Consider the following 57280-nt stretch of genomic DNA (forward strand, 5'->3'; position numbering starts at 1 on the left):
TGATTTCAGGAATGAAATGGATTCTTTTTGGCTTGTTCTGATGCCGTTGCCTACACTTTTTCTCTGCAAGTTTGGGCTTGTATTCACCGCTTCTTCCATCACGGTTACGACGAAGTTCATTGCTGATTGTTCCTTTATGAAAACCCAAGAGATTACCTATATATTCTAAGGTGTTTCCTGCATTGCGAAGTGCGGCAATTTCATATCTTTGTTCTAGAGTTATTTGGCTCATGTTGCAATTTTTAGTCGGAGAACAATATAGTCAAATATCCATTCAGGGAGAGGAGGGAAACATTCCCTTCTTTCTTCTGAAAAATAACTATATCATCATTCGCTAAAAGTTGCGTTTATGAGTTGAATTCAAGATTTTAATAGAACATGCGACTTTTAATTAGAAGAAAAAGATTTTGTTTTTTGGTTTTGGCAAGCGTTGGATAATTGTGTTTTAAAAATTTAATGCGAGAGCATAACTATTTTAAAAAAGAAACGGCTTTTACATAGTTCCAGATATAAGCCTAAAGGCATTATATCTGGAACTATGTAAAATAGAACTGAAAAAGTTCTAGTCGCTGTTTTACTTAATATTGACAATTGTCCTATAATTTATATTATGTAAAATAGAATATTTGTAAACCTACTCTCTATATTAGCATCATCCATTAAAATATTTTTTTTATAAGGCTTTAGTTATTCCATTATACCTTCCCTGTCATAAATACAAAGTAAAATAACTTCTTTACCTATAATTTCGGGTTATAAGAAATTTAACTCAATTCATTTATTTCAGAATCTCACCAAAATGATATCAACCATGATGAGATTCTAAAAATTAATTTATTCTTAAAACCTATTTTCTAAGAAAGTCTTCTTCTGTGTTTTTAAAAGTCACATCTATTTTTCGTCAGATAAAAGATCATCTAAGGTGTTATCTATTTTCTTCTTTTCAGCTTTCTTCTTCATTTCTTCATCTTTTTCTGCCTTAAGCTTGCCATCACCTTTTATTTTAAGTTCGTCTTCTTTATCTGAAGTTGTTTTGCCAAGATTGGAATCTCTTCTATACTCATCTTGAAAATCGGCATGTTTCTTTTTATCACTCATCGTTTTATTTTTTATTTATTTTGAAAATTTCCGTTAAAAGCAAATTCCTCTTGAGATTTCCGCTCACGGGTTTCTTTTAATTCCTGTTCTTTTAAGTCGGCTGATAAATCATCTGGATCGCCACCAAAATAACCAAAAGCTACTGCGGTGGTCACGTGATAATCTTCTGTAAATTGGAATTCTCTTTGCGCTTTTTTAAAGTCTATCCCGGCCATTTGGTGCACCCCCATTTCCATACTGTTAGCTTGATGAACTACATTTCCCATAAACAAACCTAAATCGTGAAGCGCATGAAAATTCTCTTGCTCTCCTTTGTTCATCGTTTTCTTAAAGGCATTGAGCCATAACATTTGCGAATTTCCTGCCCAACTCTGATTAAATTCATCTAGGCAATTAAATATGCGGTCGTAAGTTTCAGAGCCTTTTAATCCCCAAATAACTCGCCAAGGTTGTAGGTTAGATGCGCTTGGTGCCCACCTACCCGCTTCTAATAATTTTTTAGCATCTTGTTCAGAGATTGGTGTATGCGCAAAAACTCTGGGACTCCATCTATTTTTAATGCTCTCTAAGATAGAATGATTTACTGGTGTGTCTTTATTAAGGTTTGATGTCTTTTCCATTTTTTATTTTAAAAGTAATGCGATTTAATTGCAACTAAAAATTCTAGAGCAATAAAAACTTTGAGTTTAGTTTTTCAGATACATTTCCTAATGCAAAAATTATTCACGGAATTAGATTTGATGAAGATCACATACTTTTCCGTTGAAATACCTTTACTATGCCTGGTTGAGCCTGCCTCAGTCAAAGAAAGACGCAGTCAAAACCTAATTTAAGCTGAAGATTAGTTCTCGACTGCGCTCGAACGGACCATAACATACCATAGGAATACCTCTATGTACATAAGGCAAAAATTCATGATGTGAATTTAACTACTGACCTCTACTATTTTAATTCCATTTGGGAATTTGCGCATGTTGATTAACGGATTTTGAAACTTAAGATATATGGAGCTTAGGAGTTAGAATGAAGAAAACATGATAAAAACTAAGAGCAAATCCGCTTTAGTGAAATAATTATTCTTTTAATTTTTGAACTTTCCCTTGGTAACTAATTCCGTCGCGTTGAGAACTGTTTACGCTAACTTGTGCTTTTTTGCTAGGGTAGATTTGGATTTGTATTTGAAAGGCTTCACTAGATTTTTTTTGAGGAATTTCAAAAGCGATATGATGTATCAGCGTTTTGGGATCTAAATGTTCGCTATAATTTTTTGGAAGGTCATGAAAATTAATACTTCCGTTTTCTCCTAATCTTCCAGCGGTTTGGCGGGTTCCATAATAAGGTAAATAGCCTTGAATACTATCTTGGTGAATCTTGATAAAACTTTTACTGCTGGAGAGATTAATCACATTAGAGGTGTTTCCGGGAGCTAAAAGTCCGTTATTGGCTAATTGCTGTAAAGCGGAGCTACTTCTAGGGTATGCTGTGTTTAGATCTATATGTACTTCTTGGTGGTCTAACCAGCGGCTAATCTCTTTTGCATTGCTCTCTTTTTGAGCGCTAGAAAGAGACGAACAACTCCATAGCCCTATACTTATAAGGCTCACACATAAAATTTTATAGGCGAAATGCTTTCTCACTCTTCTTCTTTTTCTTTCACGATAATCATAGAAGCTTTGAATCCTGTGGCCAGATTCCAGATATTTTTAGCGATTAAGCCTCCCATATCGTCATACACCTTAAATTCGGCAGTATTGGGACCAGACATCCCCTGGTTAAGCGCTAGGACTTCTATTTTATTAAAGCCTTCTTTCAAATTAATATATACATTGGTATAACTACCTTGCAGCGATATTTTTGATATTTGTACTTTTCCGTTTACAATAATCTGTACCATATCGCCATCTACCGCCATATGGTCTCTGCAGAGAATCTTTACAAATTTTCCATTGCTTTTAAAGTCGCCGAAGTATTGATTCTTTTTAAATTCTTCGGGGGTCTTATCCCCTTCCTTCTTCGCTAAGTATTTGGGATCAAACTTTTTAGTAGGATCTAGAAATTCGTCATGATCGGTAATGTCTAGACTTTTTTTCTTAGGTTCTAATAATCGTTCTTTCTTATTCCCAGCATAAAAAGAATTATTCGGCTTGCTAAGTCCGGGGGTAGATCTTGTAAACCCACCACTATTCATCGTGTTTCCGCCAAGACGACCTCCGGTAGTTGTGGTGGTAGGATTATCTAATTGGGCGTGAGAAATTCCGCAAACGGCAAAAATTCCGAAAAGACTTGCTATATATTTCATACTTTTTTTCTTCTTTTATATTTAGTCGTATCCGACTAGGATGTTAGACCGCTCCGCTTTTAGAACATAGAAATTAGATTTAATTCCAACTGTCTAAAATAAAAGTTTATACTTTTTTTAAATCTTATTTTCAATTTTAAATTCGTTTACTTTACTCACCTTGAGCCTTTCAACTAACCCTCAAAACAAGCTTAATTTAAAATCTTAAACAAAAGCTTCTCAACTTTCTGACCGTTCCATTCAAGCGAGACTTTCAGAATGAATTCTTTCGGGCAGACAGCGTCGTAACATCTTCGTTCAATACAAAGGTATTCTAAGTTATTGTGATACAACAATCAAACCAAAATATTAAGATTTTGTAAACTATTTTTAACAAAACAATAATAATTCAAATGAAACAAAACCAAAAGCAAGGGGTTAGTATTGTCATAACCAAAACTAAATAAAACTATGAAAAAGGTAGTATTGTTAAGTGTAATTTCTGCGACCCTATTTACTTCTTGTGTGTCTAAGAAAAAATACACCGAATTGCAAACGGAGTTGGATGGTACCAAAAGCGTGCTGATGAAAACTCGTGTTGACAAAGAAGATTGTGAAGAGAAATACGCTAAAATTGAAGAACGCGTATCTAATTATTATGCGAAAATTAATAAGCTTCAGGACGAAAACGATGACAAGCTAGAGATGGTAGACAATATTGCTGCGATGTCTAATAAGAATAAAGAATCTATGCGTAGAACCCTTAAGAATGTGGATCCTGCTCTAGTTTCAAAAGCTAAAACCTTAGGAGATTCTATAGATTTAGCCGTATCTCATAACTTAACAAAGTCACTTTCTGGTGATGATGAAGGGATTGAAATTGATGTGAATCAAACCGTGGTACAAATTACCGTATCTGATAAATTATTGTTTAAAAGTGGTAGCTATTGGGTAAGTCCGAGAGCGCACAAATTATTAGGTAGAATTGCCGAAGTAGTAAACTCTGAGTCTGCTATGGAAATCATGGTAGAAGGACACACCGATAATCAAACCATTAAAGAAGAGTCTTATTTAGAAGACAACTGGGATTTAAGTGTGCGTAGGGCAACATCGATTGTTCGTTTATTACAAGATAAATATAATGTAGATGGGAAACAGTTAATCGCTGCCGGAAGAAGTAGTTTTTCTCCCTTAGCCGAAAATGATTCTGCCGATGGTCGTGAAAGCAACCGTAGAACAAGAATTATTATCTTACCTAACTTAGATAAATTCTTAGCGATGCTAGAAGAGTCTTAGAACTAGATTAAACATTATTGCATTTCCGTTTAGTATCCAGTCTAATCAAATAATAGTTTTAATGTCACAACGAGCACCAGCCCGAAAGGAATTCATTTTGGAGGGGAGTCGAGATGCTTTTGTTTAGCCTTTCGACTCCGCTCAAGGTGACAAAAACTAGTTTTGGGAATGAAAGCGGATATACAAAAACATTTAAATTATAAAAGGAGCTGAATGATCAGCTCCTTTTTTTTATGCATATTTTTTAGTTTAAAACTATTCAAAGTAAAGTCCAGATAAGATCACTCCTATAATTAAACCAGCTCCAGTTTTGGTTTTGGCATTGTCTTTAAGAATATACTCCTCGTTATTTTGATTTTTTTTAGGATCGTGAACCATGTGCATAAGTGATTTGATGGATTGGCAAATACAATATAGTTAAAGATAATTTAACAAATTTCTTAAATTTTGTTAAGATTTATCTAAACAAGTGGGATTATTGGTCTAATCTCTTGGGATTCAATAGAATTCTCATAGCTTTGCAAGCTCTAAGATGAAGGTGAATTTAAAAACTTCATTTTCAATAATCTATAAATTAGAAAAAATAATTTTATGAGTCAAGTTAAAAAGAATGACACGGTAAAAGTACATTACACAGGAAAATTAGAAGACGGTCAGGTATTTGATAGTTCTTTAGAAAGAGAGCCTATCGAATTTACGTTAGGACAAGGTCAGATTATTCCTGGATTTGAAGATGGACTTATCGATATGAAAGTGAGCGATAAGAAAACGGTTCAAATTCCACATACAGAAGCTTACGGAGAAGTTCAAAAAGAACTTTTTCAAGAAGTACCTAAAAGCCAATTGCCTCAAGAAATTGAGCCACAAGTTGGAATGGGCTTAGTTTCTAAAAACCCTGATGGAACTGAAAGACAATTAAGAGTTGCAGAAGTAAAAGAAGAATCAATTATTATTGATGCTAACCATCCATTGGCTGGTAAAGACCTTACTTTTGAATTAGAAGTGATGGAGATTAAGTAATTTCCTTTGCAGTAATACGACTAAAACGCAGGTTATTGATATAATAGCCTGCGTTTTTTATGATTTATAGAAGGTTATATTCTAATTCACTTGTTTTATCGACTTAATTGTCGTATAATAAAACTTATTACAAATCACAAACATAAGTAGAGATATATGAGGCAACTTAAAATTACCAAACAGGTCACTAACAGAGAGTCAAAATCGTTAGATAAGTATTTACAAGACATTAGTAAAGTAGATCTAATTACTGCTGAAGAAGAAGTAGAATTAGCCCAACGAATAAGAGAAGGTGACCAAGTCGCATTAGAAAAATTGGTGAATGCTAACTTGAGGTTTGTTGTTTCGGTAGCAAAACAATATCAAAATCAAGGTTTAAAACTTCCCGATTTAATTAATGAAGGAAATGTTGGTTTAGTGAAAGCGGCCAAACGTTTTGATGAAACTCGTGGTTTTAAATTTATTTCTTATGCGGTGTGGTGGATTAGACAATCTATCTTACAAGCATTAGCTGAACAATCTCGTGTGGTTCGTTTACCACTCAATAAGATTGGGGTGATTAACAAAATCAATAAAACCTTTTCTCACTTAGAGCAAGGTTTACAACGTCCCCCTTCTGCAGAAGAGATTGCGAAAGAATTAGATATGCCTGTGGGCCAAGTGAAAACAGCCTTAAAAAACTCTGGAAGACATTTGTCTATGGATGCTCCTTTTAAGGAAGGTGAAAATGATTCTAACTTATACGATGTTTTAAGTTCGGGCGAGTCCCCTACTCCAGATGATAATTTAATGAGAGATTCATTAAGCATCGAGATCAATAGGGCGTTAGATACGCTTTCTACTAGAGAAGCAGATGTAATTCGTCTTAATTACGGGATAGGAAACCAACCCGCCATGACCTTACAAGAAATTGGTGATACGTTCGATTTAAGTAGAGAACGCGTGAGACAAATTAGAGAAAAAGGAATTAGAAGACTGAAACACCAATCTAAAAATAAAATTCTGAAAAAATATTTAGGTTAAGATAACCTACTTATTGTGGAAAAAGGCTGCTTAGAATTATCTAGCAGCCTTTTTTTTATGCTTGTATGAAAATAAACTAGAGCTTACTTAGCTCGTCCAATTGGTTCATTTCTTTAGCGCTCAGCTCCATTTCTATGGCTTCGGTGAAACTTTCTAAATGCTTAGATTTTGTCGCACTGGCAATAGGCGCCGTGACGATATCTTTTTGCATCAACCAACGCAAGGCTACGGCCGCATTATCTACTTGGTGGTTTTCTGAGATTTCATCTAAAGCATTTAATACTTGCAATCCCGTTCTATTGAGGTATTTTTCTACAAAATCCTTTCTAGAAGAGTCTTGCATATCTTTCTCGCTTCGGTATTTTCCAGTTAAGAATCCGCTGGCAAGAGAAAAATACGGCGTCACTCCCAATTGATGTTTTTTACAAATGGGCCTTATTTTTTCTTCAAAATGCTTTCTAGACATCAAATTATACTCGGGTTGAAAAACTTGATACTTGGGTAAATCACTTTCCGCGGAAGCGTTTAAAGAATCTTTTAAACGTTTGGGGGATAAATTGGACGCGCCCACAACTCTCACCTTTCCTTGTTGGATAAGCTGTTGATAAGCCTCCAGAGTTTCATTTACCGGAGTTTTGTCGTCGTCCCAATGCGTAAAATACAAATCGATATAATCGGTGTGGAGTCTTTTTAAGGAGTCCTCTACCCTATCTAAAATGTATTTTTTAGAAATGTTTCTAGATCCTTTTCCCATATCGGCTCCTACTTTGGTCGCCAGGGTAATGTGATGTCTCGTTTTTCTTTCTTTCAACCACTTTCCTATGATCCGCTCAGATTCTCCGCCTTCATTCCCGTCCACCCATCTTGAGTAAACATCGGCGGTATCAATCATCGTAATGCCGCGATCCAGCATTTCATCTAAGATTTGAAAGGATTCTCTTTCGTTGAGCGTCCATCCAAAAACGTTTCCCCCAAAAATAATGGGGGACGCCTTTAGCTTGGAAGTTCCTAATTGTAAAGATTTCATAAACTTATTTTTTTGGAGGTTGTGAAGGTCTAATTTCGACTTTACTAGGCAAACTGCGTTTGTTCATTTTAAATAAATCAACGACTAGTTCTCCAAGGTCTTCTTTTTGAATCTTCCAAGCCTCCTTTTCTTCGTTTTGTTCTGGATCGTTACCATTAAAATGGGTTGAAACAGAACCTGGCATAATGGTAGAAACACTTATCCCATCATCTCTTAAATCGAGCATCATTGCTTGTGTAAAGCCGGTGACTCCAAATTTACTGGCATTATAAGCTGCGCCGCCTGCAAAGAAATTGGTTCCTGCTAAACTAGAGATGCTTATAAAATAGCCTTTAGATTTTTTTAAAGCTTCTATACTCGCTTTCGCGGAATAAAAAACACCGGTAAGGTTCGTGTCGATAGTTTCACGCCAATCGTGATCGGTAAGCTCGGTGATTTTACCATAATGTCCAATTCCTGCATTGGCAATCACAAAATCCAACTGTCCAAATTTCTCTAGAGTATGGCGCACGGCTTCTTCTTGATCTATTAAGTTTCTTACATCTGCTTTAATTCCCAAAGCCTTGCCCTTTGTCTTTTTTTCTAATTCTTCTGCAGCAGTTTCGGCATTGGTTAATGATCTACTGGTAATCGCCACATTTACACCAGCATTCATCAATGCTTCGGCCACTCCATAGCCTATTCCTTTACTTCCGCCGGTAATAAGCGCTGTTTTATTGTTTAAATCTTTCATAGTTCTTTTATTTATGCTTTAAAGATAGGTAGAAACAAGAGGTTTCTTTAACTATTCTTGAGGTTTTACAACACTTTAACGCCTAAATTCTTAACTTGTTAATCTTAGCATAAATATTATCCTCATTAATTTTTTTGAGAATACTTTTATAAAAAAGCAGATGGATAAAAAATACAAAACGATTGCAAAAATTGGGATCTTTTCTAAAGGAATTACCTATTTCTTGAGCGGAATTTTAACGCTCTTGGCTGCGCTTCATCTTGGCGGATCTACATCTGGAAAAAGTCAAGTGTTTGATTTTATCAACAAACAGCCTTTTGGGAAAGTTTTATTAATTGCAATTGCATTAGGATTAATTTGTTATGCCTGCTGGAGATTTATACTATGTTTTATTAATCCTGAAGAAATAAAAGACGATTGGAAAGGTAAAGCAAAACGTGTGGTTTTTTTCTTCGGTGGCATTATTTATTTAGGGATTGCATTTTTAGCAGCTAGAAATTTATGGAGCTCGTCTTCTAGTGGCGGCGGTGGTTTATCTAGTTTTTTAAGTCCGACGCTTATGAGCATTCTTTTCTTCATTATCGGAATTTTTTTAGTTCTTATTGCAGGATATTACATCAAGCAAGCTTATCAAAAAGAGTTTATGAAAAAGTTTAGTATAGATGATAGAAGTTGGCACAAAGCGGCTAAGAATGCGGGCTATTTCGGGTTTTATGCTCGCGCTTTTGTGATACTCATTTTAGCATATATTTTTATTAGAGCCGCCATGTATTCTGGAACCAATGAAGTGAAGGGAACCAAAGAAGCATTTTCCTTTTTACAAGATTCTGCGTATGGAAGTATTTTAATGGGAGTTGCTGCAGCAGGATTAGCCGCTTACGGTTTATTTGTTATGCTATTGGCAAGATATAGAAGGTTTGATGGTTAAAATACTTTTATTTCATTTACAAAACCATTCATACGCGTGATTAGAGTTGAAAACGTTATAAATAAATTAAAATCAGCGCTTCTCGCCCAACTTATTCGTTAATTTGTGCTCTTTATTTTTATATAATTTATGAGTTACAGGGCCTTTTTAAACAAAAAGTGGGTGAAGTGGACGCTTTATACAGCTTCTACTCTATTGCTTCTACTATTTCTTTTTTATGGTAGTATTTATTTTGGGATGTGGGGAAAAGTCCCAAATAAAAAGCAGTTGGCTAGTCTTAAACAAAGTCAGGCGACTCAAGTATTGGACAAAAATGCCGATTTGATAGGTAAATTTTATATTTACGATAGACAATCTATTAAATTTGAAGGATTTCCGCAGCACCTTATCGACGCTTTAATCGCTACGGAAGATTCCAGATTTTATGAACATGATGGAGTAGATAATAAAAGTTTGTTACGTGTATTTTTTAAGACCATTTTAATGTCTGACGAATCTTCTGGTGGCGGAAGTACCATAACCCTTCAATTGGCTAAAAATCTTTACGGAAGAGAGGATTACGGCTATTTAAGTATCGTTGTAAATAAAGTACGTGAAAGTATTGTAGCAGAGCGTATTGAAGACATTTATTCTAAGCAAGATATTCTAACCCTTTACTTAAACACAGTTCCGTTTCCAGACAACACCTATGGTATTGAAAGTGCCTCTCAGAAATTCTTTAATTCAACTACACAGAAGCTAAGTTTAGCACAATCGGCTACCCTAATCGGTTCTTTAAAAGCGAATCATAGTTACAATCCTAGGCTTTTTGCAGAGCGTTCTCAATTGCGACGCGATGTGGTGATTAATCAGATGTTAAAGTATGATTATATTAATTTGAAGCAGGCCAATAAAGCGAAGCAAGATAAAATTGAGTTAGATTATCAGTATTACGCTCCCAATCAAGGTCTAGCACCTTATTTTAGAGCGCATATCAAAAAACAATTGGATACTTTACTTCAGCAAGAGAAATTTAAAAAACCAAACGGAGAAGTTTACGACATCTACCGAGACGGATTAAAAGTCTACACTACCTTAGACAATACGCTGCAAAAATATGCAGAAGAGGCCATGCGAGAGCATATGACTAACTTGCAGAAACAATTTGAAAAAGCTTACGGAGAAAATGCACCTTGGTTAAAAAACAAAAAAACATTTCTTGCGGCAAAACAACGTTTAAAGATTTATAAAAAATATGTGTCTCAAGGTCTTTCCGCGGAAGCGATAGAAGATTCTTTAAACCAAAAAAAAGAAACCGAATTGTTCTCTTGGGATGCAACCGAAGTGAAATCTATGTCTGTATTGGATAGCTTAGAATACTACTCTAAATTTTTGAATGCAGGAATGGTGTCTTTAGAACCGTCTAGCGGAGCAGTTTTAGCCTACGTAGGCGGAATTGATTATAGATACTTTCAATATGATCACGTATCGCAGAGTAAACGTCAGGTAGGTTCTACCTTTAAACCTTTCGTGTACACGGCAGCTTTAGAAAGTGGAATGGATCCTTGTACCTATTTTCCATTAGAAGCAGTCACCTACACCGATGTGGATAATTGGAGGCCCACCAATGCTTCTAAAATAGAAGATAGTGAGAATGTTAATTATTCCTTAGAGAAAGCTCTAAGCAACTCTGTAAATACCATTGCGGTAAAAGTGCTTTATGAAACGGGTGTAAATAGCGTGGTAGAGCAAGCGCACGCTATGGGAATTGAGAGTGATATTCCAAGGGTACCATCTATAGCTTTAGGATCTTCCAACGTAAAACTGATAGAAATGGCTACAGCATACACCAGTTATGTGAATCACAGTGTTCCCTCCTCTCCTATTTTTATATCCAAAATAGAAGATAAAGATGGCAATGTAGTGGCTTCATTTGAAGATTTGCATCCTTCCTTAAAAAATGATAGACAAAAAGCTTTTAGCGACGACACAAGACAAGTAATGTTAGAGTTTATGAAGGCTACCGTAAATGAAGGGACAGCAACGCGATTACGCTCTACCTATGGCTTATCTAATGAGATTGCAGGAAAAACGGGAACTACACAAGATAATAAAGATGGCTGGTTTGTTGGCATTACGCCAAATCTAGTGACACTAACTTGGGTAGGAAACGACAATCAACAAATTGGTTTTAGCAGTACTGCAATAGGACAAGGCGCCAACTCAGCTCTCCCTATTTTTGCAAAATACTATCAAAAAATTAGCGCAGACGATGACTATAAAGATATTGCAAATGCACATTTTGAAAAAGCTTCTTCTGAAGTTTTATCATCTTTAGATTGTGAGGTCATTAAAAAAGACGGCTTTTTTAAACGTCTCTTTGGCAGCAATAAAACGGAAAAGAAATTCGATAAAAAAGAAAAGAAAAAGAAGAAAGGGATTTTTGGTTGGTTAAAAAAAGATAAATAATCCTACACCTAAATTTGTGAGGAAGGGTCATCTATAAATTCATCTAAATTACCGTTTTTATTACTGTTTTCGCTAGATTGCTTTTTACTAGTTTTCTTTTCCTCCAAGCTAACGTGTAAAATATTAGAAGATTTTAGATCTCCTTCGTTGGCAATAAACATATCTCCATTGGTATTGAAACTAAGTCCTTCAGGTTGCAAAAATATTTCGGGATCGAGTACCAAAAGCTCTTGTGCCTCCCAGTTTTTATTCAGAATTAAGATTTTAGGAATAGCTCCATCGAGTAAATAGATATCTTTGGTTTTGGGATGAATAGCAATTTCTGAAGTTCTAAACAGCTTTTCATCCTTATCTTCCTCAAAATTATCAAAAATAGGATTATCATACGTTAGTTTATAAATAGGTTCTTTTCCAACTTGTTTCGTTTTTAAATCGAATGCATAAATAGATTTAAAATTACCACGATGATCTGGGTTATCTTTGCAAGCCAATAACAATCTATTCTTGGTTTTATCCAAACATAAACCTTCTACATTGTGATCCTCTGTCAAAAAATTTTCATAAATGATCACTTCAAAATCTTCTTGTTTAAAATTTCTAATTTCAAAAAGTTTACCTGCACTATTCACAACATAAGCACTTTCACTAACGATAGCAATGCCTTCGTAATCATCCTGTTCTCCAAAATTGATTTCTCTTTCTACCCCTTCATTTTCTAAATTGTAGAGAAAGATAATTCCCTCTTCATCTTGCACGCAAGCAATAATATTATCATTAACGTGAGAAATTCCCGAAACTTCTTCTAATGCACGCGGTAAAGGCCATTTCTTATTAACCACCACTTGTGAAGGATTGTCATAATCTAATACATACTTATCTTTAAAGTTAAAATACATAAAGGTGACAAACGCCATGATGATTAAAGTAATATAAAATGGCGGACTTTTAAAATACGAGGTCATACTTTTCTACTTTTGGCTACATTTTTTAAATTTAAGGAAATCTCATAAAGCCATTTTAATTGCTCTGAAATAAGTTGCACTTCTTTGCGATGCGCCTGCAATTTCTCTTGTTGCTCTGGATTTTCCTTTTGTAAATATTGCAAATTTAATCGAATCGTTTCATTTTCTAAAAAAGTAGAAGCTCTTTTTAGATCTTCTTTAGAAACTGGATGCATCTCTACATTTTTCTTTTCTATCTTGTATATACATTCATATAGATTTGCTTCAATATGTTCCATATACGTATCAAACGCATTGGATGCTTGCGTGGTTGTGTTATTTCTAATAAAAGTTCCTAAACTAGCTAAGGAGGATAAAAACGTATAGTTAAGTGCATTATACTCGTACAGTCTTCTATATGATTTTCGTTTAGATTTTGGCTCTTGTGCCATACGTTGAAAGGTTTCACTTAAATTCCCCATAGCGATAAAAGCCTTTTTTCTAGCTACTTTATAACTGTTAGGTAAATTTCCTTTTTTCTGATAAAAACGATCTATCTCTTTTAGGTAATTGATATTTGCTTGTAAAGCGTCTACCACATTATTCTTATAAAATGAAGACTCCCAAGAAGGCCAAAGAATAAAATTACCAAAAAAAGCCAAGCCAGAACCTATTATGGTATCAATTACGCGGTATTGAATTACATCTAAAATATTTGGCTGCATGAGCGCATAAATAAAAACGACGTTCAGCGTGATAAAAGCAGCGGCGCCCACATAGTTTTTTTGAATCATGGAGAAGGCAAGAATCAAACATACAATTCCTAAAATCATAAACACCAATTGGCTTTGTACAAACAAAACGATGATAAAAGCCACCGCCCCACCAATAAAAGTCCCCAAAATTCTTTTTTTAGATCTTTCTTTAGTTAGGCCGTAACTAGGTCTAAGAATTACAATTAAGGTAAGTAAAATCCAATAGGCGTTTTGTACTTGAAAATAATGGCCTATAAAAACGCCAATTACCATAAGGAAAGCCAGCCTTAACGCATGTCTAAAAGTGGGTGAACTTAAGCTAAGCTGTTGTGTTAGGTTTCTAAAACTATAGTCTATAGGCGTTAAAAACTGCTGAATCTCTTCTTTAGACTGAATTTTAAGCTTATTTCTTTTATTGATATTCTTTAAAACACGTTCTATAGAATTGATTTTTTCAATTTGCTTCAATTCAAAATCAAAAATATTTTGTAAGAATAAAAACTGAGGCTCATCCAATACCGCCGACTTCTCCTCCATCAATAAAGCTTCAATTTCTTTGAAAGATTTAGACATATTAAGGGAAGAACTCACTTTAGTGTTGTCTATAAATACTTCAGAAATATGAAACATCTGTTTGCTCATTTCAAAAATAAGCTCTTGGTATTTAGCAATAATTGAAGGCTCCTTCTCACCTATTTCGTCAATATATTTATAGTTGATAGGATGCGCCATAATAAGCTCTAAGAGATCTACCAAATCAATAAAAATAAGTAGCTTTCTACGGGAAGAATTAGAAACTCCAGATGCTTTTCTAGAGCTCAATAAGGCCTCCCTTAAATCTTCGTGCTTCTCATTCATACTTACTTGCAGCTTTAACTGTTGGTCTTGTAGAAGTTCACGATTGTTTTCTTTAAAAAGTAATTTTCCTCTTAAAATTAAAAAGTCTCCCGTAAGCTGAGCGGTTTCTCCTAGAAGTAATTCTGTATGTTTATTGGGTCTCAAGTAAAGAAATAGTGAACTTAAAAGAATATACCATAAACTTCCCAAAGCAATATAAACCGTGTGTAACCAAATCGCTATATCACCAAAATTTGCATAAGATAAAACGATAGCAATTAATCCTGTAAAAATAACCAAAGAAGCTCTAAAACCATATACAGCGAGCAACGAAATCGTAAATACGAAGACAAAAACAACGATAAGATTGAGCCAGAAGATTTCTTGAGAATAACCTCCTAGTAGAGTTCCTAATACCCCCAAAACTATAGCAGAAAGCATTCCTAATAGTCGGTGTTTTAAATTTCCAGGAACATCACTGGGAGCCACCATTAAAACTCCCAACGTCATAGCGATTCCAATATCTAAAATATCGAATATGTTGGTGATATACAGCGGAAGTACCATCGCCAATGCCAATACATAGCCTTTGGCAAAATCTAAGCCTGTTATATACCTAAGCGTATTCTTTTTTATGTTCTCTAAATTATTCAATTGCTAGCTTAAATTTGAGACAAAGATAATTTTTCTACAAAGTTTATGAGCAGCTTTAAGAATAGTTTTGGGATTTAGAATCAAAAAGACAATTTAGATTTTGTTTAAGCAACGAATCCCTGTACTTTTGCAGAAAACCTAAGGGATGAGCACCACCAAAATTACACATAGTTTTTATCGTCTTTTTAAAGATTGGGGATGGCAGAATAACCTGGCTGTATACGGGAATCTCATCGCTAATTTTATAATTCTTATCCTCTTGGTTTATATCTTTGATTTTATTCTTAGAAATACGCTAAGAGAGTTTATAAAACGACTTACAGAGAAAACAAAAACCGAGTTTGATGATCTTCTATTTAAAAATAAAGGGATTTATCACTTTTCACATTTACTAACTTTATTTTTGGTGAGGTGGCTAACTCCTTTGGCCTTAGTAGATTTTAAAGGCTATAGCAATGATGCAGAAAACCTGATAGATGTTCTTAGCATTATCGTCATTATTCTATTCATTAGAAGTATTATTCGCACGTGCAGAGATTTTATTAGAACCCTAGATGGTTTTAAAGATAAGCCTATAGATAGCTACGTACAAGTATTTACAATCTTCACATGGTTTTTTGGCTTTATGATTATTTTCTCGCTACTTACCGGTAAAGATGTGTGGACCTTTTTAACCGCTTTAGGAGCACTTTCCGCAGTAATTTTGTTGATTTTTAAGGATACTATACTGGGTTTTGTTGCTAGCATACAAGTTTCTGTAAACGATATGGTGCGCATTGGAGATTGGATTACGATGGAAAAATATGCAGCCGATGGGGATGTTTACGAGATTAATCTAGCCTCTGTAAAAGTTAGAAATTTTGATAATACCATCACTACCATTCCTACCTATTATTTAATTTCTGATTCCTTTAAAAACTGGCGAGGAATGAGTGCTTCTGGAGGTCGAAGAATTAAAAGAGCTATCTTGATTAAATCCTCCAGTATTCATTTTTTATCAGATACGGAATTCGAAGAACTTAAGAATGTTCAATTGATTAAAGAGTATTTAAATACCCGTCAAGCGGAAATAGATACGTATAACCAAAAAAATCAAGTGGATAAATCTACTTTGCTTAACGGAAGAAATCAAACTAATTTTGGCGTTTTTAGAAAATATATAGATGCTTACTTAAATCAACATTCGGCAATAAATAAAGAAATGATGATTATGACGCGTCAATTAGAGCCTACCTCTAAAGGAATTCCTTTAGAAATATATGCATTTTCGAAAGATAAAGTTTGGAAAAATTACGAACACATTATCGCCGATATTTTTGATCACGTTCTTGCTGCGGTTCCTTATTTTAATTTAGAAATTTTCGAAATTCCTTCAGGAGATAACTTTAATGTCTCTGTAGAAAATAGAGATATAAAGCTGAATGATACAGATAATACAAGTTCAAAAGCTAAGAATTAGGCATTTCTCATACTTTGAAAATATTAACTATATCTTACAGGAATAGACTTGTACACCGTGTGAAAAGCACTTAAATTTGCAACTTTTAATACTAGGATGGCACAAAAAAATAAATCTAATAAAAAACCGAGGTGGAAATTGCTCCACCAATATTACTCGTATACAGGTTTTTATTCGTTTGTAGGTAAGAGTCTGATGAAAGCGGCTTTACCGATTCTCATTTTTATCATCGCATTGATTTGTGTTCACTTTTTTGTGATTGATATCAATGATATTTTAGCTTATATCACAGAGAACTTCCCTCCTATTGGTGTCTTAGCGGTCTTTTTTGCTTCAGAATCTATTTTGGGACTTATTCCCCCTGAGATTTTTATTGCATGGTCTGGCAAAACAGCGCATCCCAATTTATACTTAACAGCCATTGCTTTTCTTTCTTATTTTGGAGGAATTGTTTCCTACTTTGCAGGCCGCGGAATTGCAAGTATTCCTTCGGTATTTGTTTACCTAGAAGTAAAAATGGCTAAGCATATTAAAAATATGCGGAAATGGGGAGGTTTCTTAATTATTGTAGGAGCTATTCTTCCCGTTCCTTTTGCCGTTTCTAGTATTGCAGCAGGAGTTATTAAATTTCCTTTTAGGAGTTACTTGCTATTCGGACTTTTACGTTTTGTACGATTCTTCGTTTACGGAGTGATGATCTTTGAAGCTTTGAATTAATTCAACAGAATTTACAGAAAACCAATTCCACTTATTTTATAGGCAAATTAATAGTTGACCAGTTCTCTACGTAGAATAAAAACTAAAGATTATAACCTACGCTAAACAATAATATTCTTGGCAAAATAAAGGTTCTTGAATCTGAGATGATATAAGATGTAAACGTGTTTTGACTTTTAAACTGAACATCAAATAGGTTTTGAGCTTCTACTTTGAAACTCCAAGCACTACTTTCTTTTTGATAAAACAAAGAGGCATTGGCTATTTCGTAATTGTTTTTTTGATTTAAGCTTTTGTTTTTATAGGTATAAGAAGTGAAATCTGCTGAAACGATAAATCCATCTAAAAAATCATAATCTAGATTTACAAAGGGCTCTATAGTGGCAAAATTTGTAGTTGTGTTACTCAGTTTAAAATGACCAAAGCTTTGCCTCCAACCCACTTCTAAAATTGGCAAATTGTCGAAAAGTGTCTTTGCCGAAAAATTATAGGAAGTGTTGATGTTTTGGTTTTCAAAAGGAAGATCATTAACAAGTTGTAAGTAAGTTGCATGATTATACCGTATTCCAGTTTGAAAATTAATTTCACTTACTTTTTTACTCACTCGACCAATTAAACCCCAAGTTTCTGAAGCATTATTAACAAAAAGAGGAGAAATTACCTGATTAATGCCTTCATAATTTACCTGATTTACGATTCCTTCTATTTGTTTAGAATAATTTACGGTAGCATAAATTCCAAAACCGCGGTATCCCTTAGATTTTGTAAAACGTAAATTAAAATTATGCTTTAAGGTATTTTCTAAAGTCGTATTTCCTCTAAAAATGCTATTATAACTTTGCAAATAAAACCTATTGGCAAATTGAGAAGCATCAGCGAAAGAAGATTTTAATTCATAATTTAATCGCAACGTCTTACTTCTATTAAATTCTGCTTTTGCGATTAAGTTAGGTAAAACAACAAACTTGTTCTGAATTTTTGTGGATTCTTGATTAGGATTCCATCGGTAATGGTGAACAAATGCCCCTTGATCAAAAGTAAAAATACCCGTTCTAAATTTATAGAATATTCCAGCGAAGGCGTCATTCAGCCTAAAATTAAGATCATTATTAAAACCTGCTTCGCTAAAATTATTTACACTTCCGTCATTGAGTTTCTGTGATTCATTTGTAAAAAAAGATTGATTCAAATTAATATTTCCTACCGTAGAATAAATATGGTTATTTCTATTCAGCACCCAATAATGTTTAAAAATAGCTTTAATTTGATTTTTCTCTATTTCTTTAAATTGCTGTATTCTTAAGCTTGACTCTTCTACAACGGGAATAAGCCCTGCCAGAATAGCATCGTTCGTCTCCCAAATACTTTTGGGGGTTAATTTATTGTAAGTGTAATCTATAGCCGCAGAAAAAGAATGTTCTTTAGACTGTTTTCTATGCCATTCTATCGTTTGATTAAAAAAGGTTTGCTTACCATAACGATTGTTCAAAAAAGCGTTAGAAGCAGTATCAATTTCAGAATTAATTCTGTTATAGTAATTATCATTGGCTTTTTTAAATTGAGAATTAACAAACCATTGGTCGGTATAATTTGGAAGATAAACCGCCTTGATGCTTCCCATTGCTAATTGGTTATTGGTCGCTGTACTTATAGCGTTTTCTTCTGTAAATGTGTTGTACGTATTCGTAGATTCTACCAAGGTGCTTTCTTTGGTTTTTGAAAAAATACCGTAGCCCGTAATGTTCAATTTAGTATTCACTTGTTGGGTAAAATTAAGTGCTCCAAACTTGCGATCACTTTCAATAACATCTTCTTTCTCTAAAAAATCAGAAAAATCATCATAAGAGTCTTCAAAATTAGTGTTTCCCTTATCAAATATTGAATTTATTCCCTCTTGGAAATTATAATATTGATCGTAAGTAAAAACGCGTTCTCTAATGTTATTGAGGTTTCCAATAACATTAAGTGTAGTTTTTGGGCTGTAATAAAATAGGTTGGTATGTGCGTTGTAAAACTCATCATTGCCCAAGCCAGCAACGACATCTCCAAAAACAAAATCTTTTTTATCCTCTTCCAACTTAATGTTTATAGCCATGTCTTCACTTTCTTGGAAGTCTTTAAGCATCGCTATTTCGTTATAATTGTCTAGCACCACCACTTGTCTTACGGCATCGGCAGGGATATTATCTACGGCTAATTTAGTGCCTCCACTAAAAATTTTTCATTTTCTACTAGCATCGTCGTTACCTTTTTGCCATTAACAGTAATACCACCGTTCTTATCTACTTCAACACCAGGAAGTTTTTTAAGTACGTCTTTAAGCTTGCGTTCTTCCCCAGTAACAAGTTTGTTAACATTATAGATGATGGTATCTTTTTTAACTACCATAGGCATTTCTAAAACAACTTCTTCAAGGCTTTCTGCTTGTTCTTGTAGAATTATATTTTTAGATTGATCTTCATCTAGTTTTATATCAAATTCTTTTTTTGTGTAACCCATATAATTAACCGTAACGGTATAGGGTATGGATTTTAAATTTAAGTGATAGCGTCCTTTATTATCTGTAATAGAAAATTTGACTTCTTGCAGAGAATCTTTAGGTACAGCTAAGAGATTTGCAGAAGAAAGCGGCTTATCTAGACTATCTGTTACAGTACCGCTTAAACTCTGTTGAGTATAAGATTGGAAGCTAAATAAAAGAAAAAATAGAATGAATGTTTGATGGAATCTATGCATAAGAAAAACTAGTTTTTCTTACGATATTCCATCATTTCAGCAATTTTTTGATAGGTTTCTTTTTGAGAAGTTATTTTTTCATCTTTTCCTACAGGTTTTATTTTTAGTCTTTTTTTGTCCGGGTTTAAGTTGATTTTGGTAGCGGTAATCGTAAATTCTTTTCGTTCTACTTCAATCACCAAACCTGGAAGACCACTATACATTTTTGGACCAAATTTTACAGAATACTCCGGTGCAAACCAAGCCACTACATCTCTATCATAAAAATGACCTTGCCGGCTGTATAAGATTTCTGTGCTCGTTGCTTTATAGCATTCAATACCGTTTATCTTAATCCGCTCATTGGTAATCTTCCAGTCTAGCGGTTCCTGAGAAACAAAATTAAAGATGCTATTATCTTCAATAATAGCATTAGAGTTTGCATTGGTATAATACGGACTTTGACCAGCTTTACTACCCATCTTATAACCTTCTTCTTTTTTTAACGATTCATCTTTAAAGTAGTAAGATTCATTCGCATTAAAATGCAGCTCGTAATAATCTGGTTCTGCATTTTTATAAAGATTTATTATCTGTTGTTTAACGCTCATGGTTACAGTTTCATCTTTTTTAATCTCTTCTATAAATTCTTTTTGATGTTGCAGATTCATTTGAGCCTTATAATGAATTATACCGCTTTGGGCATAAGAAAACAAAGAAGAGCCTATACATAGTAAAACAATAAAATTTTTCATAATACAATAAATTGTTTATAACTAAGAATTTAGTTTATAGAAGTGAACTTAAAAATAAAGGAACAATTTTAGATAATATGTAAGCGAAATTAACATTTCATTAACATATTTAAATTTTTATATTATAGTTAGATGAAAGTTGATCATAAACAAAAAACCCCAATATTTAAAAATATTGGGGGGTTTTTATGAGTTTTACTTTTTCTTAATCTTGAAACATTTCATTGATTTTAGATCGTAACTTTCTATTGTAATCTTCAAATAACCAGTCTCGGTAATTTTTAGTATTGTTAATAATGCAGTAAGAATATCTTTTTATTCGATCTCTTATGTCATCTTTTAGCTCTCTGGCTAAAATTCTCGCATCAAAAACATCTTCGCTATTTTCTACACACATCTGGGCATGTTGTGCGATTGATTCGTCTAAAACAGCTTTAGATTTTTGACCATTGTTCACCGTTTTGTTATAGGCTTCTTTCACATCAAAATATATACTTTCTGAATTTTTAAAGAGCTCTCTAACTTCTTCGGGCATTTTATATTTAAACTCGCGCTCAATATCTTCGTCTCCCGTAATATTCTCTAAGAAATAATCTGGATTTTTAAAGATTTGCTGCCAATCTACTGGGGCATCCCACAATCCAAAACGAGCCGCATTGTTTCCTAAATCGATTACCGTAAAAATATCTTTATGAGGCAGTTTCCTAGACCCCCTACCAATCATTTGGTAATAAAGTGTCAAAGATTTAGTCGCTCGGTTAAGTATAATATTTTCTACCGTAGGTTCATCAAAACCGGTAGTTAAAATACTAACCGAAGTAAGAATAGCATCGGGTTTTTGTTTAAACCATTTTAAAATTTCTTTTCTTTCTTTCTTGCTATGCGTGTTGTCTAAGTGTCTAATCTCGTAACCAGCATCTTTAAAGGTCTGGTAAACGTACCATGAGGTATTGATACCATTATTAAAGATAAGCGTCTTCTTACCTTTACATCGCTCTTCGTAGGCTTGTACCAACTTCTCTTGCATCGACATATTGGTGTACAAATCTTCCGAAGATTTTACGGTGTAATCTCCGTTAATCCCTATCTGCAAGGATGTTAATCCCACATCATAACTATAAGTTTCTGCTTTAGCGAGAAAACCTTTTCCTATCAATGACGGAATAGAGTTTCCTACAATAAGTTCTTTATAGTTATCCTTCATAGGTAACTTGATGTTAGAACTTAGAGGCGTAGCGGTTACTCCAAGAATAAAGGAGTCTTCAAAATATTTAAACAATTTGGTAAACGAGTTGTAATGCGCTTCATCAATAATCACTAAGCCTACATTATCTACTTCTAGCTTTTCATCATTAAGCCTATTGTTAAGCGTTTCTACCATGGCCACAAAACACTGGTATTCGTCTTGGTCTGGTAATTCTTTTACTTTACTGTTTACAATTTTATTACGCACTCCAAAACCATCAAGCATTTTGGAAGTCTGCTTGCACAGTTCTATACGGTGCGTTAAAATGACAACTTTCTTATTGGTTTGTTCGATGTATCTTCTTACAATTTCAGAAAAAACCACGGTTTTCCCTCCTCCTGTAGGCAATTGATACAACAAATTAAAATTATCTGGAGCATCGTTTAAATAAGAAAAGATTTTTTCTAAATCTTTTTCTTGATAGTCATATAATTCTTTTTCAATTACTTTTTCACTCATAAAGCTTGGTATCCTCCTTCTAAAAATTTTCAACTCAAAACCCTGCAAAATTACGCAGTTTTAAAGGTTTATTGAAATTATTTGACATAAAATAATAATATATTTTATATTGTTGTAAGTCAAACCTTTAAAATGGGGAAACCAAGGGTTTTAAATTTAATGATCATCTTTAAGTGATTTTTTTTAAATAAGTAGGTATAGTTAGGATTGAAAAAATTATTTTTGCAGTGAACGTTAATTAAAAACTATCCATTTTGAATAACTCCAAAGCCCAAAAAATTATAAAAAAAATTCTTGAAGATTTAGAGCATGCAGGAATTATCACCAATACCCTTGTAGCCGAATTAAAAGATTTAAGACCCTATGCGGTAGAAGAACAAAGACCTGTAATTGCGAAAGCGATTAGGCTTACTTACCAACATATAGAAGAATATTACACTTTTGATATTCCTATCCCAGAAGATGATCCTCTTGAAGAGGAAAATGAGGAAGGAGAAATGGAAGTGGTTGAAAAAGAGGAAACCGAAAAGAAAGAATTTAATGCCGATGAAAGTTTGATCTACTTAATCAATTTGATTAAAGATGGTGACAACAAGCATAATATCGAAGAAATAAGAGAATACAACAAAGCACTTAACGATTACGAGTTTTAAGTCATAAAGTGTTGAAGCAAAAAAAAGAGGGATTTTAAAAAAAACCCTCTTTTTTTATTTTGAAACCACTACTGTTTATAGTTACGATTAAGTCCCTGCTTGTTGGCAAAGGCAGGTTGATTCTTCTATATTACTCTTGTTTCAATTGCCATTCCCAGGCGCTTTTTAGAGAGTCTTCTATGCCTAGCTCTGCTTTCCAACCTAAATCGGTGTTGGCTTTAGTAGTATCAGCGTAAGCTGCGGTGATATCTCCTTCTCTTCGGTCTACAATTTTATAAGGCAGTTTTTGCTGACTCACTTTTTCAAATGCTTGAATGACTTCTAAGACACTATTTCCTTTTCCAGTTCCTAAATTAAAAACCTCGTAATTCTTTTTATTCTTAGCATTGATAAGTCGTTCTAAAGCCACAATATGCGCTTTGGCCAAATCTACTACGTGAATATAATCTCTTACTGCAGTTCCGTCTGGAGTAGGATAATCATTTCCAAAAACAGAAAGTTCTTTTCTTTTTCCTGCTGCCGTTTGCGTAATAAACGGAATTAAATTTTGAGGCACCCCAATCGGTAATTCTCCTATCTCGGTAGATTTATGAGCACCAATGGGGTTAAAATAACGCAATGAAATCGCATTAAACTGCGGATTTGTTTTCGCATATTCTTGAATAATCTCCTCTCCTATTTGTTTGGTGTTTCCGTAAGGAGATTCTGCTTTTTTTACGGGAGCTTCTTCAGTAATAGGCAATTCATCGGCTTGACCGTAAACCGTACACGAAGAGCTAAAAATAAAGTTACTCAACTCTTTTCTACGCATTTCTTGTAAGACTAAAACCAGCGTATTGATGTTGTTTTCATAATACAAAAGTGGTTTCTCTACACTTTCTCCCACCGCTTTTGAAGCTGCAAAATGAATAATTCCGTCGAGGTCATGGTGTTCTTCAAAAAATTCACTTAACCTAAGCTTATCTTTTAAATCTATTTTATGAAATTGAGGTGACTTTTGGGTGATGGAAGTAATCCCCTCCAATACAGAAATACTGGAATTGGAAAGATTGTCTATAATAACAACTTCGTAATCTTTTTGAAGTAGTTCTACCACGGTATGAGAGCCAATAAAACCAAGCCCTCCCGTTACTAATATTTTCATGATTGAGATATTGATATCTAACAAACTTAGAAAATTATAATGAGAAATTAGTACTTTCACATTTAATTTTTCGAGGGTGTATTGCAATAAAACTGACGAAAATGCAATAGGAAAATAAATTTTTCAGAAGTTAAAAACCTACTAAGAAGAACCCTAAATTTACGTCGCTAAGCTCTTCTTTTTTATTAAAGATTAAAGTATCTTTGCAAAAACTTTATTTTATGGACAATTCTATCAAAGCTTTTAGAATCATTAGTGTGTTGGAAGCTATTTCTTTCTTGGTTTTACTTCTTATTGCTATGCCCTTAAAATACATTTGGGATATGCCAGAAATGGTACAAATTGTAGGGATGGCACACGGTATTTTATTTGTTCTTTATGTAATTGGTGCGTATTGGATGTATGAAAAGTTGAACTGGTCGTTTAAAACCTTAATAATCGTTGTGATTTGTTCTGTTCTTCCATTAGGACCTTTTTATGCCGACAATAAATATTTGCCAAAAAATAAAGCAGCTTAAATTTTAAGCTGCTTTATTTAGGAATCATATTTATTTGAGTCTGTCTTTTACATACTCTATTTCGGTTTTCCCATGAGGTTTTACCTTGCCTTGCTCGTTTAAACTTACCATCACAATTTTTTCGATGCTAATAATGGTTTCGCGAGTCATTTTGTTTCTCACTTCACACTTTAAGGTAAGCGAAGCCGTTCCAAATTTGGTAACCTCTAGTCCTATTTCTATAATATCTCCTTGTTTGGCCGAGCTTTTAAAGTCAATTTCACTCATAAACTTGGTGACTGTTTTAGGGTTTTCCAACTGAATAATCGCATATAAAGCGGCTTCTTCGTCTATCCACTCCAATAATCTGCCTCCAAATAAAGTTCCGTTAGGGTTTAAATCTTGGGGTTTAATCCATTTTCTAGTATGAAATCTCATGGTCTTTTGTTTTACTGAAATATAACTCAATCAATTTAAAATTTTGCCAAAGAATCATCAGCCTTTATGATAGCGATATTTGCAAAAGCTTTGCAGCATCTTTAATAATTAGCAGATGATCAAATGCTAATAGGAGTTACTATCAATAATTCGTCTTCTTCTAAAAATTCGCCAGACAAAGCCCATTCTCCTTTAAACGGTTCATTCTTTCTTTTGATAAGTAAGATTTTATACTTTTTTTCTTCCGACAGGAAAATAACAGCATCTGTGGTGATTGAAATTTTGGGTTTCGACATTATAAAGTTTTTGGAATCGCAATTTGCGTAGAAAAACGTTTGTTAAACTTTTCAATAAAATAAGCAGAAAGTAAAGGCGAAGACTCTTCGATATTTTGATGAATAAAAAAGTATAGATTTTTTAAACCGTGTCCATACCATTCTTCAATGCGGTCCAGCCAATCATCCAAACGATCATAATCTGAGCTATGATTAGCTCCGTTATAACGAATAAAAGCCGTTTGGTTGGTAAGACGCATATGGAGTAAATCCCGTCTTCCCGCGCTATCAGTAATAAGATTGCAGACGTTATATTTTAATAAAATGGCATTAAAATCATCTTCTACCGCTTTATCCTTAAACCAGTTTTCATTTCTTACTTCTATAGATAACGGAATCTCGTCGGGCCATTTTTCAAAAAAAGGAGTCAATCGGTCCATATCTTTAGGAAGAAAATTATCTGGCATTTGTAGAAATACCATTCCTAATTTATGCTCCAAACCCGTAAGATTTGCGGTAAAATCGGTGACTAAATCATCAGAATCCTGCAAACGTTTTAAATGACTAATGAGCCGAGGCACTTTGGGAAAAAACTTAAAATTTTCAACGGTTTTTTCTTTCCACTTTTCAAACTGCTCAAAAGGCCACATTCTGTAAAATGAAGCGTTGAGCTCTATGCTATTAAATTGAGTAGAATAATAGGTAAGCTCTTCTTTGGCACCTTTGGGATAGAAGCCTTTTAAATCTTTCTTATTCCATTTGGCACAGCCTATTCTCACATCATTCCAAGAATTAGGTTCAAACTTATGAAGGATGTTGTGCGTTTGCTCTTGATCTTTAGGTAAACTAAAATCAATAGCTTCGGGATGATCTACTCTTCCAAATTTCATAGCATAGGTTTATTCTGGATACTCAATTCTTAAGTGATAAATATTCTTCAGTTTTCGTTTTAAAATCTTTTTAATGGCTTGTATTTCTTTAAATGTAATGTTAGCATTTAAAAACTGACCTTCATCCATTTGCTTATTGATAATCTTCTCCACAAAATCATCTATTAAAGAGGCCGTAGGTTCTTTTAAACTTTTACTGGCAGCTTCCACACTATCACTCATCATCAAAATAGCGGTTTCTTTGCTAAAAGGAGTCGGACCAGGATATCTAAAGTTCTCTACATTTACATCTTCGTCGTTTTCTTGTGCTTTTTTATAAAAATAAAACACCAAACTCGTACCGTGATGGGTTCTAATAAAATCTATCAAACGATCTGGCAGATTATTTCGCTTGGCCATTTCAATCCCGTATACCACGTGATTAATAATGATTTCGGCACTTTCTTTAGGATCCAACTCATCATGAGGATTTACCGAGGTCGTTTGATTCTCTGTAAAATAAGTAGGATTCGCCATTTTTCCAATATCGTGATATAGCGCTCCTACCCTAACCAACATGGCATTACCTCCTATTTCATTAGCGGCAGCTTCAGCGAGATTCGCCACATTTAAACTGTGGTGAAAAGTACCCGGTGCCTTATTAGAAAGTTCCTTTAGCAGCTTAGAATTGGTATCAGAAAGTTCTAGTAAAGACATATCAGACACTAAACCAAATAGCTTTTCATAAGCGTAAATAAGCGGTTGTACAAAAAGTGTAGCAAATCCGCCAAGGAGAAACATCATCATCGTGGCATAATCAATCTTGCTGATATCACCTTCCTGAATAATAGTAAATGAGAAATAAGCAAAAATATAAACCGCAGTAATTTGTCCTACCGAGATAAATAGGTTGGCGCGTTTATAAAGTTCAGAAATGGTTAATATCGTTACAATCCCTGCAATGATTTGCAAAAACATGTACTCATAACTATTGGGAACAATAACTCCAAGAATAAGCACAGTTACGACATGAGTAAATAAGCCTAGTCTGGAATCAAAGAAAGCCTTCAGCGTAAGCGGAAGAATACAAAGCGGGACTACATATAAATAATCCACATTGATTTTCATCACGGTAGTAGTTAAGAAAACCGTGAGTAAAATGTTGAAAAAGATAAAAGTTACTTTGGTATTGTTCTCAAAAATATCATTTCTGTATTTATGAATAAACAAAAATAGCATGAGTAAGGCCAAAGAAACTAACAATAAATAACCCGTCACTACCACGTAGTAACTGGATTCTGTCCAAACTTTAGATTCGTATTCCGTTTTTAAAGAGATTAGAATTCGATACTTATTATTGTCGATGACCTCTCCTCTTTCAACAATTCGGCTTCCTTTAGAAATACTTCCGCGGGTATAGGAAATGGATCTAAGTTTAAGCTGCAAATCTTTTTCGGTTAACTCTTCATTGAGTTTAACATTGGGTTTAAGAATATTAAAGAAAAGTTCTTTTAATTGATTTTGATAGGCAGAAACCCGCGACGAACTTATTTTTTTATCTAAGTAAGTTCCTAGATTATCTTGGGGAATAATATTGTTATACACCACCTCTTGAGCTTCATTTCCTTTTTTAAGATAGACAATACTATTCTCGTTAAATCGGTTGACTTCTATTAAGATCCCGGTTTTATAGATATCATTTAGCGTTTTTTGAGAAAACTTAATCAATCTAACTCCGTGTAAAGCCATAATACTGTCCCCAAAAACAGCTCTAGCTTGCTTATCTAAATTGGCTTTAATCTGTTTTGGAATTGCTATATTATAGTCGTAATAAGGCGTATGGTTTTCCCTTATTTGCTCTTTTTCATCAGCAATTTCATCATTCGTTTTTAGAATTGCAAAATCAAACGGAGCGTATAGATTTTCATATTGCCAAGGCTTCCCTTTAGAAATATCATACTTGAATTTACTCCCCTTCGGAAAAAGGTAAACAATGATGGCCGTGGTTAGCAGATATAAAAATATCTTATAAATTAAGGCTTGGTTTTTATAAATTCCGTTTACAAATTTGCTCATACGTATTACTTGACATTCAAATGTACTAAAAAAACCATCGTAAGTTCATAAAGCGTTGGTCTGTTCTTTATAAATTAGTTAAATTCGCAGAAACTGATTTAAAATTAAAAACCATGAGTAAAGAAGTAGTTATAGTTAGTGCGGCAAGAACGCCTATTGGAAGTTTTTTAGGAAGCTTATCAAATGTTCCTGCTCCAAAATTAGGTTCCATTGCAATTAAAGGCGCTTTAGATAAAATAAATTTAGATCCCAAATTAGTACAAGAAGTATTAATGGGGAATGTAGTGCAAGCAGGTGTAGGACAAGCTCCAGCACGACAAGCTGCTTTAGGAGCAGGGATTTCAGATTCAGTTCCTTGTACCACAATTAATAAAGTTTGTGCCAGCGGAATGAAAGCGGTTATGCAAGCTGCGCAATCTATTGCTTTAGGTGACGCCGATATTATTGTTGCCGGTGGAATGGAGAACATGAGCTTAATCCCTCACTATATGCATTTGAGAAACGGACAAAAATTTGGTCCTAAACAAATGGAAGATGGCATGCAAAAAGACGGTTTAGTAGATGCTTACGACCATAATGCTATGGGAACTTGCGCAGATTTATGTGCAAATGAATATGAGTTTTCTAGAGAAGATCAAGATGCTTTTGCGGTAAAATCTTACGAGCGCTCTAAAAAAGCTTGGGCAGAAGGAAAATTTGATGAAGAAGTGATCCCTGTAGAAGTGCCACAACGAAGAGGAGAACCTGTAATCTTTAAAGAAGATGAGGAGTATAAAAATGTAAGAATGGATAAAATTTCTTCTTTACGTCCTGCATTTTCTAAAGATGGTACCGTAACAGCTGCCAATGCTTCTACCATTAATGATGGCGCTGGTGCTGTCGTATTAATGAGTAAAGAAAAAGCAGAAGAATTAGGATTAACTCCTTTAGCGACTATAAAAGGTTTTGCAGATGCTGCACAAGAGCCAAAATGGTTTACCACAGCTCCATCTAAAGCTTTACCAAAGGCACTAGCAAAAGCAGGAGTTACTCAAGATAAAATAGATTTTTTTGAATTTAATGAAGCTTTCTCGGTCGTTGGTTTAGCAAATATGAAAATATTAGGCTTAACAGACGAGAATGTGAATGTAAACGGAGGAGCAGTTTCTTTAGGTCACCCCTTAGGATGTTCTGGAGTAAGAATTATTATCACTCTTTTAAACGTATTGAAGCAAAATGACGCCAAATTAGGTGCTGCTGCCATATGTAATGGAGGTGGCGGTGCTTCGGCAATGATCATTGAAAGAAATTAATAGTATCCATATATAATTATAATGCATTACGGATTTTGTAACCTTAATATAGTTCCTGTGCGATGGGAACCTGCTGATTCTAGTGAAATGGTCACTCAACTTTTGTTTGGTGATCATTTTAAAGTCATAGAAAAAAGAAAAAAATGGAGCAAAATCCGTATTGCTTTTGATCAATATGAAGGTTGGATTGATAATAAACAGTACCTAGATATTACTGAAGATCAATATACCGAAATAGAGCAAACCCCTAATCAATTGACGGGTGATGTCATCGATTTTCTTCAAGATCAGCAAAATCAACTGATTCCCATTTCCCTAGGTGCCAATATTAATAAAGTTGAATTAGGTGGATATACCTATGAAGGTCGTAAGTTTCAAGGAAAAATACCTAAAGAGCAATTTTTGGAGACTGCCTTTCTTTATCTTCACGCGCCTTATCTTTGGGGAGGAAAAACTCCTTTTGGGATTGATTGCAGCGGATTAACGCAAATGGTATATAAGCTCAACGGATATAGCTTACTTAGAGATGCCTCCCAACAAGCAAGACAAGGAGAAGCTCTAAGCTTTATTGAAGAAAGTGAACCCGGAGATTTAGCTTTCTTTGACAATCAAGAAGGTGAAATTATTCATGTGGGCATTATAATGAGAGACAATTATGTTATTCATGCACACGGAAAAGTGAGAATAGACCGATTAGACCATAGCGGAATATTTAATGTAGACACTAAGCAATATTCACACAACCTGAGGGTGATAAAAAAGATCATCTAATAAAATTAGTTTTGATTTAAATTTTCATTCATAAAAAAAGCTTCCATTTTGGAAGCTTTTTTATGAATGGTATAAAGGGAGAACTTATTCTTTTAAAGCTTTTGCTTTTTCAGTTTCTCCTAGCATACTGTAAATCTGTGAGAGAATTTGAGCAGACTGTTTGTATTCTGCAGACTCTTTTGGCTTGTTCTGAATTACTTTCTCTAAATATGGAGTTGCTTCCGTATAAAGACTATTTCTTTCTTCTTGAAGCTCTTTATAGCGCTTATTATCTGCGTTTGACATTCCCAAACCGTTCATCTCTTCAATTATTCCTTTCTCTTTGTTTAAAATAGCAGAAGCAATATTAATGTTAGCATTCAACATTTCAGGATCAATTTTAATGGCTTTTTTATAATATCCAATTGCTTTCTCTGGATCACCCATTTTACTGGCAGTTACTCCTAAATTGTAATAAAGAGTAGCATTGCCGGGATCTATCTCAATCACTTTTTCGACTAACTGAGAATACTTATCCATTTTACCTAAGTTGTAGTAGATATCAGCTTCTGTCAACATAAGATTAGTGTCCTCTGGGCTTTCTTTTCTTGCCTGTTGAATTGCTTTTATGGCTTTTTCTTTTTCATCTTTTTGAAGATAAATCAAAGCTATGTTTTTAACTATATCTGGTCTTTTAGATTCTTCCTTAATGCTAGAAGGTTTAATATGACTTCCAGCTTTAATGTAGATATCTCTCTTATTCTTATCATTACCAAACTCTTCTACTTCTCCAGTCTCTTTATTCACCGCAGTGTAAATAGTTCCTTTTCCGGTATAACCTACATCTCTTAATTTTTTAAAATAGTTTAGAGCATTATCAAAATCTTCTGCTCTACTAGCATCATATGCTGCATAATAAAGATATAAAGTATCTTTATTACTTAAAGTATAAGCAGTATAAATTTTCTTTGAAGATTCCTTAAACTTTTCTTGTGTTTGATCTTCTGATGCTGCAGTAATCAAGACTCTTTTTACTTCTGCGATTCCTATTTTACCTTCCTCTTCTTCTCCTAAGACAATTGCTTTTTGAAAAGATTCTCCTGCGGTAATCAAATCCTCTGTTTTTAAAGTAGTCTCTTTTTTAGCCGCTAGAAACGCATTTCCTTTAGTAAGGTAAAAGTCTGCTTGTATTCTATCTTTTTCATTAGAAATAGCCCCCTCTACAGAGGTTAAAAGAGTTTTAGCCTCTGTATAATTTCCAGATTCTACTGCTTTTGCAGCTTTCCTAATTTCCTTCTTTTGTGCAATCGCCACAATTCCAATAAGGGAAAGACCAATACTAAGTGCTTTAGTTTTCATAATCATTATTTTTTTATTTTTTATTCTTCCTCGTCGTTAGGCTCAATAGTTGTGCCATTTTCACTTGTAGATGCGTCTAAAGAACCATTTTGGTTCTCTTCTAAACCTTCTTCATTCCCTTCCTCATCATCTTCGTTGGCAACTTTAGCTACTGCAGCAATCGAGTCATTACCTTTTAAATTAATTAAACGAACTCCCTGTGTGGCACGTCCCATAGTACGTAAACTTGATACAGCTATTCTAATGGCAATACCAGATTTATTGATGATCATTAAGTCATCACTATCGGTTACACTTCTAATGGTTACCAATTCTCCCGTTTTCTCTGTAATAGAAATGGTTTTCACACCTTTTCCTCCACGGTTGGTAATTCTATAGATTTCCTCTCCTGTTTCAGGATCATCAATAAAGGTACGTTTACCGTATCCGTTTTCAGAAACAACCAGTACGGTTTCTTCTTTAGGATCTTCTACGGCAATCATTCCTACTACTTCATCCTTATCGTGAGCAAGTCTAATTCCTCTCACTCCCGAAGCATTTCTACCCATAGGTCTTGTTTTACTTTCTTCAAAACGAATACATTTTCCGCTTTTAAGCGCTAACATTACTTGGCTATCGCCTGTAGTAAGCTTAGCAGAAAGTAATTCATCTCCATCCTTAATGGTAATGGCATTAATACCGTTGGTTCTTGGTCTAGAATACTGCTCCAAAGAAGTTTTCTTCACCTGACCTTTTTTGGTTGCCATAATCACATAATGACTATTGATGTACTCTTCGTTTTTCAAGTCTTGTGTACATATAAAAGCATTTACTCGGTCTTCAGGATCAATATTGATCAAGTTTTGAATGGCTCTACCTTTAGAAGATTTACTTCCTTCAGGGATTTCATAAACTCGCATCCAGAAACATTTTCCGTTTTGAGTAAAGAAAATCATATACTGGTGGTTGGTCCCTACAAACAGGTATTCTAAGAAATCTTCATTTCTTGTAGTGGAAGCTTTAGAACCAACTCCTCCTCTATTTTGTTTTTTATATTCTGAAAGCGGAGTCCTTTTAATATATCCTGCGTGAGAAATAGAAATCACTACTTGCTCATCAGGAATCATATCTTCCATACTTAAATCCCCTCCTGCGTAGTTAATTTCTGAACGTCTCTCATCACCATACTTATCTCTTATCTCTAAAAGCTCTTCTTTAATGATGGTCATTCTTCGTTCTTTGCTCGCAAGAATATCCTTTAAGTCTTCAATGGTTAACATTAACTCATCGTATTCTGTACGTAGCTTATCTTGTTCAAGACCTGTTAATTGTCTTAAACGCATTTCTACGATGGCTTTCGCCTGAATTTCGCTTAACTCGAACCGCTCAATTAATTTATTACGCGCTTCTTCTGTATTGCTAGAAGAACGAATCAAGGCAATCACTTCATCAATATTATCTGAAGCTATGATTAATCCTTCTAAGATGTGTGCTCGATCTTCGGCTTTCTTTAATTCAAATTCGGTTCTTCTTACTACTACTTCGTGACGGTGTTCCACAAAATATTGAATCATATCTTTTAGATTCAACATTTGAGGTCTTCCTTTTACCAAAGCAATGTTATTCACACTAAAAGAAGATTGTAGTGCTGTATGCTTAAATAAGGTATTTAAAACGATATTAGGAACAGCATCTCTTTTTAAGATATACACGATACGCATACCGTTTCTATCAGATTCATCTCTGATCAACGAAATACCCTCAATTTTCTTATCATTAACTAAGTCGGCGGTTTTCTTAATCATATCCGCCTTATTGACTTGATATGGAATCTCGGTCACCACGATGCATTCTTTGCCTTTCACTTCTTCATGAGTAGCTTTAGCTCTCATCACCACTCTACCTCTACCGGTTTTAAACGCTTCACGAACACCTTCGTATCCATAAATAACTCCTCCAGTAGGAAAATCGGGTGCTTTTATATATTCTATAAGCTGATCGATTTCAATATCGTGATCATCAATATAAGCAATGGTACCATCTATTACTTCCGTCAAGTTATGAGGAGGCATGTTGGTTGCCATACCTACAGCAATACCACTAGCTCCGTTCACCAAAAGATTAGGAACACGAGTAGGTAAAACCGTGGGTTCTTTTAAGGTATCATCAAAGTTAAGGGAATGATCTACCGTATCTTTATCGATATCGGCTAGCATATCCTCACTTATTTTACGCATTCTAGCCTCGGTATATCGCATTGCTGCAGGGCTATCGCCATCTACAGATCCAAAGTTACCTTGGCCATCTACCAACATATAACGAAGACTCCATTCTTGAGCCATTCTAACCATGGCATCATATACAGAGGTATCTCCGTGAGGGTGATACTTACCTAGTACCTCTCCTACGATTCTTGCTGATTTCTTATGTGCTCGGTTGGAAAATACACCTAATTCGTACATTCCAAATAATACTCTACGGTGAACTGGTTTTAAACCGTCACGAACGTCTGGCAGTGCACGTGACACAATGACTGACATTGAGTAATCAATGTAAGCCGATTTCATTTCATCTTCAATGTTGATAGGAATTAACTTCTCTCCTCCAGCCATAAAATTTTATTTAGTTAATAATCTTTATTCTAACGTGGCAATTTAATCATTTTCCCTATTATATAAAGCCTTTATGGAAGATTTTACACCTATTTTATTAACAAATATTTATTCGTTATTGGTTAATAATTAAATGCTACTATGCTTTGATTTTACACTATATTTTTGTCTATTAGCGTAGTGACCTTTATTGAGGTATGGTTTTTGAATTTATGAGTTGAAATTAATAAGAGGAGATAAGAAAATGGACGATAATTTTTCACCCAGAGTAAAAGATGTTATAACATACAGTAAGGAAGAGGCTTTACGCTTAGGTCACGATTTTATTGGGACAGAGCATTTGGTCTTAGGCTTGCTGCGTGATGGTAATGGAAAAGCCATAGATATATTAGAATCCTTAAATGTAGATTTAGATCATTTAAGACGAAAAGTTGAGATTTTAAGTCCGCTTAACGCGGATAGCTCTACCCTTTCTAATGAAAAGAAGAACCTTCATTTAACAAGACAAGCAGAAAGAGCTTTAAAAACTACCTTTTTGGAAGCTAAACTTTTTCAAAGTTCGTCTATTAATACGGCGCATTTATTATTATGTATTTTAAGAAATGAGAATGATCCTACCACCAAGCTTATCAATAAGCTTAAAGTAGATTATGATAACGTTAAAGACGAGTTTAAATCTATGATCACACAAGATAACGATTACGTAGAAGGTCCTACGTCTGAATCTTTTTCAGATGATGAGACCGCTTCAGATGATAATCCCAAGAATAATCCCTTTGGATCAAGCAATCCAAAAACAGGAAAGGCCAATAAAAAGTCTAAAACCCCAGTGTTGGATAACTTCGGAAGAGATCTTACTGAAATGGCCGATGATGGGAAACTAGATCCCGTAGTAGGTCGTGAAAAGGAAATTGAGCGGGTTTCTCAAATCCTGAGTAGAAGAAAGAAAAACAACCCCCTCCTTATTGGAGAACCTGGGGTTGGTAAAAGTGCCATCGCAGAAGGTTTAGCTTTGCGAATTGTACAACGAAAAGTTTCTCGAATTTTATTTGACAAACGTGTTGTTACTTTAGATTTGGCGAGCATCGTTGCAGGTACTAAATATAGAGGGCAGTTTGAAGAGCGTATGAAAGCCGTGATGAACGAACTCGAAAAGAATGATGACATCATCTTATTTATTGATGAGATTCACACCATAGTAGGTGCTGGAGGTGCCACTGGAAGCTTAGATGCCAGTAATATGTTTAAACCTGCTTTAGCAAGAGGGGAATTACAATGTATTGGTGCCACTACCCTAGATGAGTACAGACAGCATATTGAAAAAGATGGTGCTTTAGAAAGAAGGTTCCAAAAGGTCATCATTGAGCCAACATCGGTAGATGAAACCATAGAAATTCTTGACAATATCAAGTCGAAGTACGAGTCTCACCACAATGTAAATTATACAGACGAAGCTATACGCGCTTGTGTAAAACTAACGAATAGGTATATGACCGATCGTTTTTTACCAGACAAGGCCATCGATGCTTTAGATGAAGCTGGTTCTCGTGTGCACATTACCAATATTGAGGTTCCTAAAAAGATTTTAGATCTAGAACGCCAATTAGATGAGGTTAGGGAGACTAAAAATACGGTAGTTAAAAAGCAGAAATATGAAGAGGCTGCCAAATTAAGAGATGACGAAAAGAAGATAGAAAAAGAACTGGAAATCGCTCAAGAACGTTGGGAAGAGGAATCTAAACAACATAAAGAAATCGTAACCGATGAACATGTAGCCGATGTCGTTTCGATGATGACCGGGATTCCCGTGAATAGAATTGCACAGACTGAAAGCAATAAATTGGCCGAATTACCTAACCTGATAAAAGGAAAAGTAATTGGTCAAGATGAAGCGGTCAATAAAGTAGTAAAAGCGATTCAGCGAAATAGAGCCGGATTAAAAGATCCTAACAAACCCATTGGGTCGTTTATCTTTTTAGGACAAACTGGAGTAGGTAAAACGCAATTAGCAAAGGTGTTGGCGAAAGAATTATTCGACAATGAAGACACGCTTATCAGAATTGATATGAGTGAATATATGGAGAAGTTTGCCGTTTCTAGACTAATTGGAGCTCCTCCAGGATACGTGGGATACGAAGAAGGCGGACAGTTAACCGAAAAAGTGAGACGTAAGCCTTACGCGGTAGTTCTTTTAGATGAAGTAGAAAAAGCGCATCCAGATGTGTTTAATATGATGCTTCAGGTGTTAGATGATGGTTATTTAACCGATAGTTTAGGCCGTAAAATTGACTTTAGAAATACCATTATCATTATGACTTCCAATATTGGAGCTCGTAAGTTGAAAGATTTTGGTCAAGGAGTTGGGTTTGGAACTCAGGCGAAAAAGAGTCAGACAGATGAGAATACCAGAGGAATTATAGAAAACGCGTTAAAGAAAGCCTTTGCCCCTGAATTCTTGAATAGAATTGATGATGTGGTTATTTTCAACTCTTTAGAAAGAGAAGACATCCATAAAATTATCGACATTGAATTGGCGAAACTATTTGATAGAATCGAAGATTTAGGATATAACTTAGAACTTTCTGATGCGGCAAAAGATTTTATTGCTGAAAAAGGATTCGATAAGCAGTACGGGGCTAGACCTTTAAACAGAGCTATCCAGAAATATGTAGAAGATGCCTTAGCGGAAGAAATTATCACTTCCAAAATGGCGGAAGGAGATAAAGTAAAAATGGATCTCAACAAAGAAAAAACTGAATTGGTCATCGAAATAAAAAAAGCGAAAAAGAAAAAAGAAGAATCCGAATAAATGAAATCTAAATGCAAAAAAGCCTCATATCTTATTAGATATGAGGCTTTTTTTTGCTTTATATAAAAACTAGAACGTTTTAATTACAAAACATCAAGTCTTTATCAATATCAAATTGATGCAAGAAACGCTTAGCGTTGGCTATTTCTGTAGCCATGACTTTATCTTGTTTTACAATTGGCACCTCTTCTCTAAACCCAGTTACCAATTGCTCTATAAATGCAGATGATTTTAAAGGCTCTCTATAATATAAAGCCTGTGAAGCATTAAACAATTCGATGGCTAACACAGAATTTAGGTTCTCTACCACTTTAATCAGTTTGGTGGCAGAATTTGCTCCCATACTTACGTGATCTTCCTGTCCGTTAGAAGAAACAATAGAATCAATACTCGCTGGAGTACAATATTGTTTATTCTGACTTACGATACTTGCCGCTGTATATTGCGGAATCATAAACCCATTATTCAACCCTGGATCATCTACTAAAAACATAGGCAGTCCTCGTAATCCCGAAACCAACTGGTAAATTCTTCTTTCAGAGATATTACCTAATTCCGCGACAGCGATCGCCAAATAATCCATCCCTAAAGCTAAAGGCTGACCGTGAAAGTTTCCGCCAGAGATAATTTTATCTTGTTCTACAAAAAGATTAGGATTATCGGTAACGCTATTAATTTCAGTTTTTACCGTTTGATGCACAAAACGAATGGTGTCTTTAGAAGCACCATGAACTTGTGGAATACATCTAAACGAATAAGGATCTTGAACGCTTTCCTTCGTTTTATGAGCGATTTCACTTCCTTCTAAGAAACTTAAGATTCGCTCGGCAGTTTTTACTTGTCCGCGATGGGGTCTTACCTCGTGAACCAACGGATCAAAAGGGGATAAATTACAATCAAAACCTTCTACAGAAACAGCGCTAATCGCATCGGCTAAATACGAAAGCTTATAGACTTCAATTAAAGAAAATACGGCGTGAGCACTCATAAACTGAGTTCCGTTAAGCAAAGCCAAACCTTCTTTAGACCTTAACTCTAGTGCTTTTAACTTATTAGACTTCAATACTTTTTCTGAAGGCTGTACTTTTCCTTTATAAACCACTTCTCCCTTTCCTAAAAGCGGTAAAGACATATGTGCCAAAGGCGATAAATCTCCCGAAGCTCCTAAGGATCCTTGTTCATAAATTACGGGAATAATATCCTTATTAAAAAACTCAATGAGACGCTCTACGGTTTCTAAAGCGATTCCTGAATGACCGTAACTTAACGACTGGATCTTAAGCAACATCATGATTTTCACAATCTTGTCACTTACGCGATCACCAGTTCCACAAGCGTGAGAAATCACTAGGTTTTCTTGCAGTTGAACCAAGTTATCTTTAGAAATTTTTACGTTGCATAAAGAACCAAATCCGGTATTGATTCCGTAGAAAGGCTCTACAGAATTATCTATTTTCTCATCCAGGTATTTTCTAGATTTCTGAATGTATAATTTAGCTTCCTCACTCAGTTCTAATTGAATGTTTTCATCAATTATTTTTTGAATATGATGGATATCTAAAATATCTCTACTTATATAATGTATTTCTTTCATGGTAAATTTCAGTAAATAGGTTAGTCAATTCGCAAAATTAAGCTTTTGTTTCAGGTTTCTCAAACAAACTCCTAATGGCTTTTCCTAAATAGGCGGTAATATCGCTAGCGATTAAGGCATCTGGCACAGTATCAGCTACTACCAAGTCTCCGGCTTTCGCGTGTATAAAAACTCCAAATACTGCTGCAATCGCAGGATCATAACCTTGGGCCAATAAACCTGCTATCACTCCAGAGAGCACATCTCCGCTTCCAGCAGTTGCCATCCCTGGATTTCCATTGGTGTTGATGTATATATTGTCGCTAGAAACCGTCATCGTATAAGCACCTTTAATTACCATGGTAACTTTATATTTATCAGAAAATTTTTGAACTTTGTCTAATTTTTCAAAATCATTCTTCCAGCTTCCAATTAAGCGTTCTAATTCTTTGGGATGTGGCGTTAAAATTGATTTCTCCGGAATTAATTCCAACAACTCTGAATATTTACTCAACATATTAAGTCCGTCGGCGTCAATAAGCATCGGGGTCTTCACTTGATTTAGTAAGGTCGTTAGAAGTTCTATAGATTTTTCGTTGGTTCCTGCTCCCATTCCAAAAGCCACAATATCTTCTTTTTTTAGTTCCAATTTCATGTCTGCTAAATGGATATCGTGGGGCACCACTTCTACCATCGCTTCTGGTACACTAGTTTGTAAAATATCATAACCACATTGAGGAATCACCGCAGTTACTTTTCCTACACCTATTCTTAGCGCTGCTTTACTCGACAAAGTCATACTTCCCATCATCCCATAGCTTCCCCCAACCATATAGGTATGACCGTAATTCCCTTTATGGGTAAATTTAGATCTGGGTTGGTATAGGCTTGCGGCTTGCTCCTCTCCTATTAATATCGCTTTCGCTGGATTTTCAGCAAGATACTGTCCATCAATTCCTATATCTATAATTTGAACATTTCCGGCAAACGGAGCTGTTTCTGGAAGGAAGAAGGCCAGTTTCGGAGCTTGAAACGTAAGGGTATAATTGGCTTCTACAATAGGCTGATCTGCAATAATCTCATCGGCCAACATTCCCGAAGGCATATCTATAGCTACTTTAAAAGCTTTAGATTCGTTGATGCGAACAATCAGTTTTTGCACCCATTCTACTAAAGGTCGATTGAGCCCTATTCCAAAAATAGCATCAATCACAAAATCATTAGATTTGATTTCGGGAAAATCGTCTTCAGACTTTAATAAAACAGGCCAATTTTTGGTGTCTTCTTTTAAGGTTCTATAATTTTCTAGAAAGCCTTCAGATCTTTTATCGCTGTAATTCACCACATAGACATCAACATGATAGCCTTCTCGCACCAATTTTCTAGCGACTACTAGCCCGTCACCACCATTGTTTCCAATTCCGCAGAAAACTTTAATCTTTATTTCGGCGCCATTAAGTCTATTGTTAATTTCCTCAAAAATCCTAGAAGAAGCCCTCTCCATAAGCTCTAAGGAGGTTATTTTTTGTTTTTCTTGGGTAATTTTATCAGCTTCGTGAAGTTGTTCAGCGCTAAATATTTTCATGAGTTTTCTGTTTTACACAAAGATAACAATCTTTAAAAACTAGCTTGGAATAAACTATAATTTGATTGTTGCTAAAACACGTACAATACTTTACCTTTGCACAAAATTTTTATACTATGAAGACGACACAACTTACACATATACATGAAGCTTTAGGAGCCAAAATGGTTCCGTATGCAGGTTACAATATGCCTGTTTCCTATGAAGGCGTAAATGCCGAGCATGAAACCGTTCGTAAAGGAGTGGGTATTTTTGATGTTTCTCATATGGGAGAATTTTTGGTATCTGGTCCCAAAGCTTTAGATTTAATTCAGAAAATAACGACCAATGATGCTTCTAAATTAAAAGACGGAAAAGCGCAATATACCTGTATGCCCAATCTTACGGGGGGAATTGTAGATGATTTGATCATTTACAGAATGAATGAAGAAAAATACCTTTTGGTGGTAAATGCTTCTAATATAGATAAGGATTGGAACTGGATTGCAGAGAATAATACGATGGAAGCCGATGTAAAGGATCTTTCTGATGAATATTGTTTATTAGCCATTCAAGGTCCTAAAGCAATTGAAGCCATGCAGCCTCTAACTTCTACGGATTTATCAGCTATAAAGTTTTATAATTTTGAAGTCTCCGATTTTGCAGGAGAAGATCAAATTATTATTTCTGCAACTGGTTATACCGGAAGTGGCGGATTCGAAATTTACTGTAAAAATCACAATGCAGAAGCGATTTGGAATGCGGTTTTAAAAGCAGGAGAAGACTACGGAATTAAGCCTATAGGCCTTGCTGCTAGAGATACCTTAAGATTAGAAATGGGACTTTGTCTTTACGGAAACGATATCGACGAGACCACCTCTCCTATTGAAGCTGGTTTAGGCTGGATCACCAAATTCACCAAAGATTTTGTCAATTCAGAAAACCTGAAGAAAGAAAAAGAACAAGGCCCTAAAAGAAGGTTGATCGCTTTTGAAATGCTAGAAAGAGGAATTCCTAGAAAAGATTACCCTATTTTAGATGAAAACGGAAATGAAATAGGACACGTAACCTCGGGTACGCAATCTCCTTCTACAGGAAAAGCCATTGGAATGGGTTATGTAAAAACCGAATTTAAAGCGGTAGATACTCCTATTCAAATTCAAATAAGAAAGAAAACCATTCCAGCAATTATCGTAAAACCTCCTTTTTATAAAGGGTAGTTTTACTTTTTAGTCTATAAAAAACTAGTGTTCAAGAAAATTCAACTTTTCTGAACACTAGTTTCTTTTGGATGATTCGTGTTTCATATTCAGATCAAAGTTTAAAATTTGACTCTCTCTGCACGCTGCATCCAATATTCTTTATTTTACAACGTTTTTAAAAGAAAGATTTCAGATTAAACATTCAAAAAAAATACTAATTCTTGGCGGCAGCGGATTCTTAGGACAAGCGCTTTATAAAGAACTTCTGCCCTATTTTAACGTACACGCCACCTATAAAACTCCAAATAGTACTTGGGATAACAACCATCAATTTCATTGGTGGGATGCCGAGACCGAGAGTGTGAGCTTTTTATTGGAATCTTTAAAACCAGATTTGGTGATTTGCGCTTTACGCGGAAATTTTAATGCACAAATTTATGCTCATTTTGAAGCGATAGAATATGTGATGAGAACCCACACTAAAATTATTTTCCTCTCCTCTTCTAACGTGTTTGATGCCTTTACCAATTTTCCGTCTTACGAATATGACAAGACCCTTTCTATGAGTGTGTATGGGCGTTTTAAAATTAAAATAGAAAATGCGTTGCTGCGATTACCGGTAGAAAATTATGTGATTGCCCGAGTTCCTATGATTTATGGCGCCAACTCTCCGCGTTTAGAGGAGTTAAAAACCTTCCATAAAATAGAAGAATCCATAGAAGTATTTCCTAATGTGGTGATGAATGCTACAAGCGTTAATCGGCTAACACAGCAAATTCATTATATTATTAATCATGATTTGGGCGGTGTTTTTCATTTGGGAAGCAAAGATTTAATTCATCATAAAGATCTGGTGATGGAGATTTGCAAAAAAATGGAACTTAAAGATATTGTACTTAAGAATGTATACGACTCTAACGACGATCGTTACATTGCAGTCTTACCAAAAAACAATTTACTTCCAGATAATTTGCAATTTACCGTTGAAGATGTCGTAGAAGATTCTGTTTCATTTCCGTAGACTTTAGTATCTTTAAGCTGAACTAAAAAACTAGAAAATGAAAAAGTTGAGCGAGAAAGAAATCAAGAATAAGTTAAAGGATTTTGAAGGTTGGGAATTTCATGACGATAGCATTCAAACCAAATTTGAGTTTCAAGATTTTAAAGAAACCTTCTCCATTATGACCCGCATTGCTTTTGAAGCAGAAGCACAACAACATCACCCTGAGTGGACCAATGTTTTTAATACTTTAAGCATTTCTCTTTCTACCCACGACGCTGGCGGAGTTACCGAAAAAGATTTTAAAATGGTAGAGGCGATAGAAAATATTATCGAAGTAGATTAACATCAGTATTTTTATTAAATTTGTTCATCTTGAAATCAATATAAAAAATTATGGGAAGAGCTTTTGAGTTCCGTAAAGCGCGAAAAATGAAACGATGGTCAGCGATGTCCAAAGCCTTTACTCGTATTGGAAAAGATATCGTAATGGCCGTAAAAGAAGGCGGACCAGATCCTGATACTAATTCAAAATTACGGGCGGTAATTCAAAACGCGAAAAGTGTCAACATGCCTAAAGACAATATTGAGCGCGCCATTAAACGGGCGAGTGATAAAAGTCTGGGTGATTATAAAGAGGTCTTATTTGAAGGCTATGCGCCACACGGAATCGCTATTCTAGTAGAAACTGCCACCGATAATAATACGAGAACCGTAGCTAATATTCGTTCTTATTTTAATAAATGTGATGGTCACCTGGGAACTTCAGGATCGGTAGAATTTATGTTTGACCATACCTGTAACTTTAAAATTCCGGCAGAAGATCTTGATGCGGAAGAATTAGAATTAGAATTTATAGATTTTGGTGCCGAAGAAGTTTTTGAAGATGAAGACGGAATCTTAATTTACGCTCCCTTTGAGAGCTTTGGAGCGATACAAAAAGAATTAGAAGATCGAGAAATCGAAATTATCTCTTCTGGTTTTGAACGTATTCCCACCGTAACCAAAGAAATTTCTAAAGAAGATCAAGAAGATGTAGAGAAACTCCTCGAAAAAATTGAAGAAGATGATGATGTGCAAAATGTATATCACACCATGAAAGAAACAGAAGATTAAACATCTATTATCTCAAAAAAAAAGACCTTGAAAGAAGCTATTTTAACTTCTCTCAAGGTCTTTTTCAGTTTAAAACGAATTTAAAAGAAAAAAATTAATCCTTTCTTTCACTTAATACTTTTCCATTCTTATCGATGGTAATTTCTAATTCTTTGGTAAAAGTTTCTAAGTCTATTTCATAAATAACCTTATTCCCAGTTTTAATCATATCTACATCATCAATGCTAAAATCAGCATAATTCTTTTTTATGACATTACTCACCGCGCTTGGCAATTGAGAAGAAGAAATTTCTACTTTTCTTTTTACTTCTTGTCCAATAGAAGAATACCAAACATCATAATCCATTCGGTCTATTTCAAACTCCACTTTGTAGTTCTCCATATCCTTCTCCCACTCCACATCTGTTGCATTAGCGAACTCCTTATTAAAAGCAGTTGTTAAATTAGCGGGCACATCACTCATTCTCAAGTCTTGCGCTTGTACGGCGACACTTGCAAAAAGAAATACTAAACTCATTTTTAAAATTTTCATAGCGTTTGTTTTTAAGATTTAAGACAAATTAAAGGGAGGAAACTGAAAACAATTAGGAATTTTTTTTCCGTCAAGCGGAATTATCCCAATTTATTATAGAATTCAATTGTAAATTTACAAAACAAGCAATTAAGTACAAGATTTAAAATTATAATTAATTCTGAATCCGTCTTATACCAATTCTATTTTAAAATAAGGCATTGGATTTGAAAATGTATTTTTTTCAAATCCAAAACAAAAAGCGCAGTAATTGGTAAAATTGGTATTAGTTAAACGAGATGCTAAAATATTCAGATTGTATTTCCGTAAAGGGTAAATAAAGAAACTATGAAAATACTCATTATTGAAGATGAAATAGATATGCTTCAAAATATGAAGCAAACCTTAGAGAAAGAAGGCTTTTTGATAGAAAGTGCAACCCATTATGAAAGTGCATTTCAAAAAATTGGCGTGTATGCTTACGACTGCATTTTGTTGGATATTGGTTTACCAGACGGCAACGGATTGGATATTTTAAAAATTCTTAAAGAAAAAGGAATTAATGACGGAGTGATAATTGTTTCTGCCAAAGATTCTTTAGACGATAAATTAAAAGGACTTAATTTAGGAGCCGACGATTATTTGTCCAAGCCTTTTCATATGGCCGAACTCAACGCTCGCGTAAAAGCCTTACTTAGAAGAAGCAATTTTGGAGGTACGCAAAATATAGAATTAGGAAACCTTAGCGTTAATCCAGAGGAAAGAAGCGTGTGGATCAACCAAACTGAAATTGAATTAAATCGCAAAGAGATGGATATACTCCTATATTTAATCGCCAATAAAAACCGATTAGTGAATAAAACCGCTTTAGCCGAGCATGTTTGGGGAGATCACATTGATCAAGCCGATAATTTTGAGTTCATCTATTCCCAGATTAAGAACTTAAGAAAAAAGCTGACGGCGCATCAAGTAGATATCGAAATAAAATCTGTTTATGGAATAGGCTATAAATTAGATGTTTTATGAAGCTTTTAAATTACACAAGTAGGTATTTTGTCATCATTTTATTGTTTATCATCTTCATTTGGGCTGCTTTTTTCTATTACAATATGCTCGATGAAATTTATGACAGTATGGATGATAGTCTAGAAAATCAAAAAGGACTCGTTCTTCAAAAAGTGAAAGACAATCCAGAAATTCTACAAAAAAAACAATTTGAAGATGGTTATTATACCATTCAGAAACTAGCTGGTAAACCTAAAAAAATGGGTAAAGATAAGTATCGGGATACGTTAATGTTTATGGAAAATGAAAAAGAGTTTGAGCCCGTACGGCTTTTAGAAACCTCTTTCTCCCAAGCAGGAAACTATTACAAATTAAAGCTCATCACCTCTATGGTAGAGGAAGACGATTTGGTAGAAGAACTTTTGTACTCTATCATCGCTTTATATCTAGGCTTAATTTTGAGTATTTTAATCCTCAATAATTTTTTCCTCAAAAACACTTGGAAACCTTTCTACAGCTTGTTAGAAAAGCTAAAAAAATTCTCTATAGAATCTGAACATAAAATAACGTTTGAAGATACCAAGATTGAAGAGTTTGCTCTCTTAAATAAAAACATAGAAAACCTTCTTTACAAATCTCAAGAAAGCTATAAACAGCAAAAGCATTTTATAGAAAATGCCTCTCACGAACTTCAAACCCCTATCGCAATTAGCATCAATAAGCTAGAGCTTTTATTGGAAAAGAATAATATGAATGAAGATCAAATAGAAACCTTTAGCAGTGTTTTACAAAATCTAGAACGGCTTAAACGCCTTAACAAATCGCTTTTACTCTTAACCAAAATTGAAAACAATCAGTTTATTGAGGAAGAAGACATCAATCTTAATTTATTGCTGCAAGAGCTTTTAGAAGATTTTTTAGATTACTCTACGTATAAAAAGGTAGAGTTAGAATTAATTCAGCAAAAAAATCTTAGGGCTAGAATGAATAAAGATTTAGCGATTATTTTGTTTACCAACCTTATTCAGAATGCCATTAAACACGGTAAAGTAGGTACACAAATTGAAATTATTATTCATAAAGAAAGTGTGATGATTAAAAATGAATCTGATCATACTATTCCGCTTGACGTGGATAAAATTTTCTCTCGATTTTATAAAGAAACGGCTTTACAGAATTCTACAGGCTTAGGACTTTCTATCGCCCAAGCCATTGCGAAAAAATATGGCTTTACAGTAACTTACACTTACAAAGACCTTCATTGTTTTAAAGTTAACTTTCAACAGACTTAAAATCTTTATAAAAAGCCTAAAGAAAATGATAAATTTTATAGCAATAGGCTGGACTTCCAGATTTTTTTCAGATTCATGACTTAAATTTTACTATTATTAAAAACACCTCAGAATTATGAAGTTTAAAAAAGTTGAAATATCCATTATTTTAGTAGTTCTCATCGTTATTTCGGGAATTACTTTAGCATTTAACTACTCCCCCACACAAAACGAATCGCTAAGTATTCATGAGAATAAAAGTGAAAAAAGTTATCAAATCCTACAACAATGGGAGTTACCAAAAGACTTGGTAGAAATTTCTGGCATCAGTTGGTTGGGAAATCAAAAAATAGCGTGTGTTCAAGATGAAGAAGGTATTATTTACATCTACAACCTCAAAACAGCTAAGATTGAAAAAACCATTGAGTTTGGGGATAAAGATGATTTTGAAGCGATAACCATTTTTAATGAGAACGCCTATGCCTTACGTAGCGATGGGACTATTTTTGAAGTTAAAAACTACAACAACTCAGATTTTAAAACTCGCAAGTATGATACGTTTATGGAAGGGAAAAACAACACCGAAAGTCTTGCGTTAGATGTTAAAAATAACCGATTATTAATGGCGGCAAAGGACAGAGATCCTTTCAGTAAAAAAAGTAAAGGGATTTATGCATTTAATTTAGAGACTAAAAAGCTACAAAAAAAACCCGTGTATCATTTAAATTTTGAGGATGAGATTTTTGATAAAGTAAGAAAAAAGAAAATTAAAAAAACATTTAGTCCTTCAGAAATAGCGGTGCATCCACAAACTCAAGAGATTTATGTGTTGGAAGGGAAAAAACCCAAGTTGCTTATTTTAAACCCTGATGGAAGTCCTAAGCGACTTATAGAGCTTGATAAAGAAGAATTTAGGCAACCCGAAGGCATGACTTTTGCTCCCAACGGAGATTTATACATCTCTAACGAAGGGAAAAAAGAAAACGCTACTATTTTAAAAGTGGCGCTGAAATAGGCTCTTAAAACACAAAAAAAGGGAAGATTTTTTAAAATCTTCCCTTTTTTTATATGTGTTAACTTTTACAATTCTTTAAAGATAGAATGCATCAAACGTTTTTTATCGTTTAAGCTCTCTTCCAAAGAAATCATCGTTTCTGTTCTATACACCCCTTCAATATCATCCAATTCAAAGATAATTTGCTTAGCGTGCTCTGTGTCTTTTGCTCTAATTTTACAGAAAATGTTGAATTTCCCTGTAGTTACGTGTGCTACCGTAACAAATGGTATTTCATTTATACGTTCTAACACAAACTTGGTTTGCGATGTTTTTTGTAAAAACACCCCTACATAAGCGATAAAAGCGTATCCTAATTTTTTATAATCTATAGATAAGGAAGAACCTGTGATTATTCCCGCCTCTTCCATTTTCTTCACCCTAACGTGAACGGTACCAGCAGAAATTTGTAATTTTTTCGCTATATCGGTAAACGGAGTTCTCGTATTATCAATTAAGATATCTAAAATTTGATGATCTACTTCATCTAATCTAAACTTTGCCATTTATATTTTTTTTATTTTTAAAGATTATGCAAAAATAATACAATTATGCTGATATTTAATCAGTAATATTTAAGCTTTTGTTAAATTTACTAAGCATTCCTTACCATCTAAACTTATTTCTTGAATCTCAGCAATTTCACTCAGGTTTTCCTGTCTGTTTAATAAGAGTTTTTTACCCGAAACATCCATTTCTTGGTGGCCCATGTAGGCCTCCAAGTTTCCTAACGTCTCTAGAAACGGTACAAAAGAGATTTTATTGTCAATTAACGTCTCTTTATATTGTATCGCTAGGTCTGCATCACGCTTTTCTGCATTCCTTAGGATAACATCATAAAAGCACTTTTTATTTTCCGGAATCTTAAAATATTCTTGATAATCTGTATTTTTATAGGTTTTAGTCGACAATCCCCAAGTACTTTTTATCAAAGCAATTAAAATGAGCTTCCTTGTTTCTTCTCGGTTATAATCGCCTTTAAAGTGCCCTGCTTCAAATAAAACTGTCGGAATTCCAAGATTTTGCAAAGTATCTCCTACACAATTAAGGTTAAACCCATCATCATACCTCCCCACTTGATTGGGAATGATCTTTTGCAGACTCATATTCATATAAACGATAAGCTGCATCGCTGTGATCCTACTCTCATCAACATCCCTATCTTCGTTAAATGCTGGCGCTAAAAAAGAAACTGTTGCTGGTTTCGCTGGCTCTCCCACTCCAAATAAAGTACGTTGATCGTGTAAATTAAAGCAATAATCGGGTTGAAACTCGGTATAAAGCTTTTTAAAGACTTTACTCTCGGGTTGTGAACATCGTTGAGCATCTCTATTTAAATCGACGTCATTTGCATTCTTACGGGTATATTTTTTTGCCCCATCTGGATTTAACATCAAAATAAATCTAAATGAGATCTTGCTTAAGATTTCTTTCGCTTCCGCGGAATCACTTTGCAAGAAACCTATAAAGTCAATCAATGCTTTTGTAGTGGTCGTTTCGTTTCCATGCATTTGAGACCACATCAAAACTTTGATTGATCCTTCTCCAAAATTTAATTGATGAATAGGTAGACCTAAAACAGATTCTCCCAATACGCTTTTTTGAGTGCTAGGAAAATCAGCTATAAATTTCTCTACCTCTTCTAGCGGAATATACCTTCCAAAAAAGGATTCATTTTTATACTGCGCTGCTAAGTCTAATAATCTTTCTTCTTCCATAGTTTACAAAAGTAAACATTCCTTTTTTTACAATTGTAAACAACAAAAATACGGTGACACGTTACAATTGTAAACCAATTAGCTTTTAGACCTACCTAGGTGTGTGGAAAAACTCCTATTCTAAGTATTTTAGCAATTTAACTACTGCACTTCAATAACTTAAATACGTTTTAGTAAAGTGTTAGTTAAAGTAAATAATTACTTATAAACAGGGTTTTGTTATTCTGAATTAATAGTTTACATTTGTAAAACACAAAAACCTTTAATTTAGTTTACAATGGTAAACAGTCAAGAGTTTACAAATCGACTCGCCAAGATTATGGAGTATTACGAGCTAAGTGCAACCTCCTTTGCCGATAAAATTCAGGTAGGTCGCTCCTCTATTTCTCATATTATTTCGGGAAGAAATAAGCCTAGTTTAGATTTTGTAATGAAAGTGGTTCAGACTTTTCCCGAGGTAGAACTGTATTGGTTTTTAAATGGCAAGGGAAGTTTCCCTCCTACTCCATCCTCTGAAATTTCTTCCGTAAAGGAAAAAACGACGGTTTCTCCTGTTTCAGAAGAAAAAGAGATTCCGAAGAAAGATCACAAAAACACTTCCAAAGCAATTGAAAAGGTGATTGTCTTTTACACCGATGGTACCTTTGATGCGTATAATTCCTAATTCAAGAGCTGTAAAATAGTAGGACAGCTTGAATGTGCTCAATTCGCATTAAACTCTAAGGAATTAACCCCTCAGCAAGCGATTAATAGGCGTTTATTGTTTATTTTTGCAGCTTAAAACTTCTTTATTGATGAGAAATCTTATTCTGATTGCTTTTAGTTTATTGTTATGTAGTTGTTACGCCCCCGAGAGAAACTGTAAAGACTTTAAAACGGGTACCTTTGAGTTTGAATCGTACTTAAACGGAGAACTGGAGAAAACTCGTTTTGTGAGAAATGATTCGATAGAAGTAGATTATTATAAAAACAACGTAGATTCTTCCTCGGTTCGATGGATTAATGATTGTGAATACATTCTCACCAACCTTAATCCTAAGAATATGGCCGAAGAAAAGCCTTTACATATGAAAATTCTTACCACCGAAAAAAATAGTTACACCTTTGAATTCTCTGTGGTAGGAGGAGATAAAAAACAAAAAGGGGTTGCTAAGCGAGTGGAGTAAGCTTTGATATTTCCACTTTTCCAAAGCTCAAACTGTATTTATCTTTTCTCTTACCAGCCTAAATCATTGTAGAAATAGATTCTAATATTTATCTAAAGAATACGCATGTTTATTCATCTAGAGGGCTAATTAACACTTTGTATTGGCTTCTTTTAGATAAAGTGTTTGAATGTGAAGTTGATAAAGAATGAATAATCCAAAACGGCTTACTTCTTCTGATTTTTAAGCAATTGATTTTGCTCTTGCATAATCTCCTTTAAATCTGTTAGTAGCTGAATGTCTTTAGGCGTAGTAACTTTCTTATTATTCGTGTCTTCTGCATTTGTTCTTAGTCTGTTGAACAGTCTTATAATAATAAAAACAGTGCAAGAAATGATAAGAAAATTAATCAAAACTGTGATTAACTCTCCATAACCAATAGCCACTTCTTCTTTTACAACCTTATCATTGACAGATAAGGCATGCCTAAGCACTATTTTCTTATTTTCAAAGTTAAAATCATCTGTCAGTAAGGACAAAGGAGGAGCGATTACCTTTTTTACGAGTACATCTACTACTTTATTAAAAGCAGCTCCTACAATTACCCCAATGGCAATGTCAATCATGTTACCTTTAATAGCGAACTCCTTAAATTCTTTAAAGAAATTACTTTTCATAATTAATCATCAAATAATTTGGTTTGAGATTTATCTTCATCATCTCCCTTCTCAATATTTTGAGTAAAATCACCAGTTTCATTTTTTACTTCAGGAATTTCTTCTGTTTCTTCTTCCGCGGAAGCGATAGGTTCTAGAAGATTTAATTGGGTCACTGACTCGGTGGTAAGCTGATTCCCTTGAGCTTTAATCCCTTTAATACTAATAAACTCCTTTAAATTAATCTCGTCATTAGGTCGTTGCTCTTTCCTTCTCGCCTTTCTATAAACGATTTCCAATACAGGAATATAGTCTGTAGAAATTAACTCTAATTGAGACTTAGGATGATCTGAAATGATATTCTCTTCTTTGTCTTGATTGTCTACAAAAAAACGTTTAACGTAATAACGTTCTTTCTCACCTTCCCAATAGACGGCCGTCAATGGTTTTTTAGGTTGCCACTTTTCCATCACGATATAAGGCAAATCAAAACGCGTGGTAAGTTCTGGGACGATAGTAGTAAGCATACCGTCTTGAGTAATCAGTAAGATGCGGTCCTCTCCTCTAAACTCTCCTAGCAGCTCTCCTCTTTCATCTACATTTAAACGCTTAACAGTTTCATCAAACCAAATTTTTCTTGGCTTCAGAGTAGAAACGCCTTCTTCTTTTAGCTCTACTTTTTTAATAGGGTGCTTACTCGCTATATTTCCTTTAGAATTTCTTCCCTTAATCAGAATTTCGGCAAAATCAATTTCAAATTTCAACTTTTTAATGCTTCCTACTTGACGCAAGTAAACGGTTACCACCTCTGCTTCTCCATTGGGGTTAGCCGAAAAGTAATGTATTTTAGTGCCAGGTTTTCCTTTCCCCACACTGTATTCCCTGTCTCTGGTAATGGAGGTTACCGCAAAACGTTTTACATGAGAATTACCATTTTTCCCATCTCTATAAATTAAGTTATAGATGGTTCTCTTGTCTTTCTTTTTAAACACGGCCACATGGATGATATTCTTACCTATATAAGTTTTGTCATCTACTTTGGTGACTTTCATGGTTCCGTCTTCCGTAAAACAAATAATATCATCAATATCGCTACAATCGGTTACATATTCGTCTTTCTTTAAAGCGGTTCCCACAAAACCTTCTTTTCTATTTACGTAAAGCTTGGTGTTTCTTATAATTACTTTTGTAGCTTCAATATCTTCAAAAAGGCGTAATTCTGTCTTTCGTTCTCTGCCTTCTCCGTGATTTTTCTTCAGCTTTTTAAAATAATCTATAGCGTACTCAATAAGATGTTCTAGATGATGTTTTATTTGAGCAATTTCATCTTCTAAGGCCTCAATCTTTTGCTGTGCTTTATCAATATCAAATTTGGAAATTCTTTTAATTCTGATTTCGGTTAACCGAACAATATCATTTTCGGTAATGGCTCTTTTAAGATGACCTATATGGGGTTGTAAACCTTTATCTATTGCTTGAATAACACCGTCCCAAGTTTCTTCTTCTTCAATATCTCGATAAATTCTTTTTTCAATAAAAATTCTTTCCAAAGAAGCAAAATGCCATTGCTCTTGAAACTCTTCGAGCTTAATTTCTAATTCACTTTTGAGCAAGTTAACTGTGTGATCTGTACTTAACCTAAGTATTTCTGAAACCCCAATAAAATGAGGTTTATGCCCCATAATAATACAACTTAGCGGAGAGATAGAAATTTCGCAGTTGGTAAAAGCGTATAACGCATCTATCGTACGGTCTGGAGAAATATTATTAGGCAGATGAATGAGTATCTCTACATTTTCTGCCGTGTTGTCTTCAATATGTTTAACCTTAATCTTACCTTTTTCATTGGCTTTAATAATAGATTCTATTAAAGTAGTTGTGGTGGTACTGTAAGGTATTTCATTTACAACCAACGTATTTTTATCACGCTGACTTATTTTTGCTCTTACTCTTAACTTTCCTCCTCTTAAGCCATCATTGTAATTGCTCACATCCATAATCCCCGATGTTGGAAAATCTGGATAAATAGTAAATTTTTTGCCTTGCAAGTGTTTTACAGTTGCATCTATAAGCTCTATAAAGTTATGCGGAAGAATTCTAGTACTCAATCCTACGGCAATCCCTTCTGCTCCCTGCGCCAATAATAAAGGAAACATTACTGGTAAGTTAATGGGTTCTTTACGACGTCCATCATAAGAAGCCTGCCATTCAGTTATTTTAGGGTTATATACTACATCTAAAGCAAATTTAGAAATACGAGCTTCAATGTATCGAGAAGCTGCAGCTCTATCTCCCGTTAGGATATTCCCCCAGTTTCCTTGAGTATCAATTAACAATTCTTTTTGTCCCAATTGTACCATAGCATCCCCAATACTCGCATCTCCATGAGGGTGATATTGCATGGTGTGGCCCACAATATTGGCAACTTTATTGTATCGCCCATCATCTAAATCTTTCATAGACTGCATAATACGACGATGAACAGGCTTAAAACCATCTTCTAATGCGGGTACTGCTCTTTCTAAAATTACATAAGACGCATAATCCAAAAACCAATCTTTATACATCCCCGTGATTTTGGTAATCACTTCTTTGGGATGTTGTTCTCCTTCTGGTTGTTGGTTAGCGTCTAAGCTATTTTCATTCTCTGTATCCATGTCCTAAACGATGCTTATTGTGCTGCACTATTTTTTGCAATGATTTTTTTAAAATCTTAATCTTATTGTTACTGATAAAAGTAATATTGAATTTTATAATTTTTGAGAATTTTTCGATCTTAATTTTATACTCAAACATTTAAAAAAATAATAATTAGAAACCTCAAAATTTTTTAATTTATATTTTGGAAACTCCGCTTTGTTTTCTCTGTAATTATATCTTTCAGAAACTAAGATCCCTTTATTGGTTAAGCAAAGTGTCTCCCCATCACTATCATATTCAAAATATTTACCTGTTTTATAAATGTATAGGAACAAAGAGAGTAAAGGGATAATAAAATACAAAAATAGGTATTGATTTTTATAAATCTGCTTTAATTCTAGACTTAAAAAAATGAATAAACCTATACTTACCAAAATATAAAAGTAAATCATAGGTATAAGTTTAATATTTTGAGAATCATTAAACCGCATAGCTTATTTTTCTTCCAGGATATCCAATTCTACTTTTAGATTTTCAATGATGAATTCTTGTCGGTCTGAAGTATTTTTCCCCATATAAAAACTTAGCATCTCTTCTATTCCAGTTTCCTTATCTAACATCACAGGATCCAACCGAATATTTTCTCCAATAAAATATTTAAACTCATCTGGAGAAATTTCTCCTAATCCTTTAAATCGTGTTATTTCTGGTTTTCCGGTGAGTTTTTGTATGGCTTCTCTTTTTTCGGTTTCAGAGTAACAATAGATGGTTTCTTTTTTATTCCTAACTCTAAATAAGGGAGTTTGTAGAATATATAGATGTCCTTCTTTTATCAACTCCGGAAAAAACTGCAAGAAAAAAGTAATCAACAGTAATCTAATGTGCATCCCATCTACATCGGCATCAGTAGCAATTACAATATTGTTGTAACGAAGTTCTTCCATAGAATCTTCTATGTTTAATGCCGACTGCAACAGGTTAAATTCTTCATTTTCATACACAATTTTCTTAGTAAGGCCGTAACTGTTTAGCGGTTTTCCCTTAAGACTGAATACTGCTTGGGTGTTCACATCTCTAGATTTGGTAATGCTTCCACTCGCAGAATCTCCCTCTGTAATAAACAAGGTACTTTCTAGGTTGCGTTCTTTCTTTACATCTCCTAAGTGAATTCTACAATCTCTTAATTTCTTATTGTGAAGACTTGCTTTTTTAGCCCTTTCTTTGGCTAGTTTTCTAATTCCAGATAAATCTTTTCGTTCCTTTTCTGCCTGTAAGATTTTTCGCTGAATTTTTTCTGCCGTTTCCGGATTTCTATGCAGATAATTATCCAACTGACGTTTTACAAAATCTAAAATGTAGGTACGTACTGTTGGTAATTTTCCGCCCATATCTGTAGAACCCAGTTTGGTTTTGGTTTGACTCTCAAAGACCGGCTCCATCACTTTTATGCTTATCGCAGAAACAATGGATTTTCTAATATCACTAGCTTCATAGTTTTTACCAAAAAACTCTCTTACCGTTTTAACAATCGATTCTCTAAAAGCAGCGTGATGGGTTCCTCCTTGCACAGTATGTTGACCGTTAACAAAAGAATGATATTCTTCACTATACTGCGCTTTGCTATAGGTAATAGCGACCTCTATATCTTCTCCTTTTAAGTGAATAATAGGAAATAAGCGGTCTTCTTCTGGAATACTTTCTGAAAGTAAATCTTTTAACCCGTCTTCTGAATAGAATTTCTCTCCATTAAAAATAATCGTAAGTCCAGGATTGAGGTAGACGTAGTTTTTCAACATTTTTTCTACATACTCTGATCTGTACTTATAATTTTTAAAGATCGTTTCATCAGGAACAAAAGATACTTTAGTACCTTTTCTTCTGGAAGTTTCCTCTAGAAAATTTTCATCTTTTAGCTCTCCTTGCTCAAATTCCGCGGAAGCTGATTTATTATCTCTGGTAGACTCTACTCTAAAATAACCCGAAAGCGCATTCACGGCTTTTGTACCTACACCATTAAGCCCCACCGATTTCTTAAAGGCTTTACTGTCGTATTTACCTCCGGTATTCATCTTGGAAACTACATCTACCACTTTCCCCAATGGAATACCTCTCCCGTAATCTCTAACGATTACTTTTTGTCCTTGTATGGAGACATCTATGGTTTTACCAGCTCCCATAACGTACTCATCTATAGAGTTGTCGAGAACCTCTTTTAACAGGATGTAAATTCCGTCATCAGCACTAGAACCGTCACCCAATTTGCCAATATACATTCCGGGACGCATTCTAATGTGTTCTTTCCAGTCTAGAGAACGTATGTTATCCTCGGTATATTTTGTTTCTTCTGTCATAGATAAGGTTGATGTGTAGCTAAGATAGCACGATTTAACAAAAAATAAAACCCGTAAGAGGGATTTTAATTAACAATAAAGGAAAAGTTATGATTATAGGTGTTTGTGAATAATTTATAAGAGACTTTTTTTGTTAAAAGGTTTAATTAAAATGTCGGTCATCCCAGCATTCATAGCTCTTTCTTTAATCTCACTCAATTCTGAAGCGGTTACTGCTATCATTGGTTTTTCAGGATGTATTTTTCTTATGGCACTTACAATTTCATATCCATTTAAATTGGGTACATTAATATCTATTAAAGCAAGATCCCAATCTTCATTACTTAAAGCTTTTAAACCTTCTTTTCCATCTTCAAAGGTACTTAAACTTAGTTCGTAAGTAGACAGAAATTTCTCTACTACCAAACGGTTAATTAGATTGTCCTCTATGTGGATTATCTTTTTGCCTTTAAACTGATTTGTTTTCAGGGACTCTTTTTCATTTACTGCTTCATTTATAGATTCTTTACAAGTAATTTCAAAAAAGAAAACAGAGCCTTTCCCTATTTCACTTTCTAACTTTATATCGCTATTCATAAGTAAGAGCAATTTCTTAACAATAGATAGACCTATTCCTATACCTTCCATAGTATTTTTACCCGCAGAGATTTGAGAAAACTCTTCAAATATCATCTCTTGTTTATCTAGAGGAATGCCTTCGCCATTATCTATAACTTTAAACTGTAAATTAAGCTTTTGATCCACCCCTTCTAGAAAATTTACTTCTACGCTAACCCAACCCCTGCTAAACTTAATGGCATTTTCGGTTAAATTAAGTAAGACTTCATACAAAATACTGCTGTCTGCTATGATTTGTTGAGGAAGTTTAGGATCTTTTTTTAATATGACCTCGCATCGATATTTTTTTGCTGAAAATTGAACCGCCGAAAGAAGGTTATCCATAAAATAATCTAAATTTATTACTTCTGCTTTAGTTTTTATTTTATGTCTATCCATCTTATTTAAGAAGAGAATATTATTGATTAATTCGAGCAGGTAATTTCCTGAAAACTTTAAGGAATTTAGCAGTTTTTTGTTATCGGATGAAGTGTCATTATTATCCAACAACAAAGAGGTAATGCCTATCACTCCATGCAACGGAGTTCTAATTTCGTGACTAATATTAGAAATAAAGTCAGCTTTGATTTTTGCAGCGATTTCGGCTTCTTTTTTAGCTGCTTTCAAATCCTTGTTACTCTTATTTAAAGTATTAATTAACCCGTTGTGCATTTTAAATAATACTGATTTTTATGTTATTGATGTTTCTATTAAATATAAATCTATTGATATATT

51 protein-coding genes and 1 riboswitch are annotated in these 57280 nt (G+C 34.4%); of the genes, 21 read left to right on the top strand and 30 right to left on the bottom strand.

Annotation, left to right across the window (positions count from 1 at the left end; genetic code table 11):
- From RBU60_RS08620 to RBU60_RS08640, 5 genes are all read right to left on the bottom strand, one after another.
- The coding region (locus RBU60_RS08620; RefSeq protein WP_308864442.1) for a helix-turn-helix domain-containing protein at window positions 1-232 on the bottom strand (232 nt) is incomplete at its 3' end.
- Window positions 201-331: riboswitch (molybdenum cofactor riboswitch) on the top strand. It overlaps the preceding gene by 32 nt.
- Window positions 332-891: 560 nt before the next feature.
- A complete protein-coding gene (locus RBU60_RS08625) occupies window positions 892-1098 on the bottom strand; it encodes a hypothetical protein (RefSeq protein WP_308864443.1) in 207 nt (68 codons plus the stop codon).
- Between the two features lie 11 nt (window positions 1099-1109).
- The gene (locus tag RBU60_RS08630) at window positions 1110-1718 is read right to left on the bottom strand and encodes a nitroreductase family protein (RefSeq protein WP_308864444.1); all 609 of its coding nucleotides are present in this window, start codon (window positions 1716-1718) and stop codon (window positions 1110-1112) included.
- A 453-nt stretch (window positions 1719-2171) separates the two neighbouring features.
- Entirely contained in the window at window positions 2172-2702 is a 531-nt protein-coding gene (locus RBU60_RS08635; RefSeq protein ID WP_308864445.1) for a DUF4251 domain-containing protein, read from the bottom strand.
- A 29-nt stretch (window positions 2703-2731) separates the two neighbouring features.
- Window positions 2732-3397, bottom strand: coding sequence for a hypothetical protein (locus RBU60_RS08640; protein WP_308864446.1), 666 nt, complete (start codon window positions 3395-3397; stop codon window positions 2732-2734).
- A 450-nt stretch (window positions 3398-3847) separates the two neighbouring features.
- On the opposite strand from RBU60_RS08640, the gene RBU60_RS08645 reads away from it, so the two are divergent.
- Window positions 3848-4672, top strand: coding sequence for an OmpA/MotB family protein (locus RBU60_RS08645; RefSeq protein WP_308864447.1), 825 nt, complete (start codon window positions 3848-3850; stop codon window positions 4670-4672).
- Window positions 4673-4927: 255 nt separating this feature from the next.
- Here RBU60_RS08645 and RBU60_RS08650 read toward each other — a convergent pair whose 3' ends face one another.
- Entirely contained in the window at window positions 4928-5050 is a 123-nt protein-coding gene (locus RBU60_RS08650) for a hypothetical protein (protein ID WP_308864448.1), read from the bottom strand.
- 213 nt (window positions 5051-5263) lie between these two features.
- On the opposite strand from RBU60_RS08650, the gene RBU60_RS08655 reads away from it, so the two are divergent.
- Both RBU60_RS08655 and RBU60_RS08660 read left to right on the top strand, forming a co-directional pair.
- Window positions 5264-5692 carry an FKBP-type peptidyl-prolyl cis-trans isomerase gene (locus RBU60_RS08655; protein ID WP_308864449.1) on the top strand — a complete coding sequence of 143 codons (429 nt, stop codon included), beginning with the start codon at window positions 5264-5266 and terminating at the stop codon, window positions 5690-5692.
- Window positions 5693-5848: 156 nt separating this feature from the next.
- A complete protein-coding gene (locus RBU60_RS08660; RefSeq protein WP_308864450.1) occupies window positions 5849-6715 on the top strand; it encodes a sigma-70 family RNA polymerase sigma factor in 867 nt (288 codons plus the stop codon).
- 76 nt (window positions 6716-6791) lie between these two features.
- On the opposite strand, the gene RBU60_RS08665 is transcribed toward RBU60_RS08660, so the two are convergent.
- On the bottom strand, window positions 6792-7742 hold the full coding sequence (locus tag RBU60_RS08665; RefSeq protein WP_308864451.1) for an aldo/keto reductase: 951 nt from the start codon (window positions 7740-7742) through the stop codon (window positions 6792-6794).
- Between the two features lie 4 nt (window positions 7743-7746).
- The gene (locus tag RBU60_RS08670; RefSeq protein ID WP_308864452.1) at window positions 7747-8475 is read right to left on the bottom strand and encodes an SDR family oxidoreductase; all 729 of its coding nucleotides are present in this window, start codon (window positions 8473-8475) and stop codon (window positions 7747-7749) included.
- A gap of 160 nt (window positions 8476-8635) precedes the next feature.
- Between RBU60_RS08670 and RBU60_RS08675 the strand changes: the two genes are divergently transcribed.
- Window positions 8636-9403: a DUF1206 domain-containing protein gene (locus RBU60_RS08675; protein WP_308864453.1), complete on the top strand. Its 768-nt coding sequence runs from the start codon at window positions 8636-8638 to the stop codon at window positions 9401-9403.
- 162 nt (window positions 9404-9565) lie between these two features.
- Entirely contained in the window at window positions 9566-11851 is a 2286-nt protein-coding gene (locus RBU60_RS08680; protein ID WP_308864454.1) for a transglycosylase domain-containing protein, read from the top strand.
- Window positions 11852-11859: 8 nt separating this feature from the next.
- Here the strand turns inward: RBU60_RS08680 and RBU60_RS08685 are convergent, their stop codons facing one another.
- A complete protein-coding gene (locus RBU60_RS08685; RefSeq protein ID WP_308864456.1) occupies window positions 11860-12813 on the bottom strand; it encodes a hypothetical protein in 954 nt (317 codons plus the stop codon).
- The gene (locus RBU60_RS08690) at window positions 12810-15038 is read right to left on the bottom strand and encodes an FUSC family protein (protein ID WP_308864457.1); all 2229 of its coding nucleotides are present in this window, start codon (window positions 15036-15038) and stop codon (window positions 12810-12812) included. The genes RBU60_RS08685 and RBU60_RS08690 overlap by 4 nt, the downstream gene beginning before the upstream one ends.
- 145 nt (window positions 15039-15183) lie before the next feature.
- Between RBU60_RS08690 and RBU60_RS08695 the strand changes: the two genes are divergently transcribed.
- Both RBU60_RS08695 and RBU60_RS08700 read left to right on the top strand, forming a co-directional pair.
- Window positions 15184-16497 carry a mechanosensitive ion channel family protein gene (locus tag RBU60_RS08695; protein ID WP_308864459.1) on the top strand — a complete coding sequence of 438 codons (1314 nt, stop codon included), beginning with the start codon at window positions 15184-15186 and terminating at the stop codon, window positions 16495-16497.
- A gap of 96 nt (window positions 16498-16593) precedes the next feature.
- Window positions 16594-17214 carry a YqaA family protein gene (locus RBU60_RS08700; RefSeq protein WP_308864460.1) on the top strand — a complete coding sequence of 207 codons (621 nt, stop codon included), beginning with the start codon at window positions 16594-16596 and terminating at the stop codon, window positions 17212-17214.
- An 82-nt stretch (window positions 17215-17296) separates the two neighbouring features.
- Here RBU60_RS08700 and RBU60_RS08705 read toward each other — a convergent pair whose 3' ends face one another.
- The 4 genes from RBU60_RS08705 to RBU60_RS08720 all read right to left on the bottom strand — a co-directional run bounded on the left by RBU60_RS08705 (window position 17297) and on the right by RBU60_RS08720 (window position 22389).
- Window positions 17297-19366, bottom strand: a complete 2070-nt coding sequence (locus tag RBU60_RS08705) for a carboxypeptidase-like regulatory domain-containing protein (RefSeq protein WP_308864461.1) — start codon at window positions 19364-19366, stop codon at window positions 17297-17299.
- A gap of 41 nt (window positions 19367-19407) precedes the next feature.
- Window positions 19408-19950 (bottom strand): carboxypeptidase-like regulatory domain-containing protein, encoded by a 543-nt coding sequence (locus tag RBU60_RS08710; RefSeq protein ID WP_308864462.1) that lies wholly within the window; start codon window positions 19948-19950, stop codon window positions 19408-19410.
- 8 nt (window positions 19951-19958) lie between these two features.
- Window positions 19959-20684, bottom strand: coding sequence for a GLPGLI family protein (locus tag RBU60_RS08715; RefSeq protein WP_308864463.1), 726 nt, complete (start codon window positions 20682-20684; stop codon window positions 19959-19961).
- 205 nt (window positions 20685-20889) lie between these two features.
- A complete protein-coding gene (locus RBU60_RS08720; protein WP_308864464.1) occupies window positions 20890-22389 on the bottom strand; it encodes a DEAD/DEAH box helicase in 1500 nt (499 codons plus the stop codon).
- A 254-nt stretch (window positions 22390-22643) separates the two neighbouring features.
- On the opposite strand from RBU60_RS08720, the gene RBU60_RS08725 reads away from it, so the two are divergent.
- Window positions 22644-23042 (top strand): hypothetical protein, encoded by a 399-nt coding sequence (locus RBU60_RS08725; RefSeq protein ID WP_308864465.1) that lies wholly within the window; start codon window positions 22644-22646, stop codon window positions 23040-23042.
- Between the two features lie 130 nt (window positions 23043-23172).
- On the opposite strand, the gene galE is transcribed toward RBU60_RS08725, so the two are convergent.
- A complete protein-coding gene (gene galE, locus RBU60_RS08730) occupies window positions 23173-24186 on the bottom strand; it encodes a UDP-glucose 4-epimerase GalE (RefSeq protein WP_308864466.1) in 1014 nt (337 codons plus the stop codon).
- Between the two features lie 221 nt (window positions 24187-24407).
- On the opposite strand from galE, the gene RBU60_RS08735 reads away from it, so the two are divergent.
- A complete protein-coding gene (locus tag RBU60_RS08735) occupies window positions 24408-24704 on the top strand; it encodes a DUF3817 domain-containing protein (protein WP_308864467.1) in 297 nt (98 codons plus the stop codon).
- A 30-nt stretch (window positions 24705-24734) separates the two neighbouring features.
- Here RBU60_RS08735 and RBU60_RS08740 read toward each other — a convergent pair whose 3' ends face one another.
- The 4 genes from RBU60_RS08740 to RBU60_RS08755 form a co-directional block, all read right to left on the bottom strand.
- The gene (locus tag RBU60_RS08740) at window positions 24735-25121 is read right to left on the bottom strand and encodes an acyl-CoA thioesterase (protein WP_308864468.1); all 387 of its coding nucleotides are present in this window, start codon (window positions 25119-25121) and stop codon (window positions 24735-24737) included.
- 119 nt (window positions 25122-25240) lie between these two features.
- Entirely contained in the window at window positions 25241-25417 is a 177-nt protein-coding gene (locus RBU60_RS08745; protein WP_308864469.1) for an NUDIX domain-containing protein, read from the bottom strand.
- The gene (locus RBU60_RS08750) at window positions 25417-26286 is read right to left on the bottom strand and encodes a DUF72 domain-containing protein (RefSeq protein ID WP_308864470.1); all 870 of its coding nucleotides are present in this window, start codon (window positions 26284-26286) and stop codon (window positions 25417-25419) included. The genes RBU60_RS08745 and RBU60_RS08750 overlap by 1 nt, the downstream gene beginning before the upstream one ends.
- A gap of 9 nt (window positions 26287-26295) precedes the next feature.
- Window positions 26296-28341, bottom strand: a complete 2046-nt coding sequence (locus tag RBU60_RS08755; RefSeq protein WP_308864471.1) for an HD family phosphohydrolase — start codon at window positions 28339-28341, stop codon at window positions 26296-26298.
- Window positions 28342-28454: 113 nt separating this feature from the next.
- On the opposite strand from RBU60_RS08755, the gene RBU60_RS08760 reads away from it, so the two are divergent.
- Together RBU60_RS08760 and RBU60_RS08765 are read left to right on the top strand one after the other, a co-directional pair.
- Window positions 28455-29633, top strand: a complete 1179-nt coding sequence (locus RBU60_RS08760) for an acetyl-CoA C-acyltransferase (RefSeq protein WP_308864473.1) — start codon at window positions 28455-28457, stop codon at window positions 29631-29633.
- Between the two features lie 21 nt (window positions 29634-29654).
- Window positions 29655-30404 carry a C40 family peptidase gene (locus RBU60_RS08765; RefSeq protein WP_308864474.1) on the top strand — a complete coding sequence of 250 codons (750 nt, stop codon included), beginning with the start codon at window positions 29655-29657 and terminating at the stop codon, window positions 30402-30404.
- Between the two features lie 84 nt (window positions 30405-30488).
- Here the strand turns inward: RBU60_RS08765 and RBU60_RS08770 are convergent, their stop codons facing one another.
- Together RBU60_RS08770 and gyrA are read right to left on the bottom strand one after the other, a co-directional pair.
- Entirely contained in the window at window positions 30489-31742 is a 1254-nt protein-coding gene (locus RBU60_RS08770) for a tetratricopeptide repeat protein (protein ID WP_308864475.1), read from the bottom strand.
- A 20-nt stretch (window positions 31743-31762) separates the two neighbouring features.
- Window positions 31763-34333, bottom strand: a complete 2571-nt coding sequence (gene gyrA / locus RBU60_RS08775) for a DNA gyrase subunit A (protein ID WP_308864477.1) — start codon at window positions 34331-34333, stop codon at window positions 31763-31765.
- 244 nt (window positions 34334-34577) lie between these two features.
- Here gyrA and RBU60_RS08780 point away from each other — a divergent pair, with 244 nt between their 5' ends.
- Window positions 34578-37142, top strand: a complete 2565-nt coding sequence (locus RBU60_RS08780; protein WP_308864501.1) for an ATP-dependent Clp protease ATP-binding subunit — start codon at window positions 34578-34580, stop codon at window positions 37140-37142.
- A 79-nt stretch (window positions 37143-37221) separates the two neighbouring features.
- Here the strand turns inward: RBU60_RS08780 and hutH are convergent, their stop codons facing one another.
- Window positions 37222-38736, bottom strand: a complete 1515-nt coding sequence (gene hutH / locus RBU60_RS08785) for a histidine ammonia-lyase (RefSeq protein ID WP_308864478.1) — start codon at window positions 38734-38736, stop codon at window positions 37222-37224.
- 37 nt (window positions 38737-38773) lie between these two features.
- Entirely contained in the window at window positions 38774-40300 is a 1527-nt protein-coding gene (locus tag RBU60_RS08790) for an NAD(P)H-hydrate dehydratase (protein WP_308864479.1), read from the bottom strand.
- Between the two features lie 116 nt (window positions 40301-40416).
- On the opposite strand from RBU60_RS08790, the gene gcvT reads away from it, so the two are divergent.
- The 4 genes from gcvT to RBU60_RS08810 all read left to right on the top strand — a co-directional run bounded on the left by gcvT (window position 40417) and on the right by RBU60_RS08810 (window position 43597).
- Window positions 40417-41499, top strand: coding sequence for a glycine cleavage system aminomethyltransferase GcvT (gene gcvT / locus RBU60_RS08795; RefSeq protein WP_308864480.1), 1083 nt, complete (start codon window positions 40417-40419; stop codon window positions 41497-41499).
- Window positions 41500-41698: 199 nt separating this feature from the next.
- A complete protein-coding gene (locus RBU60_RS08800; protein WP_308864502.1) occupies window positions 41699-42502 on the top strand; it encodes a sugar nucleotide-binding protein in 804 nt (267 codons plus the stop codon).
- A 37-nt stretch (window positions 42503-42539) separates the two neighbouring features.
- Window positions 42540-42827 (top strand): 4a-hydroxytetrahydrobiopterin dehydratase, encoded by a 288-nt coding sequence (locus RBU60_RS08805; RefSeq protein ID WP_308864481.1) that lies wholly within the window; start codon window positions 42540-42542, stop codon window positions 42825-42827.
- Between the two features lie 50 nt (window positions 42828-42877).
- Window positions 42878-43597, top strand: a complete 720-nt coding sequence (locus RBU60_RS08810; protein ID WP_308864482.1) for a YebC/PmpR family DNA-binding transcriptional regulator — start codon at window positions 42878-42880, stop codon at window positions 43595-43597.
- 94 nt (window positions 43598-43691) lie between these two features.
- On the opposite strand, the gene RBU60_RS08815 is transcribed toward RBU60_RS08810, so the two are convergent.
- Entirely contained in the window at window positions 43692-44129 is a 438-nt protein-coding gene (locus RBU60_RS08815; RefSeq protein ID WP_308864483.1) for a PepSY-like domain-containing protein, read from the bottom strand.
- Window positions 44130-44456: 327 nt separating this feature from the next.
- Between RBU60_RS08815 and RBU60_RS08820 the strand changes: the two genes are divergently transcribed.
- The 3 genes from RBU60_RS08820 (at window position 44457) to RBU60_RS08830 (ending at window position 47399) form a co-directional block, all read left to right on the top strand.
- Window positions 44457-45134 (top strand): response regulator transcription factor, encoded by a 678-nt coding sequence (locus tag RBU60_RS08820; protein WP_308864484.1) that lies wholly within the window; start codon window positions 44457-44459, stop codon window positions 45132-45134.
- Window positions 45131-46405, top strand: a complete 1275-nt coding sequence (locus tag RBU60_RS08825; RefSeq protein ID WP_308864485.1) for a sensor histidine kinase — start codon at window positions 45131-45133, stop codon at window positions 46403-46405. The genes RBU60_RS08820 and RBU60_RS08825 overlap by 4 nt, the downstream gene beginning before the upstream one ends.
- 115 nt (window positions 46406-46520) lie before the next feature.
- A complete protein-coding gene (locus tag RBU60_RS08830) occupies window positions 46521-47399 on the top strand; it encodes an SdiA-regulated domain-containing protein (RefSeq protein WP_308864487.1) in 879 nt (292 codons plus the stop codon).
- Between the two features lie 65 nt (window positions 47400-47464).
- Here RBU60_RS08830 and RBU60_RS08835 read toward each other — a convergent pair whose 3' ends face one another.
- Complete coding sequence (locus RBU60_RS08835; RefSeq protein ID WP_308864488.1) at window positions 47465-47944, bottom strand: Lrp/AsnC family transcriptional regulator; 480 nt, start codon at window positions 47942-47944, stop codon at window positions 47465-47467.
- A 69-nt stretch (window positions 47945-48013) separates the two neighbouring features.
- Window positions 48014-49156 (bottom strand): M14 family zinc carboxypeptidase, encoded by a 1143-nt coding sequence (locus tag RBU60_RS08840; RefSeq protein WP_308864490.1) that lies wholly within the window; start codon window positions 49154-49156, stop codon window positions 48014-48016.
- A 277-nt stretch (window positions 49157-49433) separates the two neighbouring features.
- Here RBU60_RS08840 and RBU60_RS08845 point away from each other — a divergent pair, with 277 nt between their 5' ends.
- Together RBU60_RS08845 and RBU60_RS08850 are read left to right on the top strand one after the other, a co-directional pair.
- The gene (locus RBU60_RS08845; RefSeq protein WP_407660198.1) at window positions 49434-49820 is read left to right on the top strand and encodes a helix-turn-helix domain-containing protein; all 387 of its coding nucleotides are present in this window, start codon (window positions 49434-49436) and stop codon (window positions 49818-49820) included.
- A gap of 130 nt (window positions 49821-49950) precedes the next feature.
- Complete coding sequence (locus tag RBU60_RS08850) at window positions 49951-50322, top strand: DNA topoisomerase IV (RefSeq protein ID WP_308864494.1); 372 nt, start codon at window positions 49951-49953, stop codon at window positions 50320-50322.
- 206 nt (window positions 50323-50528) lie between these two features.
- Here RBU60_RS08850 and mscL read toward each other — a convergent pair whose 3' ends face one another.
- From mscL to RBU60_RS08870, 4 genes are all read right to left on the bottom strand, one after another.
- Window positions 50529-50978 carry a large conductance mechanosensitive channel protein MscL gene (gene mscL / locus RBU60_RS08855; RefSeq protein WP_308864496.1) on the bottom strand — a complete coding sequence of 150 codons (450 nt, stop codon included), beginning with the start codon at window positions 50976-50978 and terminating at the stop codon, window positions 50529-50531.
- Between the two features lie 2 nt (window positions 50979-50980).
- Window positions 50981-53614 carry a DNA gyrase/topoisomerase IV subunit A gene (locus tag RBU60_RS08860; protein WP_308864497.1) on the bottom strand — a complete coding sequence of 878 codons (2634 nt, stop codon included), beginning with the start codon at window positions 53612-53614 and terminating at the stop codon, window positions 50981-50983.
- A 477-nt stretch (window positions 53615-54091) separates the two neighbouring features.
- Window positions 54092-55948, bottom strand: coding sequence for a DNA topoisomerase IV subunit B (locus RBU60_RS08865; protein ID WP_308864498.1), 1857 nt, complete (start codon window positions 55946-55948; stop codon window positions 54092-54094).
- A gap of 114 nt (window positions 55949-56062) precedes the next feature.
- On the bottom strand, window positions 56063-57217 hold the full coding sequence (locus RBU60_RS08870) for an ATP-binding protein (protein WP_308864500.1): 1155 nt from the start codon (window positions 57215-57217) through the stop codon (window positions 56063-56065).
- Window positions 57218-57280: the final 63 nt, after the last annotated feature.

This window comes from Mesonia profundi, assembly GCF_031085155.1.
GTDB classification, from domain to species: Bacteria; Bacteroidota; Bacteroidia; order Flavobacteriales; family Flavobacteriaceae; genus Mesonia; species Mesonia profundi.

Excerpts from the sequence above, each read along its gene's own strand:
- RBU60_RS08625 (WP_308864443.1), bottom strand. The coding sequence starts at position 1,098 with ATGAGTGATAAAAAGAAACATGCCGATTTTCAAGATGAGTATAGAAGA.
- RBU60_RS08630 (WP_308864444.1), bottom strand. The coding sequence starts at position 1,718 with ATGGAAAAGACATCAAACCTTAATAAAGACACACCAGTAAATCATTCT.
- RBU60_RS08640 (WP_308864446.1), bottom strand. The coding sequence starts at position 3,397 with ATGAAATATATAGCAAGTCTTTTCGGAATTTTTGCCGTTTGCGGAATT.
- RBU60_RS08645 (WP_308864447.1), top strand. The coding sequence starts at position 3,848 with ATGAAAAAGGTAGTATTGTTAAGTGTAATTTCTGCGACCCTATTTACT.
- RBU60_RS08650 (WP_308864448.1), bottom strand. The coding sequence starts at position 5,050 with ATGGTTCACGATCCTAAAAAAAATCAAAATAACGAGGAGTATATTCTT.
- RBU60_RS08655 (WP_308864449.1), top strand. The coding sequence starts at position 5,264 with ATGAGTCAAGTTAAAAAGAATGACACGGTAAAAGTACATTACACAGGA.
- RBU60_RS08660 (WP_308864450.1), top strand. The coding sequence starts at position 5,849 with ATGAGGCAACTTAAAATTACCAAACAGGTCACTAACAGAGAGTCAAAA.
- RBU60_RS08665 (WP_308864451.1), bottom strand. The coding sequence starts at position 7,742 with ATGAAATCTTTACAATTAGGAACTTCCAAGCTAAAGGCGTCCCCCATT.
- RBU60_RS08670 (WP_308864452.1), bottom strand. The coding sequence starts at position 8,475 with ATGAAAGATTTAAACAATAAAACAGCGCTTATTACCGGCGGAAGTAAA.
- RBU60_RS08675 (WP_308864453.1), top strand. The coding sequence starts at position 8,636 with ATGGATAAAAAATACAAAACGATTGCAAAAATTGGGATCTTTTCTAAA.
- RBU60_RS08685 (WP_308864456.1), bottom strand. The coding sequence starts at position 12,813 with ATGACCTCGTATTTTAAAAGTCCGCCATTTTATATTACTTTAATCATC.
- RBU60_RS08695 (WP_308864459.1), top strand. The coding sequence starts at position 15,184 with ATGAGCACCACCAAAATTACACATAGTTTTTATCGTCTTTTTAAAGAT.
- RBU60_RS08700 (WP_308864460.1), top strand. The coding sequence starts at position 16,594 with ATGGCACAAAAAAATAAATCTAATAAAAAACCGAGGTGGAAATTGCTC.
- RBU60_RS08710 (WP_308864462.1), bottom strand. The coding sequence starts at position 19,950 with ATGCATAGATTCCATCAAACATTCATTCTATTTTTTCTTTTATTTAGC.
- RBU60_RS08715 (WP_308864463.1), bottom strand. The coding sequence starts at position 20,684 with ATGAAAAATTTTATTGTTTTACTATGTATAGGCTCTTCTTTGTTTTCT.
- RBU60_RS08720 (WP_308864464.1), bottom strand. The coding sequence starts at position 22,389 with ATGAGTGAAAAAGTAATTGAAAAAGAATTATATGACTATCAAGAAAAA.
- galE (WP_308864466.1), bottom strand. The coding sequence starts at position 24,186 with ATGAAAATATTAGTAACGGGAGGGCTTGGTTTTATTGGCTCTCATACC.
- RBU60_RS08735 (WP_308864467.1), top strand. The coding sequence starts at position 24,408 with ATGGACAATTCTATCAAAGCTTTTAGAATCATTAGTGTGTTGGAAGCT.
- RBU60_RS08740 (WP_308864468.1), bottom strand. The coding sequence starts at position 25,121 with ATGAGATTTCATACTAGAAAATGGATTAAACCCCAAGATTTAAACCCT.
- RBU60_RS08745 (WP_308864469.1), bottom strand. The coding sequence starts at position 25,417 with ATGTCGAAACCCAAAATTTCAATCACCACAGATGCTGTTATTTTCCTG.
- RBU60_RS08750 (WP_308864470.1), bottom strand. The coding sequence starts at position 26,286 with ATGAAATTTGGAAGAGTAGATCATCCCGAAGCTATTGATTTTAGTTTA.
- RBU60_RS08755 (WP_308864471.1), bottom strand. The coding sequence starts at position 28,341 with ATGAGCAAATTTGTAAACGGAATTTATAAAAACCAAGCCTTAATTTAT.
- RBU60_RS08760 (WP_308864473.1), top strand. The coding sequence starts at position 28,455 with ATGAGTAAAGAAGTAGTTATAGTTAGTGCGGCAAGAACGCCTATTGGA.
- RBU60_RS08765 (WP_308864474.1), top strand. The coding sequence starts at position 29,655 with ATGCATTACGGATTTTGTAACCTTAATATAGTTCCTGTGCGATGGGAA.
- RBU60_RS08770 (WP_308864475.1), bottom strand. The coding sequence starts at position 31,742 with ATGAAAACTAAAGCACTTAGTATTGGTCTTTCCCTTATTGGAATTGTG.
- gyrA (WP_308864477.1), bottom strand. The coding sequence starts at position 34,333 with ATGGCTGGAGGAGAGAAGTTAATTCCTATCAACATTGAAGATGAAATG.
- RBU60_RS08780 (WP_308864501.1), top strand. The coding sequence starts at position 34,578 with ATGGACGATAATTTTTCACCCAGAGTAAAAGATGTTATAACATACAGT.
- hutH (WP_308864478.1), bottom strand. The coding sequence starts at position 38,736 with ATGAAAGAAATACATTATATAAGTAGAGATATTTTAGATATCCATCAT.
- RBU60_RS08790 (WP_308864479.1), bottom strand. The coding sequence starts at position 40,300 with ATGAAAATATTTAGCGCTGAACAACTTCACGAAGCTGATAAAATTACC.
- gcvT (WP_308864480.1), top strand. The coding sequence starts at position 40,417 with ATGAAGACGACACAACTTACACATATACATGAAGCTTTAGGAGCCAAA.
- RBU60_RS08805 (WP_308864481.1), top strand. The coding sequence starts at position 42,540 with ATGAAAAAGTTGAGCGAGAAAGAAATCAAGAATAAGTTAAAGGATTTT.
- RBU60_RS08810 (WP_308864482.1), top strand. The coding sequence starts at position 42,878 with ATGGGAAGAGCTTTTGAGTTCCGTAAAGCGCGAAAAATGAAACGATGG.
- RBU60_RS08815 (WP_308864483.1), bottom strand. The coding sequence starts at position 44,129 with ATGAAAATTTTAAAAATGAGTTTAGTATTTCTTTTTGCAAGTGTCGCC.
- RBU60_RS08820 (WP_308864484.1), top strand. The coding sequence starts at position 44,457 with ATGAAAATACTCATTATTGAAGATGAAATAGATATGCTTCAAAATATG.
- RBU60_RS08825 (WP_308864485.1), top strand. The coding sequence starts at position 45,131 with ATGAAGCTTTTAAATTACACAAGTAGGTATTTTGTCATCATTTTATTG.
- RBU60_RS08830 (WP_308864487.1), top strand. The coding sequence starts at position 46,521 with ATGAAGTTTAAAAAAGTTGAAATATCCATTATTTTAGTAGTTCTCATC.
- RBU60_RS08835 (WP_308864488.1), bottom strand. The coding sequence starts at position 47,944 with ATGGCAAAGTTTAGATTAGATGAAGTAGATCATCAAATTTTAGATATC.
- RBU60_RS08840 (WP_308864490.1), bottom strand. The coding sequence starts at position 49,156 with ATGGAAGAAGAAAGATTATTAGACTTAGCAGCGCAGTATAAAAATGAA.
- RBU60_RS08845 (WP_407660198.1), top strand. The coding sequence starts at position 49,434 with ATGGTAAACAGTCAAGAGTTTACAAATCGACTCGCCAAGATTATGGAG.
- RBU60_RS08850 (WP_308864494.1), top strand. The coding sequence starts at position 49,951 with ATGAGAAATCTTATTCTGATTGCTTTTAGTTTATTGTTATGTAGTTGT.
- mscL (WP_308864496.1), bottom strand. The coding sequence starts at position 50,978 with ATGAAAAGTAATTTCTTTAAAGAATTTAAGGAGTTCGCTATTAAAGGT.
- RBU60_RS08860 (WP_308864497.1), bottom strand. The coding sequence starts at position 53,614 with ATGGATACAGAGAATGAAAATAGCTTAGACGCTAACCAACAACCAGAA.
- RBU60_RS08865 (WP_308864498.1), bottom strand. The coding sequence starts at position 55,948 with ATGACAGAAGAAACAAAATATACCGAGGATAACATACGTTCTCTAGAC.
- RBU60_RS08870 (WP_308864500.1), bottom strand. The coding sequence starts at position 57,217 with ATGCACAACGGGTTAATTAATACTTTAAATAAGAGTAACAAGGATTTG.